The sequence below is a fragment of the Alteromonas sp. ABH4_457 genome (assembly GCF_056160625.1).
Window position 1 is genome coordinate 1 of record NZ_JBSWXN010000011.1, and the last position, 56,652, is coordinate 56,652.

Genomic DNA, 56,652 nt, shown 5'->3' on the forward strand with positions numbered 1-56,652 from the left:
ATTGCATTGAGTCTTCTCCGTTTTGGTTTGGTCGCCTTCCAGCTTAGCCAAGAAATTGGCTAAGCTGGGGAGAAGGCTCAATAAGTATCAAACCGCTGTAGTCGGTCGCAAGCTCCCTGGGACAATAACACGTGGGCTCAGTCGCTTCGCTCCAAATTTTAGCCCACGTGTTATTGCCCCTAAGCGGGGTGTTAACTACCTATTGAACATGGAAAGATATGAGCTCTGAAATTATATGGAACGATTGCAGGAAGTGTAATCAAAATACAAAGCATACAGTTCTTGGAAAGACTAGTAAGGTAACTCCTCCAGATATTTACCACGATGAAACAAAGTACTATCTATTGGAGTGCAACGGTTGTGAAACTATCGCTTTTCGAGAAGAATATCATGATTATGAACAATATTACCCTATCAGTGAAGATGAGTATGAACACCCTATATCGGTTGAGACTTATCCACATTTTATAAAAGATCATATCCCTCTTGAATTCTCATTCGATTTACCAACTATTGTCGAAAACATTTATAGAGAGTCAATTACAGCGATCCAACGAGAGGCTTATACTCTCGCAGGATTAGGCCTGCGAGCAACAATTGAAGCAATATGCAACGACAAGGAAATAACAGGTAAAAATTTACAAGTCAGAATTAATAATATGAGTAGGTCGGGCATGATTTCAAAGTCCGACACCCAACGATTACATGCGATCAGGTTTATGGGGAATGATGCGGCTCACGAAATAAAAAAAGCAAAAAAAGAATCTGTGATGATAGCTTTAAAAATAGTTGAGCATTTGCTCCTCTCTGTTTATATATTCGAGAATGAAGTTTCTAAATATTTAGAAACTCCGATCAGTACATTAGACGAACTAATACCTATTTTAGATAAGAAGCTTAAAGTAATTGATTCTGGTTCCACCTTCACTTTCGTAAAACTCCTAGGGTCTGCAAAACGCAGAATTTTAGATGGGATAGATTCATTAGAGTCAGAGTTTATCCAAAGAGTTACGGACGGGATTTATGATAAGGTCGAACTCACTTCTCAGCCGGATGGCTCTGCCGAGGCAAATCAGTGGTTTAAAAAGGCTACGGGTAGTTAACAAACACATTAAGGCGCTTCGCTGGGACAGTAACACGTGGGCTCTGTCGCTTCGCTCCTATTTTAGCCCACGTGTTACTGCCCCTTATGTGGGTGTTATATTCCAGTGATAGCGAAGTCTATTGCATCTATCAGCAGTTCTCTGGATTGCTCCAGCGAACCAATGCGGTCCTTGAGCACGTCTTCGGGTATAGAACTAAGCTGTTGTGCTAGAAATAAGTATGTTGTGCTTTCGAATTCTATTTCCGGCGTCAGCTTCTTCATGTAAAAACTGTTTTTAGAATTACTAGTTGTTAACGGTACAACCAGCCTTGTTGCCAATTGGTCAATTACAGAGTTTTGAACATCAACAAGAAAAGGGTAAACTTCGCTAGTTTTCTTGCTTGGGTTTCTGTAAACATCAAATTGCGCCATTAGAAGTTCCTGTACTCATCACCTATACAACCGTTCTCAGCAACAAACTCGTTGTATGCAGCTATGGCAGCTTTGTTTTCTTTTTTCCATTTTTCGGCTTCAATACTTTTTAGCTTGTCTCTAAGTGCTTGTTCTAAGGTCGCAGACAGGTTAACTTTTAAAATTCGAGCTTTTTGCAATAGGTCGCTATTTAAGCTTAGATTTGTCGCTTTCTTGGGGGCATGGACGTCATATAAATCTTGCATTTTATCACTCCAACTAATTTTACCACCAAGTATACGCATACAAATGCGCATTGCAAAGTATGGTTGAAATATAACAATCACATTAAGTCGGTCGCAAGCTCCCTGGGACAGTAACACGTGGGCTCTGTCGCTTCGCTCGGATTATAACCGGCATGTTTACACCCCTGAGTGAGGCGTTAGTTGCCTGCAGGAAATTTCTGCTTCTGGTGGAGAACCCTGAGAATGTGAATTATGTCATCTCTTACAAAGTACGATACAACCATTGATACTTCTGGAGTAATTAAAAGCCGTCCAGGAATTCCTTCTCTTTCACCGCCCATCAACGGTTGCTGTATCAAGTTTTCAACTTTAGTCACAATGATGGCGTCAGTTTTTTCCGCAGCCAATGGATTAAATTCGTATAGAAACTCGAAAATTACTTCTCGATCGTCCAATGAATCCTTTTCCCAAACGATCATTTTTGGGCTCTATTCCTAATTTTCATCATTCGCGCTTCCATGTCCAAGGAAGCTTCTTCATGAGTAACAAACTCACTTTTTCCACTATCTAATTTGCTAAGCGCGGCATTAACCTGTTCGGTAAGCCATTGGTCATGAGCCATAACTTTGCGTTGCTGTTCAGCTAGTTCTTCAGTAAGCTCTCTACAGGCATCACTTAAGGTACGCCCTTGGCTTTCAGCCATCAATTGAGCAAGGCGTTTCGTTTCTTCGTCGACTCTGAATTGTATGCGGGTATCCATTTTCAACTCCGTTTGGGTGTGTGTACAAACGTTAGCGCGAAAGTCGGGTTTACGACAACTAACAAGCGACACTAAGATGCTAGCAGGCTCGCTGGGACAGTAACACGTGGGCTCCCTGCGTTTCGCTTAATATTGTTGCCCAAGTGTTTTTTACCCGCATGCGGGTTTTAGCTGATTAGTCCATCCATTTATAAAGGAATATATATGCAAGATACCACTCTAAAATCGATTACAGCCACAGTTCAAAATGGTGTTGCAAAAGCTGATGGGAAATTTTGGATTACTGAAACTGATGTTCATTTTGCCCCATATAATAAAGATTTCGGGCCCGGGCCTCTCAAAATTGAAAGGAGCTTTATTTCAAAAGTGGAAAAGTGCTCTGGTAAAGGTGCGGGTATTCTTCCTATCACATCTGATGCAATCGAAGTTTCATTACATGATGGGAGTACATACCAATTCATACTGTCAAATCCTGACGAGTTAATTGTACTCCTGAGCCAATAATCAGCTAACAAGGCGCTCAAAACTATAACCGCAGGGGCGGTCGCCGCAACATAAACACGAGAGCTGAAAATGAATATGAAAACGGAATTTCAACATTGAAAGAGATAGTGATAGACGTATTGTTTGGGGGCTTAATGGTAATTCCTGTAGCGCTGTATTCCTCTGCGAACCTTGCCAACAGGGTCGTTACTTACTGTGACAAATCAATTGTCAAAAGCAAAAAACAATTACTGACTTTACCTGTATCGGTGTATCTCATTTATGAGCTTTCGTCGAAGGAGAACTGGGCTGCACAAGCGGGTTTAGTCGTTGCGTTTTTTCTGTTCTTCATGATTTACGCCGCTGCAATATCTCTGTTGATTCAGCGGGCGGGCGCAGAAACCAAACCGCTGTGACCGGCCATGTGCGCCCCCGTTTATTTAAAGAACAATCCGCTCACCAAGAATCACGGCCTCTTTGATCTCACCCGTAGCCACATGCTGAAGAACAAAGTTTGGCACTTCCCCGGGCATGATTGCGGGGGCATTTTGCCCGGTGTCTGACACCAGCACTGGCAGGGTTGTGTCGATATTGAGTAATGCCTTTTCATCGATAAAGTAACTGTAACCTTGTGACAGCAGGGCCCTGTAACTCTGATCGTTAAGCGTCAGAGGTGAGTGGACTGTGAAGGCTTTAGGCGGAAGGGCTGCCAGTCCTGTTGCGTCAATGTTTTCAAAGCCGTAAACCGTGCGCAAATCGCCGATGGCTTCTATGCGGCTTTTTCCGGATTTGCGGTCTGTCACTATGCTGATGTCAGCTACATAAGGCTTGTCATACCCCAGCGTCACGTCATGTATTTTTACGTCGCACAGGCCGTCCTCGCGGTTGTCCGGAATGCGGTAATAGGCTGCCAGCGAATATTGTGTGAACTGGTTGGTGAGCAGGCTTTCCAGCGCGGTTTGCAGTCCGATGACGTTCATCTTCCTTGCAATCTGCCGGTTGGGGTCGTTCATTGCTGCGCCGCTTTCTATCAGAATTGTGCTGGCGCCGGAAGCGGCGATATTGTCACCGAATGAGCGGAAGGAATAGGTGTCGTCATAGCGGCCTATGCACTGAGGAATAAAGTGTGAGAGTACACCGGCCATATGGGCGATAAGCTGTTTGGCACGAAGCCTCGGCCCGTCTACATGTTTATCTTCATGATATGCCGGGGCCAGAAATGCAATGGTTGCCGGGTTCGATGATACCCCGGTGGTGTAATAGGGGTTCTGATCATGCAGGTTAAAAGCAATATCCGGCGACAAGGTGGCTACCTGCTGTTGCAGGATCTGACCTTCAGGACTTTGCAGTGATCTGGCATCCCTGTTGATATCAATTCCCTGAGCATTAATCCGGGTGCGTCGCTGCGCGCCATCGGGATTAAGCATGGGAATGACGTGCAGGGTAACCTGAGATTGCCAGTTTGCCGGCAGCCCGTTTAACTGCCCGTTCAGTAAGATATGCAGCCAGTCGAGAACAGCGGCAGTGGCGGTAGCCTCATCGCCGTGCATTTGTGTCCAGGCCAGGATGACGCATTTTCCGGAGCCCAGCGTAAAGCGGGAAACCGGGCGACCCTCATAAGATTTACCTATCTGCGTCAGTGCAATACCGGATTGTTCCGCTATCTGGTTGATGACCGGCGAAATATCCTCTGCTGTCAGATGGGCTTTGTTCAGAGACGGCCAGTGCATTTCATCAAATTTTGCTGCTATGTCAGCAACTGGCAGATGAGGGTGTGCGGTCATGGTACGTCCTTATTTGTCGGTGAACTGAAGCATCTTACCCGTGGTCAGATTGATTCAGAGATAGGTATTATTTAATGGTATTTTGATATTCGCTTCAACTGGTTTATATTTGAATAATTAATTCTTTGAGACGAATGGCAACGTTCCTGATGCCCGTTTGTCGCCCTGTAATTCAAAGGTCAACAGACCCTGTTAAGAAGTGAAACTCCGGATGTCTGCATTTACTAAAATTAAGGCGATTAAACACGCGCTCTCTTCCAGTGAGTCTAAGCTGGCAACGTTTACTCTGGACTCGCCCAATGCGGTGCGGGACTTATCATCACAGGAACTGGCTAACGTCGTGGGTGTCAGTCAGTCCAGCGTGGTGAAGTTCGCTCAGAAGCTGGGTTACAAGGGGTATCCTGCGTTCAAGCTGGCGGTGATTGACTCGCTGAATAAAGAAACGCCGAATACGCAAATTCACGGCAAAATCACACTATCCGATGGCTTTGAGCAAATGGCGGATAAGCTGGTGGCGAGTAAAATCAGTGTGCTTAATGAAACCCGCAATCTGAATGAAATGCTGGCTTTTGAGCGTGCTGTCGAGCTGCTGAAGAATGCGAGAAGGGTAATGATTTGCGGGGTAGGTGGTTCGGCGCTGGTGAGCAAAGATTTTGCCTACAAACTGCAAAAGCTGGGGATCTCTGCTATTGCCGAAGCTGACGGACATGTTCAGCTTGCTCTTGCTGCCACGTTTGGTGAAAACGACGTGGTCGTGGCAATCAGTGAATCCGGCACGACCAGCGAAGTGGCCAATGTGGTTACTGAAGCAAAACGCAATCACACCCCGGTTATTTCCATCACAAAATACGGACAGAACACCATTGCCGATCAGGCAGAAGTAAAACTGTATTCGGTGGCAGAAGAAGCCTCGTTACGACTGGCGTCGATTCTTGCCCGTACTGCGCAGGAACTGATCATCGATATGTTATTTATTGCACTTACCCAGGCTTCACGTCAGGGACGAAAGCTGCTGGAGAAAACTAACGAAGCGGTGTCTGAATTTAAAAAGCAGCAGCACTGAGCGCTTTAAATTATTCTTCAGGATAGAGCAGATACGGACGTCTTTGTTGCTTAAACTCTGCTAACGCTGGTTGCCACATTGCCCTGATCTCCTGCTCAGAAAGGCCACTTTCAATGGCTTTTCTTAATGCGTCAGTACCGGCCAGTTTATCGAAGAAATCCGGCCGGTCGATAAAGGTTTCGTCCTGTTGTTCAAACTGCTTTTTCGCCTCCAGGAGCAAAGCAATATCAAACCCCTCCGTATCAGAAGAACGTAAGTCCAGCCCATTCAGTGTTTTGCCTTCCAGTTTCGGGTGAGGCGCGCTTTTGGGCAGGCTTTGCGGCGTGAAAGTAAATGTACCCAGCACCACCCGGTCATGTCCGGCAACCTGAAACGGAAAAGGTGTTCCGCGGCCGATACTGACAGTTGTAGCTTCAAATAAACACAGTGAGGGATACAACCGGATTGCCGTATCGTTTGGCAAATTCGGGCTGGGAGGTACAGCCAGGTGCCATGGCATGGACTTCCGGTAGTCTTTAACGGGTATGACGTGCAAATCAAGTGACTCAGCCTGCTCAATCCAGGCTTCCCCTTTGATCATCAGTGCCAGTTCGCCTGTGGTCATACCGTGCAAAAGCGGGATAGGATCCATACCTACAAAAGAGGTAAAGGCAGCTTCCCGCACAGGGCCATCCACAAATTTGCCGTTCGGGTTGGGCCTGTCGAGTACGATGACCGTTTTGCCTGTTTCAGCAGCGGCTTCCATGACCAGATGTAACGTACTGATATACGTATAGAAACGTGCGCCTACATCCTGAATGTCGAAAATCAGCACATCCACATTTTCGAGCATGGTGGCCGTGGGCTTTTTGGTGCTGCCGTATAAGGATAAAATGGGCAGGCCGGTTCGTGTGTCCACGCCGTCGCTGATGGTTTCGCCGGCGCCGGCATCACCACGAAATCCATGTTCCGGCGCCATAACTTTGGTGATGTTTATGCCACGGGACAGCAGGTCGTCTACCAGGTGCTGACCTTTGGAAACCGACGTCTGGTTAACGACCAGCGCAACCTGTTTGTCTTTCAGTAATCCGAGGAAAGCGTCGGGTTGCTCAGCCCCTGTAGTCACCGCCAGTGCCTTTACAGAGATGAGACACAGCAGAAAAAGAACCTTCTTCATTGTTGCTCAACAGCGCGGCGTAAAAAGCCATTATGATCTGACAACATGGACTCTGCGCTGGCGGCATCGTTACCGGTGAGGATCATCATGATCGCCACTTTGGCTTTATGGCCGGCGGCATCGAGTGCAGCTGATGCCTCTTCCCCGGAGCAGTCTGTAGCCTGCATCACTATGCGGATAGCGCGGGCTTTTAATTTTTCATTGGTGGCGTTAACGTCGACCATCAGGTTCTGATAGGTTTTACCCAGGCGAATCATGCTGGCAGTGCTCAGCATATTCAGCACCAGCTTTTGTGCAGTACCGGATTTCATCCGCGTGGAGCCGGTGAGGCATTCTGCACCAACCACCGGGCAAATCGCAATTTGTGCGGTGGTCAGCACCGGCGCGCCCGGGCTGCAGGCGATACCTGCGGTGACCGCGCCCAGTTCATTTGCATATTCCAGTGCACTGACCACATACGGAGTCCGTCCGCTGGCAGACAAACCTACCAGTACATCCTTTTCACAAAGGTTCACGGCCTGTACGTCTTTGATACCCTGAGCGCTGTTGTCTTCTGCGCCCTCTACAGCATGCTGTATAGCTGTTTCGCCACCGGCAATAATGCCCATCACCAGTGTATCGGGCACGCTGAAGGTCGGGCGACACTCTACAGCATCAAGAATACCCAGACGGCCGCTGGTACCGGCACCGATGTAAATTAACCGTCCGCCCTGTTGCAGTTTTTCCACTATGGCATCCACTGCCCGGGCAATTTGGGGTATTTCAGTTGCCACTGCTGCGGCTACTTTGGCATCTTCCTGATTGATTTTATGCAGGATGGATTCCGTCGACAGCAAATCGATATCCATCGTGGCGGGATTTCTGCCCTCTGACACAATTTTATTTAACTGTGCCAGTAAGTCTGACGTCCCGGTGATTGTTTTTGCCTGCATAATTTGCCTTAGTTCTGTTGCTCTACTTTATTGCTTTGGATTGTTTTGTTGTTATTTTTAACGGCAGCGTTCTGTTACTGAACCGGTTCCGGTTGCTGTATATCTTTATTATAGCCTGCGGGTGTATTACCCATAGCACAAATAAGCGTGGATATGAGCGTGCCGGCGACCAGTTGCCATGTGAACCCGAGTTCAAACTGCAGGCGGGCCGGCAAAATACTCTCAATAATATAGGGTTGCATGGACAAGGGTACCAGAAAACCGGTGATCAACGCTGCTATCACCGAACGACGGCTTCCACGGCGGGAAAATAGCGTGACGAAATAAACGCCAAGTAAACCACTGTACGAGAAAACCATGACGCCAAGTGCAAATTGCAGCAGCGGCATGTCGGTATGTTGTTGCCAGTAATAGCACAGACACGCCATAAATCCTAATGACAATGCCATTAATAACATGGCGAAGCGTCCTGCTTTGACAAAGTGAGCATCGTTCTTTTGTGTATTCCGGCGGGCCAGCCAGGGGCGGTACATGTCCTGGATCAGAACACTGGACATGGAGTTCAGGCCGGAATTTAATGTAGACAGTGCGGCAGCCAGAATACCCACGGTGACCAGGCCGCGAACACCATCAGGAATTTCGCTGAGCACGTAGTACATGAATATGGTGACCGGTTCACCGGCAAATACCGGAACGGGGTTTTCACCACTGCCACCGGCCATTAAATCGGGACGTTGATAGTAAACAAACAGCAATAAACCGATGATTAAAAACAGGCACATCACCGGAATCACCATCACCACCGAAAGCAGCATAGCTTTGCTGCCTTCTTTGGCACTTTTGCAGGTCAGCACCCGTTGCGTCATATCCTGGTCGAGGCCAAAAGCGGCGATGTTCAGAAGCACAAATCCGGTAAAAACAGATAACAAACTGAAAACGCCGCTGTTAGTGAAATCAAGCCGTGTATCGAACAACCTTAATTTTGAAGGCGTATCCGGCGCAGGATGCTGAAGGGCGTTAACGATATCGGCCAGAGAAGCCGGAATTGCATTTATCAGTGCGATAATCACGGCTACCGCGGCACAGATATACACCGCAGCCTGTAACACGTCAGAATAGATAACTGTGCGGATCCCGCCATAAACGGTATACACAAGCCCTGCGACTGTAATAATGACGGTGGCAAGAATGACGCTGGATGCATCAATGTTGCCGAACAGAATCATGGCGACAGCCAGTGCTGCCATATACAGCCTTGCGCCACTGGCGAACACGCGGCCGGAAAGGTACATGGCACCGGCCAGTTGTTTGGCCTGTTCACCAAAGCGCTGTTCCAGCAGTTCGTATACCGTGTAGACATTGTGTTTATAAAACCGCGGGATAAGAAAAGCGGCAACAAAGAAAGCAGCGATGAATGCGCCGATGTTGGTTGACAGGTAGGTCAGATCGCCCCGGTAACCCTGATCAGGGCCTCCCAGAAACGTGGCTGCAGACTGGGACGTTGCCAGTACAGAAATCGCCACAACCCAGACCGGCATGCTGTTTCCACCCAGGAAGTAATCTTTGGCTGAGCGGCTGGAGCGGTTAAACAGCCAGCCACTGGCGATAAGAAGCAAACCGTAAGCGGCGAAAACCATTAAGTCTGCTAACGCGTAATGCTCTAACATGCGGCCCTGTTACATTATTTTAATTCAATTGAAATCCCAGAATAGATTATTCCAATTAATTTGTATAGCTGGAATTATCCCGTCGTTGTAAGATAGCTTTCAGCGCAAATTTTAGATCAGGAGCCCCCGCCGTTGAGCAGACAAACCCAGGCTGTTATCCACGCCGACGCACTATTGCATAATTTCCGTGTACTTTCCTCTCTGGCCGGTGAAGGACAGAATATGGCGGTGGTGAAAGCTGATGCCTACGGACACGGGGCAGTCAATGTGGCGCGGATATTACGTAAAGTCTCTCCTGCGTTTGCGGTTGCTATTACAGAAGAAGCGCTGGCGTTACGGGAAGGCGGCATTCAGGCTCCTGTGGTTATCCTTGAGGGCCCTCACCAGGCGACTGAATGCACTGTGGCTGCGCGGGAAAATTGCATTGTGGTTGTTCACAGCGAAGAGCAACTTCGCTGGTTAAAAGCGTGCCCTTCTGATCGTCGTCCCGCGATATGGTTAAAAGTGGATTCGGGCATGCACCGTCTCGGGTTTGCCTGTGATGAAGTATTACCCATGGTGGCGAAATACCGGGATATGTTAACTGACGACACCGTGCTGGTTACGCATCTGGCATGCGGTGATGAAACGGGCAGTCAGTCGGTACAAAAGCAGCTGGATGCCTTTGAGCAGGTTCGGGCAGCTACCGGATTTGCAGTCAGCATTGCCAATTCTCCGGGAACTGTGGGCTGGCCGCAAGCGCGGGGAAACTGGAACCGCACCGGTATTGCCATGTACGGCGCTGAGCCTCTGGACACACCTTGCGGGCTGGATCTGCAACCGGTGATGACGCTTCAGGCAAGTATTATTGCTCTGCGTACTATAGAAGCCGGTGAAACAGTGGGGTACGGCGATACCTGGCAAGCGAAGCGCCGTTCTTTGATTGCCACTGCGGGTATCGGCTATGCCGACGGGTATCCCAGACAATGTCCCAACGGTACACCGGTGATGGTTAACGGACACCGTGCGGCACTGGCGGGCAGAGTGTCGATGGATATGATTACCATTGATGTGACTGATATTCCGGCTCCGGCGCCCGGTGACCGGGTAGAACTGTGGGGGCATCAACTGTCCGTGGATGAGGTGGCCCATCACGCCGGGACAATTTCTTACGATCTTGTCACCCGCTTATCCCAGCGGGTGCCCCGCATTGTTAAACACGTCTAGTGAATACCCGCCAGCGTCACTCAGGCGCCGGCAATCACTGACAATACCTTGCCCACGGCCAATCCTCCTGCGGTACCAACGATGTACCCCAGCATTGCCATCAACACGCCAACCGGGATGAGCGCTTTTGAGTATGAGGCCGCCAGGACAGGGGCTGAGGCAACACCACCAATATTCGCCAGTGACGCCAGGCCGCAGGTAAACAAATCCAGCCGGAAGAGTTTCGCTGCAATAACCATAATCACCCCGTGAATCAGTAAGATACAACCGCCGGCCAGTATATACACCGGCGCTTCCAGCAATTCTGAAAAACTGGCTCTGGATGCAATAAGCGCAATAATCAGGTTCAGCAGTACGGTAGCCACCACATCTGCACCGCCCACGCGGCGAAGGGGAGTGACAGCACCGGCGATCCCGGCCAGGGTGACCAGTGCAACAGTCCAGGCGGTAGTAGAAAAATAAGCAGAGGCCGGCAACATCGCCGCGAGCCACTGGGACAGTGATGAGACAACGCAGGATAAGGCCAGCAGCATCAGCACATTGCCGCCTGACACCTGAGTCTGGTTCGCCTTCGATTCTGCCAGCCTTGCACCCACATCATTCAGCGTACGGCTGTCGGCTTTTACCCAGCGGTTGAAATGAGCTGCATAGGGCACCAGTGCCAGTAATGCCATTACCCATATGGCATAATCAATGGAGTCAATCAGCAAGGTGTATCCCATAGCGGAGTCGGGCACATCCAGCGCCAGTTGTATGGCTGCGAGGTTACCTGTTCCCCCCATCCAGCTGCCGCACAACGCGGCGAAGGTTTTCCATGCGTTATCTGCCAGCCCGTGCTGAAACAGAGCAAACGTAACAATGAAGCCGGCGGCAATACTGAAACTGGCAAGCAGAAAGGCGAAAATCATCCGCCAGCCCAGCCGCTTAATCTGGCGCAGATCGGCTTCCAGCAACATCAGGAAGATCATCGCGGGCAGCAGGTTGTTCCTGAGCATTTTATAAGTATCATTGATGGCAGCGGTTTTTTCCCATAACCCGGCACTGGCACACACCATTACCACAAAGTACAGCAGCACAATGGCAGGCAGATACCGGAAAACACGCCACTTTCTGAAGGCTTCAAGATAGTAAAGCACGCCAGCAATAGCGAGCAGGGCACTGACGTATCCGAATGCGCCGGTGATCATAAAGAACCGGCTTTTGTTACCCGGCGATAATTTAAGCGGGTTGAACACATTGCGCTTGTGTTTGCTTCTGTTTGGCCGCAATATACCTCCGATATCGCAAGCAGGTAGTGATTCCACATTTTCATTTCCATCTTCCGGACTGCTTTTTTATTCTAATTATCTCCATTCTTTAGAATAAAGTATTTAAGATTCGTTGCAAGTTCTGTCTATTCTTCCTGCGGGTTGCGGTGTCAGCAAGGTTAGCCGAAAGGATTACGGCCAGGTTTGTTATCACATCCTATAGTTTATTTTCGATACATGCCGGATGCCTTGCTGGAGAAGGAGTCTGTTTCTGACCAATTAAGAGGTAAGTTATGAGAACAGGTTATAGTAGAGCGAGAGTGAACAGAGGTGCGTATTCACGTCCCGTTAATCAACAAGGATCTGCGCCAAAGGCGACGCCGCCTAAAGCGAAATGACACAAAGCCCGGCTCAGTTGCCGGGCTTTTTCGTTGTGGAGTCTCTGATTATCAATTCCGGGCAATAGGAGATATTGTCCGTTTCTTCAAATACCGGCTTAGCGTGTCGTTTGCTTTGTGAAATGGTGTCGATGAGCAAGCCGGCGGCCTTACGGGCTATGGCCACGGTATCCTGTTCTGCAGTTGTTATGGCCGGAGAAGTTTGCCGCGAAAAGGGACTGTTTTCAAAACCTGCTATCGCCATGTCCTGAGGGACCTGAATATTATTCAGTCTTGCTTCCAGTAAAGCGCCGGCGGCGAGTTCATCATTACAGGCAAACACCGCTGTCGGCGGGTTCGCCAGTGCGAGAAACTGCTTCATAGCCGATACACCACTTTCGAAATTGTACTCGCCGTCTATTCTAAGTTCTGCACTGGTATCCAGGCGATAATTTTCCAGTGCATCCAGATAACCCCGTTCCCGTTCCAGTGTGGAGCGGTGATTTCTGTTGCCTGAGATAAAGCCAATGCGTTTGTGGCCCTGGCGGATCAGGTGATTCACGATATCGCAGGCAGCCTGAAAATCATCGATACACAGCCATTTCCCCTGAATGCCGAAAGGGGCTACGCCTGAAACAATACCCACAAACGGCAATCCGGAATGAACTATCTGATTAAGTAATTCCGGCATTTCGGATAATGGCGGAGACAATATCAGGCCAGCCAGGTTTGAGCGGCTTGCCATTTGAAGAATATCGCTGACGACATCCTCATTTGAGGTTTCGCAAGGATGAATCAGCAGGTCGTAATCATTGTTTCTGCATTCTCTTAACAAGCCCTTCTGCATATCAATAACGTAATAAGCGTTCGGATTGTCATAGACGTAGGCTATAGAATAGGACTTATCACTGGCGAGGTTTCTTGCAGCCGGATTGGGGCGGTAATCCAGCTGTCTTATAGCAGCCTGCACTTTTTCAACGGTTTCTTCGCTCACGTTGGGTTCTTTGTTCACAACCCGTGAAACGGTTTTAAAGGATACGCCTGCGAGTTCTGCGACATCCTTGATCGTTGTTTTCAATCAGAAAATCCTGTCAGTCCGTTGGACATAAACCCCATCATGCCACAAAAAATACATTTATATTGTTCTGTAACGAAATTTAATTTATTCATGGGATTTGAAACAACAAGTACAAGTTAGTATTTTCTTTTAACTGAGGTGCACATTGTTATTCCGGCAGGTATGCAGTACCTTCCTGAGCATTAGCCGTGAGAATAAAAGAAAAAATGAATAACCAGCAGTATATTGCCGGAGTCGATGGCGGCGGCACTAAGTGTAAGGCCGTTGTGTTTGATGAAAACGGTGAACCGGCAGGTGAGGGAATAAGCGGTCCTGCTAATGTGGCCAGGATTGGCAAAGAAGCCCTGCCGGCCATTATCCGGTCGGTTTTACTGGCCCTGCAAAATGCAGGCGTTGCGATTAATGAGAATGACGCTGCGGTGCTCGCAAAGTGTCATGTGAGTGCGGGTCTGGCCGGTGCAACGGTGAAAGAAGCCGCAGAACTGCTCAGTCAATGGCAGCATCCTTTTGCCTCATTTCGTTTCACCAGTGATTTGCATACTGCTCTGGTGGGGGCGCACGGTGGTGAGAACGGTGCTGTTCTGGTTGCCGGTACCGGCTCCTGCGCAGCCGCACTGTGTGGCAAAGACTGTATTCAGTATGGTGGCCACGGTTTTAATATCGGTGATAAGGGCAGTGGTGCATGGTTTGGCCGTGAAGCGGTGCGGCATGCGCTGGAAGCGCTGGATGGTGTGTTGCCGGTCTCACTGCTGTCTGAAACGGTCTGTGCACATTTCAGCGCAGGCACCCCCCGGGAATTCGTGAACAAACTTAATTATGCGCAACCGGCTGAGTTTGCCGGCGCCGCCGGACTTGTGTTTGACTGTGCGGCAAAGGGCGATGTGTATGCTTCAGATATTGTTCGCTCCGGCACGGACTATTTATCATCAATAGCCCGTATTGCCATGGAAAAAAGTCAGGGAAAACTGGTACTGGCCGGCGGACTTGCCGGTACTGTAAGACCATTCCTGCCCGAAGATATCCGGACGAAGATCATTGAAGCTAAGTATGGCCCTGAGTGGGGGGCGGTGCACGTCCGCCCGGACTAACTGGCTTCGCCGGCACCCGGCAGTTTATCATCCTGTTTGGATAATGACGGCAGAGTATATCTTTCCGGCCGGTGATTTAAGGACAGCACCATGTTCAGACAGAACGCTGCCAGCACCGACATCAGTACCAGACGCCAGTCGAGTACCAGCAGTGAAGACAGCAAAATAACGGTGTCTACTGACAGCTGAAAAGTACCGGCACGGATGGAGAAACGTTGCTGAAGATAGAACGCCAGAATACCAAGACCGCCCAGACTTGAGGTATGACGGAACATGATCAGCATGCCCACGCCAATGAGGATCCCGCCGAATATTGCAGTGAAAACCGGATTAGCACTGCTGACATCCACAAAGCGGGGAATAAGATCAGTAAGTACTGAGACGGTAGACACGGAGATAAACGTGTTTATGGTGAAGCGTTTGCTGATACGGGTCCACGCAAGGGCATAAAACGGCACGTTGATCAGGAAAAACAGCACCCCGAAGTCTACAGGTAATGCATAAGTTCCCAGCAGCGCAAGCCCTGCAGCACCGCCGACCATCAGGTTCTGCGACTGAAATAAATATACACCAAAGGCAACGAACAGCCCTGCACTGACTAAAGCAAAAATGTCTTCAACCACACTGTGTTTTGGTTTTTGCATGTGAAAGCCCTCCGTTTTTGAAGAGCGCGTATTATACGGAGGGGGAAAAGGGAAGTAAGGGTTTGTTTGTTATTTGTACAGTCCGGTGGGTGCGGTGCTGGTGCGCAATCTTTACGACTTTTAGCATTTATGTGAATGCAATGTTACCAGTGCGTGTTTAGTCATACCAGCCAGTCAGGGTCAGCCCAGAAGCTGACGGAACCCTGATTTAACTTCCTCACCAAAACACACCAGATAGATGGTGTGAGGCAGTGCTGTACCGCTGGCGTGAAAGCGGATGGAGCCCAACGCAACCTCGCAGGCTGAATTCACCGGATACCCGTAAATGCCGCAACTTATCGCCGGAAAAGCAATCGTTTGAATGTTATGCTGACTCGCCAGCCGTAAGCTGTTCCGGTAGCATTTGGAAAGCAAGTCACTTTCATGATTCGCGCCCCCGCGCCATACCGGCCCCACGGTATGAATAATATACGGAGCCTTAAGATTAAAACCCGGTGTCAGCACTGCCTGACCGGTTTTGCACCCGCCAACTGCTTTGCAATACTCAAAAAGCTCCGGCCCTGCAGCATGGTGGATTGCACCATCAACGCCGCCACCGCCCAGCAGCGTCGGATTCGCTGCATTTACGACGGCATCCACTTCCAGTTGCGTAATATCGCCGTCAATAACCCTGATCCTTGCCATCGTGTCCCCAAATACCGTTCGCGGTGCTGTTTCCGTTGTGACGTTGTCGGTGTTTAGCGACACATGTCAAACAAACCGGAAAAGATCTGCGCCGGTTACTGCAAAATATAATTTGTGATGCATAAGGCTAAGCCTTTGATTGGAATAAACAGTTTTCCGGAATCCGGTGAAGACGGTATTCAGAAATACTCATATTCCGGAGTAAATAGTCCACGAACCGTGCCAGAGTTAAGCATAGACAGAGAACGTAAGCGCAGGGGATAAGGCCGGACAGTGTCAGATACCAGCCCGGCAGGATGACATCGGATTGCCGGAGACCGCTCAGCAATCCGCTGGTTAAAGGGGGTTAACGATTAATCGTCGTCGCTGAACAGACAGTGTTTGGCAAAGTCGCCGGCTTCGTTTGCCGTCCAGTCGCCTTTAGGTTTTTCTTTCATATCAGCACACCAGGCTTTTGAGCCAACTTCCGGGGCGCAACCGGCCAGGGTAAAAGTTAATGCAATCAATGCGAAAACAGCTTTTTTCATAATTAACGCTCGTAATTTGTCAGGTATTTCATAGTAAGTCAGTGGCGGTGACAAAATCAATTACCTGAGAAAAAGGTGACCATGAAATGAGGTGCCAGAGAAAGCATGCCAGATATGGGGTGTGATTATCGTAACTTAATGAAAATTAATGATTTATATTTCTAGGTGATAACTGAAATTGAGCGCATAATCAGCCCGTTTTTTAATCAGTCGGAAGCCAGTATGGATTTCTCAAATGATCGGGTTTCAGTGTATGTACTATCAGAATCTGACACCACAACAATAAGCCAGTCTCAGCACGGAACACGCTACCGGGATGCTGTGCATTTGCCGCTGCCGGGCGGAGAAGGATGGCTGTTTGACTACGGCGTGCTGGTATTTTGGGGCGTCGACGAAGATGAACGTCTGGCGTTTTTGCACCGCCTGCAAATCAGCAGTGATGCCCTTTCCTGTGAACATCAGGAGCATGTGCGTTTTAACACTGGCGCTGAGTTACTCAAATTGCAGGGCGACCTGATTTCTCTTCCGGCCGGTGAGGCTTTGATGCGACTGGCTGTCAGTCATGCGCTGGCGCAGTCGACCAAACTGAATCAGTATGAATATCAGGCGGAAAAGACTATTCAGCAATATGCATATTTGCCTAAGGCACTGGCAGAATCAGGTAAAATTAATCTGAGCAGACAGAAGCTGGCCAGCATTCGTGGTCACCTTTTCAGTACCAAAAGCGATATTTTTCTGCACTATGGTTTGCTGGATACGCCGGAGTTTTTCTGGGAATACCCTGAGTTCGAAGACGCCTACAATGCCACAATGAAGTATCTGGATATTCGTCCGAGAGTCGATTTGCTGTCGAACAAACTGAATGTGATTCATGAATTGTTTGAGATGCTGGCTGATGAGCTGAAGCACAAGCATTCTTCGTTTCTGGAATGGATCATCATCATCCTGATTGCATTTGAAATTGTAATGTTCGGTGCCCAGGAGCTGACCATATTACTGGCGGGGTAAAGTTACTGAGCAGCGGTGATGAAGGCTGAAGGCTTAATTTTCTTTACGCCGGTTGCGGATGATCGCAACCACACGGGTTTCACGTCTACATCCAGCCCTTTAATGTAGCCGCTCATCAGTCTTGCCATATTCACTTCTTTTGACGAAAAAAAGGTATTTTCCAGTTTAAGCGGCCGGAGAATTGTCAACTTGCCCTGAGATGCTGGCGGGTAACGGCGCCATTTTGGAGCCCGGGAAAGTCCAGGGGACAAACAGTACAATACTGGCCAGTGACGCTACAGCAATCAGTGCCAGCAGAAAACTCCGTGCAGAAAGCCGGTTCATTAAGTTTCTTTCTCCCCCTGAGGTATTATTTTCGACCACATAAAATTAGCAGAGAACCGGGAAACTGCCCGGGCCGGTCTTTGACGGGCTGCAATCGGCGATCAGATGATTGCCCGTTCCGGCAAGGACGGGTTCAGCTCTCTGGCAATAATCTCCAGACCTTGTTGTAAGTTCTCAGGAGTGAGATTACCCAGACAAAGACGTAAATGCGCCGAAGACGTTTCTGTCACATGGAAGAACACCGATGGCAGTGCATCTACACCCAACTGGTTCAGGCGGCTGATCACGGCGGCATTATCAAGCCGCGGAGAATGTTTCAGCCAGATGTGCAAATTCACCGGGTCGTACTGAATACGTTTTTCGCCCAGAATCCCTTTGGCCAGCGCAATACGCTCTATGCAGTCTTCCCGCCTGGCCTGCTCAATGGTAACGGCATCGCCGCTTGTATGAAGCCTGTGAGCCAGTTCGGTAGTTACCGGTGGTGTAAACCAGTTCTGTGCCTGTATCACCCGTGCCAGACTGCCGGTAAATTGTGGCGGGCAAACCAGCATGCCGGCCCTTAACGCCGGTGCGACACATTTGGAAAACCCCGATACGTGAAAAGTGCGTTCTGGCGCAAGCTGTTGCAGTGACACAACCGGTTCTGCATGCAGATAGATATCGTCTTCCACCAGATAAATGTCGTATTTGCGGGCAATTTTCACCAGCTTTTCCCGGTGACTTTGAGAGAGGGTTTTTCCGGTGGGATTGTGCGCTGTCGGCAGAATAACCAGCACCTGGCTGGTGGCCTGCTTGCACCGTGCTTTGAAGTCGTTGAGATCAAGTCCGTACTCATCCATGGCCACTGGCTGCAATTGCAATCCAAGCAGTGTTGCCACGGCCCGGATCCCGGGGAAAGTGGTTTCCTGAACCATTACCGTGTCGCCCTTATTGCATAACAACATCAGGGAAGACAACAAGCCCTGCTGGGCTCCGGAAAGGAGGAAGAGATTCTCCGGGTCTGCGTTATTTCCCCTCAGATTCAGCCAGTCCGCCATACTCTCCCGGTGTTCCGGCAGTCCGCGGGTATCGCCATACACCGACCACAGGCGGGGATCATTTTGACGGGCAAGGTTCTGAAGGTGGGTTGAAAGAATGGGTTCAATGTTCAGGCAGGCCGGCTGATTCAATGTGAAGTCGAAAACATCTTTGCGTCCGGGCAGCATCGCTGCACTGATCGTCCGTCCTTGTTTTTGCTGTTTTACAAACGTCCCTTTTCCCTGTGTTTTCTCAATGATTCCCCGCTGCACTCCTTCATCAAAGGCGCGGTTTATGGTTCCCGGTGTAACATTCAGCAGCGTTGACAGTGCCCGTACGGTGGGAAGCTGCTCGCCCCGCTTCAGCTCCCCGCTGACAATAGCCTGTGCTACACCGTCGCAAATTTGCAGGTAAAGCTTTTTGTCGCTGGTGGCATCAATTGTCGGTTTCCACATTTTCTGCTCTCACATTGATAGGGTAACAATTTATATTTTTGTGTTTATTGATTGCTCAATCAGTATATCAATCACGTTGGTAATGTTAAGTACGTTGTTTAAGAGTAAAGAAAATGGAATTGCAGAATCTGAGTTTGCTGGTGGTGTTTGCTGTCAGTATGACGTTTACCCCGGGACCGGCTAATCTGACCTTGCTGGGCACCAGTGTGCAACTGGGCATACGCAGCACGCTGCCGCTAATGGCAGGGGTGGTAACAGGGTTTGTGATTAATGCTCTGGCGATTTGCGTCGGGTTAGGCAGTGTTTTTCAGCAGTTTCCTGTGATGGTGACGTTCATTAAAGTGGCCGGTACGTTCTACATTCTCTATCTTGCTTACAGCTTGTGGCGGGTCAGACACGCCGAAGCCCGCAGGGCCAGCGCTGTTGCCCCGGGATTCTTCAAAGGCATACTGGTACACCCGCTGAACCCCAAAGCCTGGCTGATGTTGATCACCGCGTACAGCCAGTTTGTGTCACCCGACCGTGTGGTTACAGACAGTCTGGCCCTCATCATTGTGTTTTGCTTAAGCGGACTGGCAGCAAACAGCTTGTGGACGGTACTTGGCAGCGTGATCCACGAATATTTGCAAGTCCCGAAAATGCGCTACAGCTTCTTTACTTCACTGGCAGTGATGCTTTCAGGCTTGGCAATTGCGCTGTGGTTGACATAATAGGCGAAAGCAGCGCATACGGGACGCCACAGATGAAAAAAGCAGTACTGGATAAAACCGACAAGGCCATTTTAGCGGCGTTACAGAATAACAGCGAAACACCGGTAAGCGATATTGCAGAACAGGTGGGGCTGACGACGACACCGTGCTGGCGCCGCATCCAGAGACTGCAAAACGACGGGCTGATCAGCAAGCGTGTGGCACTGCTCAGTGCTATGCATCTTGGCTTAACCATGACTGTATTTGTTCAGGTAAAGGCATCCCGTCACGATGGGCAGTGGCTGGACAAGTTTGCCCGCCATGCTTCCTCTTTTGAAGAAGTGGTCGAGTTTTACCGCATGTCCGGCGAGTATGATTATCTGCTTAAAGTGCTGGTTACTGATATGCAAAGCTTTGATCACTTCTACAAGCGGCTGGTATCCGGCATCGATTTGAGCGATGTCACCAGCAGTTTTGCTATGGAACAAATCAAATATTCCACTGAAATGCCCCTGACTCATCTGTGAGCGCAGGCTGACAACGTGCAATACTTTGTGTTGTATCAGGTTGACAGCAATCAGATCCTTCTTTCATTTCACAGGTGATCCGCTGATGTCACCCGTGTGATACTGTGTGCAGGTTCAAATGCACAACAGGAATTCATCGTGACAGCCTCTGCTAATCCTCACTGGAATGATATTTTTCATCTTGAAACGCAGCTAACCGGCGAAGAGCGTATGCTCCGTGACGCGGCCAGAGACTTCTGCCAGACGGCACTGATGCCGGGCATTGAAAACGCAAACCGCACTGCTACTTTCGATACGGCCATCATGCGTCAGTTCGGTGAGATGGGCCTGTTAGGTGCAACCATAGATGGCTATGGCTGCGCCGGGGTGAATTATGTCTCCTATGGATTGATTGCCAGAGAAGTGGAGCGGGTCGACAGCGGTTATCGCAGTGCCATGAGCGTTCAGTCTTCACTGGTCATGCACCCTATTGCCAAATTCGGTACCACTGAACAGAAAGAAAAATATCTGCCCAAACTGGCTACCGGTGAATTTATCGGTTGCTTTGGTTTAACCGAACCGGATGCGGGTTCGGATCCGGCGGGAATGAAAACCCGCGCGGAAAAAGTGCCGGGTGGTTACAGACTGACAGGCAATAAAATGTGGATCACTAATTCACCGGTAGCCGATGTCTTTGTGGTATGGGCTAAAAATACCGGTGAGGACAATGAGATTTGCGGTTTTGTGCTGGAAAAAGGCATGGCCGGGTTATCGGCACCGGAAATTAAGGGCAAGTTGTCACTGAATGCCTCTGTTACCGGTGAAATTGTTATGGATAACGTATTTGTGCCGCAGGAGAACATGTTTCCGGAAGTGCGCGGTTTGAAGGGGCCTTTCAGTTGCCTGAATATGGCCAGATACGGTATTTCCTGGGGAGCCATGGGGGCGGCAGAGTTTTGCTGGCACGCTGCGCGGCAGTATGGTCTCGACAGAAAGCAGTTCGGCAGGCCACTGGCACAGACTCAGCTTTTCCAGACAAAGCTGGCGGATATGCAGACGGAAATTGCGCTGGGCTTGCAGGGGAGCTTGCGGGTGGGGCAACTGATTGACGCCGGCGCATTTGATCCCGTGATGATTTCACTGGTTAAACGGAATAACTGTTCAAAGGCACTGGATATTGCCCGTAACGCCAGAGATATGCACGGAGGCAACGGGATTGCCGGTGAGTTCCATGTTATGCGGCATATGCTGAATCTGGAAACAGTGAATACTTATGAGGGTACTTACGATATTCACGGGTTAATTCTGGGCAGGGCGCAAACCGGACTGCAGGCGTTCTTTTAATTTTTTCCGGCACAAATAAAAACAGGCCTTGTGAACAAGGCCTGTTTATCGGGTGTTGACGCTAGTGATTTGAGTCAGCGAGTAGCTTGGATTTCTTCTTGATCTTGCAATCAAAAATCTTCTCAGCATTTTTCCTTCCAATATAGTATGCAACTGTATATGGATGGCTCCGCTCAAAAAACCGCGTAAATGACTTGGTTAATGCATGCATATTCATGAGCCCTCCTGTGGTTTACCCGTCACTATCATATAATTATGACAGTAATATGTCTAACGTGTTACAGAGAAATTTAGTTCACTACGATAAAATAAATTTATCGGGTGACTCCCTTTAAATATAGGCGTTCCGTTAGAATTTGCTAGTTTAATTTTTTTATAGAATAAAATGTTTCTTACTACCACTGCCGGATAATTTTTTTGTATATATCGGCATCAAGCAGGCTGAGCTGCGTCGCCGCCGGTGTCAATGCCTGTAATACGTTTACTGCATCCTGCCAGTTATCGTAACGGTTGCCGTCAATCATATAGACACTGGCAGCGGCGGGGCGGGTTGAGTCCAGTGGATACGCCGTTGCGGCTGAGGGCGGGGTGGTATTGTGGAAAACCGATTCTGACGTAATGTAATCGGCAATGCCGTCATTGTTGATGTCTTTACTCAGCCAGCTCTTTCCTAACAGGGTGTTGTAGGTGCCGTCAGATTGCATTTGCGAAATGGTGTCGTTAAATGTTGAGATCAGGCCTCTGTTAGCGGCTGTATCCTCTGCCAGCATCAGATGGAAGCCGCTGGTAATGAGGGCGTCAGCCGAGCGGGAGACCAGTTCCTCATTATCTGCCAGCAGTAAAAGGTTAAATTCATCAATCAGTAAAGCTGAAGTCATCAGCAGGGGCGTACGATCATCAGCAAATTGTTTAAAGGCATCGAATGTAGTGGGCGTACGGGACCATTTCACCTCGCGCACAGCGCGGATCTGCGTGGTATTGGCAAAACGGTTCTCAATAGCAATGCGGCTGTCCTGTAACTGAGGCAGCAGTTTAATTTCTTTTACTGCAGGACGTTTGCTGGCTGCATACAGATATAAAGGCAGATACGGCGTTGAATAGAGGGCATTACTCTGTTTGTCATCAAGACTGATAAACGCATATTCTCCGTCAAGCTGGCCGGTAGTCAGTGCACCGCCTAAAAAGGCCCTGCGCATCACTTGCAATGTCACGTCCGTGTCCATACGCCTGAAGGCCTCAGTGACAATACTGTTCAGCCTGGCAGGCTCACCTTCGTTATCTGTGTAAGTGGCAAGAGGGGAGGCGCCCAGTTTGATTTCTGCCTGTGCCGGGGTCGTCAGACAAAACAGGCCCGTCAAAATTAAACCGCTAAATACCTTTATCATCAAATACTTCCTAAATACGTCTGCCAGTACGGAGTCATTCGGGCAGAGTCGTCTACCGTAACCGGCTTTATTGTAAAAGTGTAGCGTCCCGGGGGGATTAATACAGAAAAAGCGTGACAACCTGTCACGCTTTTAACCTGAGGATAGTGTGAGGACAGCTTGCAGAGACGGGTCGCAAGCTGTGTTTCAGGCTTATTCGCCGAAACTGCCGGCTGCGCCCGGGTAGACCACCGGACTTTCAATGCCTTCCTTGCTGACACTGGCAACACCAAAGAAGTAATTGTCGATGACAATATTTTCCAGTGTGGCTTCAGTGACATCACCAACAAATTTGCTGTATTGCCACTGCGGTGCATCGGTGTATCGCCAGTACAACTTATAACCGGCTAACTGAGGGTTTTGTTTACTTTTGGCGGCTTTCCATTTCAGCGTGGTGGAAGGCTGTACCGCCCCTTCAATGGATACCTCTGCCGGCGGAGCGGGTGCCCAGGACATAGCAGCCAGACTCACTGCATTCAGTCCGGTCAGTTTAGCTGCATAGTCGAAGTCAACGCCGTCCAGGGTGTCGCCGTATACAATGCCGTCTTCCGTGCGTAAGTCCTGATGCTGGCGGGTATAGTTCTCGTTGGTTTCCATGATGCGGATACCGGGATAGCCTAAATCATTGAATGGCCGGTGGTGTCCGCCGCGGCCGAACCGGTCGAGCCGGTAGATCACCATAGTGTCTAAATTTTCGATGTACTGATCAGCAATTTTATCAATATAACGAGCCAGATTACGGCTGGGAGAATCCACTTCTCCGCCGGTGAAGCGCCGGGTACGGGCTTCTGCCTCAGTTTCAGTGACTCTGGTTCCTTCAGCGAACAGGCGGGCGGTACTGTTATTGATCACGCCGTTCACCCCTTCGATATTGCCAATCATATCGTTGTTCAGCACCGCCTTTATGCGCCAGCCTTCTTTCTGTGCTTTTGCGGCGAGAATTTTACCGCCGAATAAACCCTGTTCCTCACCGGAAAGTGCGGCGTAAACAATGGTGCCGTTAAACTTGTACTGGCTGAGTACCCGTGCTGCTTCCAGTGTACCGGCAACACCTGAGGCGTTGTCGTTTGCGCCGGGACTGTCTGATGTGAAATCCATCACATCTGATACCCGTGAATCAATGTCACCGGACATGATCACGTAGCGGTCCGGATCGGTGGTTCCCCGTTGAATAGCAATAACATTGACCACCTCCACCGGATCGGGAATTCGCTTCTCGCCACTGATGGTGTCTCTGACCGTAATAACCTCAAGGCAGCCGCCGCATTCAGCGGAGATTTGTTCGAATTCTTTCTGGATCCAGCGACGGGCCGCACCAATGCCACGGGTGTCTGATTTGGTTTCAGACAATGTGTGACGGGTACCGAAATTCACTAGTGTAGTGATGTCTTTTTCAATGCGGTCTGCAGAAATTGCTTTAGCAATATCGTGCAGGCGCGGATCGTCGTTAGCGGTGGGGGCTGCTATCGCTGAAGTGGACAGCAGCATGATAGTAGCAACCAGTGTGCGTGGTAGCATAAACACTCCTTCAAGCCTGTTGTAAGTGCCACGCTTATGGTTGCGTGGCTGTCGGGATATCGGTTTTACATGCCCCGATACTTTTAACTCTTATTCATATTGATTCTACTATGTAACTGAAAAGGTAACACAATGCACGACCGTCTAAGCCTTTAATTCATCGAATATTTTGGTAAGGCAACTTAAGCTTATCTGGTTCAGTCGGGTAAGCCACTCTGTAATCCTGAGGAGCGGGAAACCACTTGAGTCCATCAGTCTATTTATGTAAAGAAGCGAATTTACAATTTTATTGATGAATTAAATACATCGAGAATCACGATTTCATACTTTTTGTCACTTCGATAATAGTAGTTTTGCGATTAATTTTTACGCGAAATTAACCTTTTATTAAAGAATGGTATTGCGGAGCGATAATAATGAAACACTCAATTCATCGATACACGGCAGTATATATTTCCACACTTCTGGCTCTTTCTGCATGCGGCAGTGATTCTACCGAAGATAATAATGAAAACACTGTCGAAGACGTAACTTTGACAATAGCTAGTGGGGAGTCCGTGGAGATTACCAAAAGCACTTCATACGATGTGCTGATAATAGAAGAGGACGCAAGTGTAACTGCGCCTGAAGGAAAGTCGCTCACATTAACGGTAGATTCTGTGGAGACAGCAATAGCAAGCGGTGAGTATTCCGGAGACGTTGTTTTAAGTGTTACAGACTCAATTCCGGTAGTTTACAGTGACAGCATTACCAATTATTTCAGAACAGCTGTTTATATTGAGGACGGCGCTTATGTAGCTGAGAAATCTGTATTGGCAGCTCTGGCTCAGGGGGAAGTTGATGACGCAACTGCAAGTGACTTGGTTATCTCATCTACCGGAGCAAATTTCAATGGCATTGTGGTGACGAGTAGTGCTGAAAGTACAGATTCTTATGACTATCTGATAGATAGCCCGACTATGGATTTTACCGGAAACGGTGGTAACGACTTTTCCGGATATGGCGCAGCTATTATGTCTTCAGGCTACGCCAATGTGCAGGTAAACGATGCTGTGATTACAACTAATGGTGCGATACGTACCGCAGTGTTTGTTGGCGGAAATAGTACAATGACAGTCAACAATGCGGTTATAGAAACCTATAACGGCACGCTACCCGAAGATTATACGTTCAATGTGGATTTGGGACGGATGATGGAAGCGCCGTGGATGCTTGGTATTACCGGCAATGTCAGATCAACGAACCTCGTAGGAAATGGTACTGCTTACTACATCAATTCTGTTATCACATCACAGGGATGGGGAGTGCTATCGACCGATGATACCAGTGACAGCCGGCTTTACTGCATTAATTCAGACATCAAAACTATCGAGAGCGGTTACGGCGCTTATTCTATTGGTAATAATCTGGATTATTTCAGCGGTTGTAATATGGATGTTGTGGACTATGGCGTCATTATGGCTGCTCCCGGTGACACTACATTCACAGATAGCTCCTACGTAAAGTCTGCCAGAATTGGTGTCATGTTGCATAGTGGAACTGGTGAGCTACGGATTGAGAATGGTACTGTATTTGAAACACAGGAAGCTGTCATTCAGGCAAAAAGTTCGTTTCCCACCATTGTTATTGATAACGCCACATTAGTTGCTTCAAATAATGTTCTTCTGGAAATGATTGAAAACGACGATCCCTACGGAGCCTACCTGCAAAGCCTGAATACTGGTAGCGAGAGCGGAGGTGGAAATCAACCTCCTGAGGGTGGGGATGCTTCTCAACTCAATGATGGAGGAGCATCATCTGAACTTGTTGCAACGTTATCGGACGTGACGCTAACGGGTGACATTATCAACGGTAACACTGCGAACGGCTCGCTTTCGCTGACATTAGAAGGAGCGACATTAACTGGTGCAATTACAACATCTGAAGCGACGCCGGGTTATCTGGAGTTTTACGATGATGCGGTTTCTTTCTTTACCGATGTTCTTGAATCTGACGGTTACGTCAATTACAACCTGATTGGAAAGGTTGTTCATGAATATACAGAAGTGGAAGCTGAAGATACGATCTCAGTTTTCATGGACAGCACATCCAGTTGGACAGTGACAACTACCTCTTATATTTCATCACTCAACATAGAGGACGGCGCAATACTAAGTGCACTGGATGGTATGAATTTAACTTTGCTAGTAGATGGTGTGCAAGTTGATATTGAGCCCGGTATGTATAGCGGTAAAGTAACTTTACAGGTAACCGACAGCGAATAATCTCTATGAATATGGGCGTCTTTTGTCGCCCATTTTTATGACATATGCGGAGGTTTGGAGATTTAGTGTGAATTCATTGTGTAAAATTTTAGCGTTCTTTATTTTTATACAGACCCCATGCCTGGCTGATGACCAGGAGAATAGTAAACCCGTAATAACTATGCTTGGGTTGCCGCTCTACCAACCCGAATATAGTTTCTGGCAGCGCTATGTGAGTAGAATAATGAAAAGTAACGGTCAGGAGATTAGTGAGGAGCTTGTCCGAACGGAAGCATTAGCTCTGGCTTGTTACGAAAGAAGTGTTAATGTTTATGCAGAGTCATCAGGAATATCATTGACGGACGCTGACAGAAACTACCTCTCGGAAAAAAGGGAAGCGAATATTCGAATATACGGGAATGCTACGGAATATCTTCGCATCATAGCAAGGCATTACGTGAACGAGTCGGTATATAGCTATCTACAGGAAACGGAGCTTAAAGCTGCACAATTGTTTAATTTGTGGTTCGGAGAAAAAGGTCAGAACCTGAAAAACAAAGATTTAAAAAGCTATCTTGCCGAAAACCCTCTGTACAGCGGTTTCTATTTAAAATTGCCTAAGACTGTAAACGGGCATGATCAGTACAAAAAGATTGCAGAGTTGAGAAATTCTATACTGCAATCCAAAGACAAATATCAAAAAATTCGAGAATTTATCAGAAGTGAAACACGGGACATAAAACAAGCCAACATGCGCCAAGGACGACAATTCGTTCAGGGAACTTTGCCTTCAAATGTGGAAAGTGCTTTTTCTGAAGTTGCCGTAGGAGAATTGAGCAGTGTAGTGACTACCAATGATGCTTATTTCGTCATATTACCAACTTCGCTGGGAGCAGATACACTTATAAATAATACAGGAAAAACACTTCGGTACTGGGTGGCATATGACGGGCTCTTCAAAGCTAAAATTAAAGCTCCCTGTAATGAGGAGCTTCTGAAACATACGTTGGCTTGATGAGAAGGCCCGCGTCTTTATATGAAGGCGTAGGCGTCACCGAAGAGTTTACCGGTGGACAGGCCACATGCTGCAAAGTCATCCCGTGCCACTTTGGCCATTTCGAAACGCCCTGCAATATAAACCTGCTTGTCAGATAAATCCGGATAGTCAGTCATCACAGCTTTGTGAACCCAACCGGTTTTACCCTGCCAGCCTTCTTCAGGAAATTCTACTACCGGAGCGAAGGTGAAATAGTCATGCTTAGCCGCTAATGCTGTCAGTTCATCGAATAGATAGAGATCTGACTGATTGCGTCCGCCCCAGTAAAGGGTCACTGGCGTAGTTGCATGATCTTTCAGTGCCTGCTGCAAAATAGACCAGGTATAAGAAAAACCGGTACCACCGGCGATAAGAATCATGTCTGAACCATCACTTTGTAATGATGCTTCTCCGTGACCGCCACTTAAGGTGACTTCGCCTTCATTACGCATTTTATCGAGGACTTCGGTGGCGTAAGCGTTTTTCTCATCTGCACCAATGTGCAATTCGATTCGACCATTGTCATAAGCCGGATTAGCGATGGAAAACGGGCGCTTATCTTTTCCGCCCATATGCACCATGATGTACTGACCGGCTTTAAAATCCACCGGCTGCGCAGGCGTTAACTCAACTTTATAAACGACCTCAGTTAACGGCGTGATGGCCGTAACCTTACACTGAAATTCCGACATATTTTCCTATCACTATTAATTTAAATGTGTTGTGAGTGAGCGAAGCGGCGGAGGAGTCTGTGTGAAATTAAAACTCTCCGCAGCATGGATGCTGCGGCGAAGCGCCCAGGGATGGGTTTACCGCGTGTTTGAATTTCACACAGACTTCACCTGCCAATGGTTCGCACACACACTCCCCGCTTTCACGCCTGCGTCCGGCTTTATGCAAAAAAATTGTTTGCGGAGCGTAGAAATAATGAGCGTTTTAATTTCGCACACACGCTCCGCGCTAATCAGTCCATAATACCAAGACTGTCCCAGATGTCATCCACGCGCTGTTTCACGTTTTCATCCATGACAATAGGCGTGCCCCACTCGCGGTCCGTTTCACCCGGCATTTTATTAGTGGCATCCATACCCATTTTAGACCCCAGACCGGAAACCGGAGAGGCAAAATCCAGGTAATCAATGGGAGTGTTCTCAATAAGAACAGTGTCTCTTGCAGGGTCCATTCTGGTGGTAATGGCCCATATCACGTCTTCCCAGTTACGGGCGTCCACATCGTCATCACACACAATCACAAATTTGGTATACATGAATTGACGCAGGAACGACCAGACGCCCATCATCACCCGTTTGGCGTGGCCGGGATACTGCTTCTTCATGGTGACGACCGCCATGCGGTAAGAACACCCTTCCGGCGGCAGATAAAAATCGACGATTTCAGGGAATTGCTTTTGCAAAATAGGCACGAACACTTCGTTCAGTGCTACACCCAGAATCGCAGGCTCATCCGGCGGACGGCCGGTATACGTAGAGTGATAAATGGGCTTCTGACGGTGGGTGATGTGGGTGACAGTGAACACCGGGAAAGAATCGACTTCGTTATAGTAGCCGGTGTGGTCACCGTAGGGACCTTCCGGTGCTACTTCGTCCTGAGCGATATAACCTTCCAGCACGATTTCAGCACTGGCCGGCACCTGCAAGTCATTACTGAGAGATTTTACCACTTCTGTTTTGCTGCCACGTAACAAGCCGGCAAAGGCATATTCCGACAGCGTATCCGGCACCGGGGTTACGGCACCTAAAATGGTGGCCGGATCTGCGCCAAGCGCTACAGACACCGGATAAGGTTCGCCGGGATGGGTTTGACACCATTCACGAAAATCCAGGGCACCGCCACGGTGGGATAACCAGCGCATAATGACTTTGTTTTTCCCGATGACCTGCTGACGGTAAATACCCAGGTTCTGACGTTTTTTGTGCGGACCTTTGGTAACCGTTAATCCCCAGGTGATCAGTGGCGCGGCATCGCCCGGCCAGCAGCGCTGAACCGGCAGCTTAGATAAGTCGACGTCATCACCGCTGAGCACCACTTCCTGACATGGCGCTTTCTTCACTTCTTTGGCCGGCATGTTCAGAACCTGTTTGAACACCGGTAATTTTTCCCAGAGATCCTTCAAACCCTTAGGCGGCTCGGGCTCTTTTAAGTAGGCAAGTAATTTACCTACTTCCCTGAGCGCCGATACTGATGACTGGCCCATTCCCAGTGCTACACGTTCCGGCGTACCAAACAGGTTTGCCAGTACCGGCATGTCTGACCCTTTCGGGTTCTCAAATAACAGGGCCGGACCTTTGGCCCGCAATGTACGGTCGGCGATTTCCGTCATTTCCAGGTCGGTGTCGATTTCCTGTGTAATGCGTTTCAGCTCGCCTCTGGCTTCAAGTTGCTCAATAAAATCCCGTAGATCTTTGTATTTCATCGTTTCCGTGTTTATTGCATCCTGAGAATGGTAGCCGGAGTATATCACTTAACGGCCGGATCCGTTTCAGGGGATGCCGGTTTGTGTCATAAACTTAATTGAGCAGCAGGTTGTTGATATAAATTAATCTGGACAGCGGCTGCAAATGGTAGTGTTATAGCGGATGTACCCGCAGTATTTGCCTTACAATTAACCCTGCTGTGGTGCACTCAAACAATAACAGTGTCAGGAGAGTGTAATGGTGTTAGTAGATCAGGATATGGTCGACGAGTTAAATCTTCTTCTTAAATTTCCGGCGTCCAGTCTCATGCAGGGACTGAAAATTCATCACGACGCCAGCCAGTCAGTTGTTCACGCCGCAGAACGTCTTTACTCAAAAGGGATCATTACTCAGCCTGACGGCGGCTATCTTACCGACCTGGGCGTAGACCTGGCAGAGCATGCCCGGCACATCCAGTCAGCATTATCGATGAAACTGAACTAAGCTTGCAGCTTAAGCTTTACCGTACCCCGCCGATAAATTAAACATAGCGGTGCGATGCCTGATACTGACGGCATCGTTCACCGGCACCGGGGTTAATGACAGTTCAGGTTTTCATATGAAAAATCGCGTAATTCTTTTGTTTACATCATTGCTGTGTGTCGCCGGGCTTAATGTGTCTTCTGCTCAGGAGATCAAAGCCGTGCAACTGTACACACAGGATGAGCTCATCAAAATGATCAACAAAAATGAGCACCTTACACGGGTGGTCACCGATCGTTGTCAGCTGGTACAGGATATTGAAGCCCACGCAGAAGTGCTGAAGGAGCCCGCTTATCAGTTTCTCTGGGGCGATATGCTGGCCTGGGGGGTCTGTGTGGATGCCGAACCTGAGCGCGGGATTGGATTTATCCGTGATGCATCGGAACAGGGATTGCCAGCTGCGCTTGAGCAACTGGGCCGGTACTATGCCAAAGGCACCCTGGTGCAGACAGATAAACAGCGTGCAGTCATTTATCTCCGTGAAGCCTCAGCACTGGGTAACTTAAAAGCACAAATGCAACTTGCGCAACTGTTTCTCGATGGTCACGGCAGCCCTTACGATTATGAAGATACCTATCACTGGCTGTATAACGCAGTGACAGGTGACAAAAAAACGCACAGCGACATCGCCGGATACTTGTCGGAACTGGAAAAGCTGATGCACCCGAAAGCGGTAAGAAACGCCAGACGGCCTGCTGATTCCTGACAGTATTTACTTTGGTTGCTCAGGTGCTTTCTCAATCAGGCCCTTGAGGGTTTCCAGCGTATCGGCCTCTGCGGCAGGTTTATCCCAGCGGATACGGTGAATGCGGGGGAAGCGTAAAGCTACCCCTGATTTATGCCGGCTTGAGGGATGTACAGCATCAAACGCGACTTCTACCACCAGCTCCTTTTTTACTTCCCTTACCGGACCAAAACGACCCGTTGCATTGCGGCGTACCCAGTTATCCAGCTTCTTGAGTTCTTCATCAGTGAAGCCGGAATAAGCTTTGCCCACCGGGAGCAGTGTATCGCCCTCCCGGGCACCGAAGGTGAAGTCTGAATAAAAGCTGGAACGTTTGCCGTGTCCGCGCTGGGCATACATAACGACTGCATCAATTAACAGGGGATCCCGTTTCCATTTATACCACAGCCCTTTTGGGCGGCCGGGTACATAGGTACTGTCTTTGCGTTTCAGCATCAGTCCTTCAATGGAGGTGTCTTCTGTGACATCCCTGTGCAGTGCCTCCAGTTCAGCCACATCACTCACACTGTAGGTGGGAGATAAATGCAGGCGCTCCCCCGGATATTTTTTAATGTAATCCGCCAGGCGCTGACGACGCTCAGTTAATGGCAAGGCCATCAGTGACTCGCCATTAAGTTCCAGCAGGTCATAGGCCATGATTGCTACCGGCAGTGATTGCATAAGTTTTGCGGAGGGTTTCTTCTTATTTAATCGTTGCTGTAATTGATTGAAGGTATCGACCTTATCGCCGTGCATCACCAGTAATTCACCATCGAGTACCAGGTTATGATCGATGGTGTCCAGCAGATCCGGAAACGAACCACTGATATCGTCACCGGTGCGGCTGAACAGGGCTTTGCCCGCAGGAGCCGATACAAGTTGCACACGGATGCCGTCGAACTTGGGTTCAATCTGCCATTCGCCCGCGGCAAGTTTTTCCCGTGTATCATCATCGATAGGGTGGGAAAGCATCACAGGATGAAAGGTAACCCGGTCAGAAATATCCGGCTTCGGCCCTTTATTTTCCAGCCAGTTCAACAATTCAGTGTAAGGCGGCTCGACGCCATGCCAGAGGGCTTCAATTTCTTCTACAGGCACTTCACCGTAGCTGGCAAGGATTTGCTTAATGCTGCGGGCAGAAACCCCTATGCGCAATCCCCGTGTACCCAGTTTTATCAGCGCCCAGCGCTGAGAGGCTGTCATGTTATCGAGAAGGGCAGTAAGCAACGGTTTTACTTCTGTCCGCTTCGCCTCGCGGAATGATTCGACAATCTCATTCAGACCGGGCAGCACAACATCGCCTGAGGGCTGAGTTTCAGGTTGCCACAGGTGCGCCACCGTTTCGCTCATCTCGCCTACGTAGTCGTAGCTCATGGCAAAAAGATTTTCGTCGATGCGTTCAAGCATCAAGGTTTTTATTGTATTGCGCTTAAAAAAATCGAATCTGAGTTCACCGGCGATGGCCGCGATTGCCCAGCCCCTGTCCGGATCCGGAGTGGTAGCAATGTAATGGGAAATCAGCGCGGCTTTGGCGTTGGTGCCGCTGGTAAAATAAAGCTGTTCAAGTAAATCACTGAATGCTTCCATCAGCCGGTTTCCTCATCGTCATCGTAGCCGACCATAGAAAGCGCTCTGGCTTTAAAACCCATCAGATTTGCCTGATACATCAGTGCATCTTCGCGGCCATGAGTCACCCACACTTCTTTGGGAGAGACTTCTTCGATGGTTTGCAGTAACTCCGGCCAGTCACAGTGATCGGAAATAATCAGGGGCAGTTCAACCTGGCGTTGCCGGGCGCGGGCACGAATCTGCATCCAGCCTGATGCCATCACGGTGCGTACATCTGGCAGGGAACGGGACCAGCGATCAGCCAGTGCTGAGGGCGGGGCCAAGACAATTTCGCCGGCAAGAGAGGTCTTATCCTCCACGTCACTGACCGGAATCAATTCTCCCAGTGCTATACCCTGTTGCTGATAGAGCTCGCATAATTTGAGCAGTGCGCCATGCAGATAAACAGGTTTGTGATAGCCAGCTTCCCGCAAACCAATAAGCACCCGTTGGCATTTTCCCAGCGCATAGGTGCCGACCAGATGGCATCGGTGAGGGAAAACGCTTAGTGATGTAAGTAACTTATCGATTTCATGACTGATTGGCGGGTGAGTGAATACCGGCAGACCGAAGGTGGCTTCAGTAATGAACACATCGCAGGGCACCACTTCGAAGGGCGGACAGGTAGGATCGTGACGACGCTTGTAATCACCGGATATCACCAGGCGGCTTCCGCGATACTCCAGCAGCACCTGGACAGAGCCAAGAATATGACCGGCAGGATAGAGGGTCATAGTGACAGGGTCTGCACTGTCTCCCAATGACACGGGAACGCCCGGCTTAAGCGCAGTGGTGCGTTCTGCCATCTCCTCACCGTAGCGGGTTTTCATGATCGCCAGGGTTTCAGCTGAAGCGAATACATGTTGATGACCTGCGCGGGCATGATCAGCATGACCATGGGTAACCACGGCGTTTTCCGCCGGTTGCATCGGGTCGATGTAAAGCTTCGCAGGATGACAATATAATCCTGCCTCTTCTACCGATATCCAGTCTTGTGGGTGCACCCTGTACTCCGTAAACCTGTTTGGTTTAGTTGTACGTTCCGGGCGCTTAAACAGATGTGCTGTGAGCAAACCAGAACATGACATTGATTTAATACCGGGCGACTGAAACCACCAGGGCTGTTCATGCGTAACTAACTGGTTTATGGCAAAAAGACTTCCACCTCCTTTTTATCAGTGGCTACGAAGTAAAGGCTGGCAACTGCGCGACTATCAACGTCGTATGCTGCCGGCTGTCGCGGACAATAACGCCACACTGCTGATTGCTCCTACCGGGGCAGGAAAAACCCTGTCCGGTTTTCTGCCTTCTCTGGCTGATTTATACCGCCATCCCGTAGCAGGATTGCACACCTTGTATATATCTCCTTTGAAAGCCCTGACAAACGACATTCAGCGCAACCTGATGGCACCGGTGGAGGCCATGGATCTGCCGGTAACCATTGAGACCCGTACCGGAGACACCCCATCCCATAAACGCCAGCGTCAGCGGCGCAAACCGCCGAATATTTTGCTTACCACACCGGAATCACTGATGCTTTTGCTGTCGTATGCCGATGCACCGGCCATATTCAAAAACTTGAAGACGGTGATCATTGATGAGGTTCACAGCCTGGTTGCCAATAAGCGTGGCGATTTCACTTCTCTTGCACTGGCAAGGTTACAAACCCTTGCGCCTGATATGCACCGTGTCGGATTGTCGGCAACGGTTGCACACCCTGAGGTTATTGCCGGCTGGCTTGGCCGGACGGGGGAACCGGCTGAAGTGATTCAGGTACCGCAGGCGGTGAAGCCTGAAATTACCCTTCTGGAATCAGAGCACCGCATGCCGTTCGGCGGCTTTATGGCACGCTACGCCATGGAAGAAGTTTACACCGCGATTAAACTGGCAGGCACCACACTGGTGTTTGTGAATACCCGTGCACAGGCCGAGCTTGTATTTCAGATGCTGTGGGAAGAAAACCGGGAGGGTTTACCTATTGCGTTGTACCACGGTTCTTTGTCGAAAGATCAACGCCGCAAAACTGAAAGCCTGATGGGGCAGGGGAGTTTACGGGCTATTGTCAGTACCTCTGCGCTGGAGTTGGGGATTGACTGGGGTGATATCGACCTGGTCATACAGATTGGCGCCCCCAAAGGCGTCAGCCGGTTGCTACAGCGTATTGGACGGGCAAATCACCGGCTGGATGAACCCAGTAAAGCGTTGCTGGTGCCGGCTAACCGGTTTGAAGCGGTGGAATGCAGGGCGGCGATGAATGCCATTGCTGCAGGCGAGCTGGATGGCGAGCCGCTGCTTCCCGGGGCGATGGATATCCTGCCGCAATTTATACTCAATTGCGCCTGCAGTCAGCCCGCAGACCCGGAGGATATTTACCGGCAGGTACTGGATGCCGCACCGTATCAAAGTATCGATTACGCCGATTTCATGAAGTTGTGGCAGTTTACCGTTGATGGCGGTTATGCGCTGCGGGCCTACGAGCGTTACCAGCGGATGGAAAAACGGGAGGACGGCACGTACAGCCCTGCATCCAAACGGGTTATTCAGCGTCACCGGCAAAATATCGGCACCATAGTGGAAGCCGGACGGTTGAAAGTGAAGCGCATCCGCCGGGGCAATCAGGGCAAAATTATTGGTGAAGTGGAAGAGTACTTCGCCCAGCAGCTGGTGCCCGGCGACACCTTTATGTTTGCCGGAGAAATCCTTAAATTCGAAGCTATCCGGGACATGCAGTTGCACGCAAAGCCCGCCAAAGGCGGTGAGCCGAAAATCCCTTCCTACGCCGGCGGGCAAATGCCTATGTCTACCTTTCTGGCAGAGGGCGTAAGGCAGATACTGGATACGCCGGCAGACTGGTCAACGTTGCCGGCACAGGTACGGGAGTGGCTGGAATTGCAGCAGGCATTCTCGGCCCTGCCCGACAAAACGCGGGTGCTGATTGAGCAGTTTCCTTACCGCAAAACAAACTACTTATTGTTTTATACCTTCGAGGGCCGCAAGGCGAACCAGACTCTCGGCATGCTGATGACGCGACGCATGGAAAAAATGCGTTTAAAACCGCTGAGCTTTTCTGTCACCGACTATGGTTTGTCTGTATGTTTGCTGGAGAAGGTGACAGAAGTGCAACTGGAACAATTGTTCCGGCAGGATATTTTGGGTGACGAACTGGAAGACTGGATGCTGCATGCACCGATGCTGAAACGGTCATTCAGGCAGGTTGCCGTGGTCAGCGGCCTGACAGAACAACGCTATCACAGCAGCAACAAAACCATGAAGCAGGTCACCTTTTCCACTGATCTGATTTACGATACCTTGCGGGAACATGAACCCGACCATATTTTACTGACTGTTACCCGTGCGGACGCAGAGAGGGAGCTACTGGATTTGAAACGGCTGGCTGACATGCTGATCCGGTTTTATGACAAACTGCACTTTGTGACGTTACCCAAAGTGTCTCCCATGGCCATTCCCATTGTGCTGGATGTTCGCAGTGAACAGGTGAAAGGCGCCGGTGCACATGCAGTGATAGAGCAGGCCAGTTTGTATCAGGAAGCAGAAGACATGATGGCAGACATCAGAGCCTTGTTAAGTGGTGACGCGCCGGGTGAAGCAGGGAGAAACAGATAGAAAGTGCAGGATATTGAGTGGCGATAACAGAAGAACAGCTTAACCGTCTGGTAGCGCACAACAGAGCAGTGCCGGTAAGGTTTGCGCAGCAGGTGTTTATTGCCGATGGCAGGGGCGTGCTGTATTGCCCGGCCAGGGACGCGCTGGTGGTATCCGATCTGCATTTCGAAAAGGGAAGCTATCTGAGCCGGTTTGCCAACCCGTTGCCACAACTGGACAGTCTGGCGACATTGCAGCGCCTGCAGAAAATACTGTCAGACTATGCGCCGGCACAGGTTATCTGCCTGGGGGACAGTTTCCATGATGCCGGTGGCTTTGATCGCATGGGCATTGCAGAAAGGAAGCTGCTGGCTGGTTTAACGGCACAATATAAAGACTGGGTATGGATAGCCGGCAACCATGACCCTGAGATCCCGGCCGGTGCCGGTGGCCGCACAATCGATGTTTTGCACTGGGGCAATATCAGGCTGCAGCACGAACCGGATGAATCCGCAGACACGCCTTCCGGTGCAAGAACTCCGGCCGCGCAAATCATCGGCCATTTTCACCCTAAAACCCACACTTGCGTTGGCAGAAAACGTTTCTCCGGTAAGTGTTTTGTAAGCGATGACAGCCTGTTTATCATGCCTGCCTTCGGGCAGTACACCGGTGGTCTGGATGTCAGCAGCGGGGTGCTCACTGCGTTGCTGAAGCCAGGTGAAAGGCAATGTTTTTTACTGTACGAAAATAAGATATATCGCTGTAAATCTGACTGAAAGTACAGTTATCCTGTTGTATCGGGTGTACTACACTGGCACGCAGTTATCTACCGGAATGCTGCCACTATGTACACACATCGTCGCTGCCCCTGCTGCAAAAGTCGCAGTATTTGCATGAAAGCCCTCGCTAACAGCGGTAAGTTTATGTGCCGTGAATGCTGGCAACCTGTCAGAGTCAGCCGGTTATGGCGATACGGTGCAACCTTGTTTATGCTGGTAAGCACATTCCTGCTGTTTCAGTTTACATTCCGCTTCGCCGGGGCAGTATTATTTTTCCCTTCTCTGATGCTGCTTGCAGGGAATGATATCTATGCGGTGAGGTGGTTTCCGCTGACCAGATTTAAAGACAGTGATTTTGTGGGGGATGAGCTGGATAAGCGCACAAGCCACCGTTTGCGCTGAAGGCAAGACGGCAGCCTGCGGGCTGGCGGAGGATCAGTCCCGCCAGCGTTTAGTTAAATCTTCATAGGCGTCAATGCGACGGTCACGGAAGTAAGGCCAGATGCGTTTTACCTTTTCAGTTCTTTCCATATCCAGTTCTACCGCCAGCGTTTCCTCTTTGTCGGCGGAGGCCTGTGCAAGCACTTCACCTTGGGGGCCGGAAATAAAGCTCTGTCCCCAGAACTGAATTCCCGGGTCGCCTTCTACCGGAGAGGCTTCAAAACCGGTACGGTTTGCCACAATGACAGGTAACGAGTTGGCAACAGAGTGAGCGCGCTGAATCGTATGCCAGGCACCGTGCTGGCGCTGACGCTCTTCTTCCGTATCAGTCATATCCCATCCGATAGCGGTGGGGTAGAACAATAAATCAGCACCGGCCATCGCCATCAGGCGGGCTGCTTCCGGATACCACTGATCCCAGCAAACCAGCACACCGAGTTTACCCACACTGGTTTCAATTGGCTTAAAGCCCATGTCGCCCGGCGTAAAGTAAAACTTCTCGTAAAAACCGGGATCATCAGGAATATGCATTTTGCGGTATTTACCGGCAATTTCTTTGCTGCGGTCAAACACCACGGCGGTATTGTGATACAGCCCTGAGCCCCGCTTTTCGAACAAAGAGGTTACCAGCACAATATTGTGTTTTTCTGCCAGCTCGCCAAAGAAGTCTGTAGCCGGTCCCGGAATGGGCTCTGCCAGATCAAATGCATTCGTGTCTTCTTCCTGACAGAAATACAGTGTTGAATGCAGCTCCTGTAATAAAATACATTCGCAACCTTCAGCGGCCAGCTTAGCAACCTGCTCTGCACTCTTGTTCCAGTTGGTGGCTTTATCGTTGCCGGCAACGGCCTGCTGAACCAGACCTACTTTAAGGGATTTCTTAGGCATAGAGGGTCACTCCTTTATTCAGTTGAGCCAGTACAGCAGGCTTCAATGTGTTAACCGGAACCTGCATGGAAATACAATGCAGACTGCCGTATTGTCGTACCAGGGTGTCACACTTCACCGGTACGATGGTGTGATCAGGGAAGGCGGCCTGCGTGACGGCAATGGCTTCTGCGTCCTGAGGCTGCTGATAAACAGGCAGTAAAACCGCATCATTGCAAATCAGGAAATTCGCGTAGGATGCAGGCAGGCGTTCACCGTCATCGTTATACATTTCCGGTAACGGCAATCTGAATTGCTCGTGGGCAGGGAACGCATCTGCGCACTCTTCACACAATGCAGCCAGACCGGCAAAATGACTGTCTTCGGGACAGTTATCCGCGGCCTGAATAACCAGACCTTGTGACGGTGTAAAACGCACCAGTGTATCAATGTGACCGTCGGTGTCGTCGCCTTCAAGGTGTCCCTGATGAAAAATGGTCACTGCAGAGCAATCCAGCATCTTGCGGAATTCATCATCATATTGTGCCAGGGGCATTTTGCCGTTGCGCTCAGGATTTTGCAGGCACTGTGCCGTTGACAGCAGGTGGCCGTTCTCATCAATCTCCAGAGCGCCGCCTTCCGCAACGACATCACTGGTTTTCAGTGGAAGCTGACACATACCCGCCAGATAACGCTGGTTTACCCGGTTATCCAGTGACGCATCGAATTTATTGCCCCAGCCGTTAAACTGAAACTCGACGGGTTGTCCCGGGCTGGTTGTATCGCCCGCGGCTCTGCATGTTAAAAATGCATAGTCCCGTGCCCACGTATCATTGAATTCAGCAGACACAATTAATACCCGTGCACTGGCAGGTAAGCGGCTTTGCACGCCGGCAATATCACTTTCACGGCACAGCAGAATGACACCGGCTTTGGCGGCATTCACCTGCTCAATCACCTGCAGATAAGTGGCTCTTGTTTCTTCAAGCCAGGGAGCCCAGTCAGTCTGGTCATGGGGCCAGGCGAGGATCACAGCATCGATAGCTTCCCACTCAGGAATAAGTGGTGAAGGTGTGTTCGTCATTGCGGTTCCGTTGAATCAGTTAGTAGACGGCGCAAGTATACCCCGTCCCAAAATGGCGATAAATAAAAGACGTTGAAATCAGTTGAATTTAAGATGGCGTCCGCCGTTGACCTGCAACGTCTCTCCGGTCACATACGATGCATTGAGCAGATAGTTCACTGCATCCACCGCAGCCTGAGCGCCGGGCTCACTCTGCATCAGCGACTTCGCCAGCGCTTTTTGCTTATAGGCTTCATCGTCACCTTCGTTAAACATCAGCAGTGCCGGCGCAATGGTGTTTACCTTTACATCCGGCGCGAGCATTTGTGCAAATGATAAGGTCAGGTTATGCAGTGCCGCTTTGCTGGCAGCGTAAGCCAGGTGTTTTTCACTGCCAATGTCCTGCACAAAATCGGTTATGTGGATGATATCTGTTTTTTCTTCTGTGGTTGTCAGTAACGATTTCAATCCCATATTCATCAGATAAGGCGCTTTCGCGTGGATTTGCATCATGGCATCAAACAGGGCCGCATAATCTTTGCTGTGTTTTTCTGAGTCCCATGATGATGCATTGTGAATGACCGCCCGCAGGCTGGTTGTGTGACTTTTCACCGCTTCAATACATCGCAGGATGCCGTCATCGGTGCTAAAATCTGCACAAATTGCCACCGCACCGGCTTTTTCAAGGCGCTCAATGGAAGCTTTATGAGTACGGTATGTTACAATTACGGGATAGTTGTTTGTGAGCAGGTTTTCGGCGATGGCAAGGCCAACGCGCTGCGAAGCACCGGTTATCAGCACTGGACTGGGCAAAGCAAACTCCTTGGATGATCAGGTTAACGCCCCTGGTTTCATCATTAAATTTTTATCATCTGACGAAAAAAGTGGTCTGTAAGTATAGCCTTTTTCGTTAAATGAAAATCAGGTTGTTCGGAATTTTTCTAATGTTATCAAATGAAGCAGTAGTTGTACGTGACGCAATCGAACCCGGATTGTCCCCTGCGGCAATTAAGGTAAGAAATGCACTTGAAGCGAAAGGACTGGAAACACCCATGGTGCGCAATGGTCTGTCTGATGATGAGAAGCGCGCACGCATTCAGGCGGCGATGACAGACATCATGGATACGCTCGGGTTAGATCGTACTGATGACAGTCTGGCTGAAACGCCGGCTCGCATTGCGAAAATGTACGTCAATGAAATATTTGGCGGTCTGGACTACCGGAATTTTCCTAAGATCACTGTGATTGAGAACAAGATGCAGCTCAATCAACCCGTACAGGTTACAGATATCAGCCTGACAAGTACCTGTGAACACCACTTTGTTACCATCGATGGCACGGCAAGAGTATCTTATATCCCGAAAGATACAGTGATTGGTTTGTCGAAACTGAACCGTCTGGTGAGCTTCTTTGCCCAGCGACCTCAGGTACAGGAACGGCTCACGCAGCAAGTGCTGGTGGCTATCCAGACGCTGGCGGGCACTGAGGATGTGGCGGTATCTATTAATGCGACGCATTACTGCGTAAAAGCCCGCGGGATCAGAGATACCAATTCCTACACGAAAACCTCTGCACTCGGCGGACAATTCACTACCGACCCGTTACTCCGTCAGGAATTCTTCAGAGACTAATTAAGGTTAAGAAAACTGCCTGCGCACACAGGCAGTTTGCATGTTTGAGAAGATTATCGCAGCGCGATATCAGAAGACGCTAAAGAGACAATAAGATTGATTTTCTCGCCGATACCATCGGCGGGTACCACTTCCAGATGAGAACCGCACTTGTCACAGGTGGTGTACATTTCACGGTACATTTCACGGTGCGTATCCAGTTCAATGGCATTGATATGACTACAATGCGGGCAAAGATATTCTTGCTCCAGGGTAGCATTCATAACGTTTCCTTATTTTAAAGTGAAGTCGCGATTTCTGTTCCGTAGAAATCGATACATCAGTCGCCTCTGCAACTAACAGTGTTATTAACAGCTAAATTCTCCACGTCTGTTGCCGGGACTTCTAAAACCGCAAGAGACATATAAGGAGGATCAGATGAAAGCACTAACGGGATTATAGTCCAATTACAGAATTGTAAAGAACTATTCACCACCGGTTTTCAAATAACTACGATGAATAACTTAAAAAGGTTTGAAAATGCGCCGGCATAGGGGAAGCCGGCGCATGAGGGTCAGATAAGCCACCAGCTTAACTGATAGGGACGCAGTGAAATAACCTGTTCGTGACCAGTGAGCTTGCTGTCACTTAACAAGTCACGGGCCGGTTTATGTTCGATAGTATTCAAAATATTGCCGCTTACCTGCTGTGCATGCTCGCTGAAATTGCACAGGCCCAGCATTTTCTGGCCCTGCTGGTTATAGCGGACAAAACCAAAGCAATGATGATTACCGGTATCCAGGATTTCCGTACGGGCATCACCGAAAACAGCATGCTGCCTGCGGATATCCAGCATTGTTTTCAGACCATTAAAGACTTTTCGTTGGCAGGCTTCATTAAGGCCGGCCGGCGCTTTGTCCTGGTTCATCACATTTTCAATATGCGCATCAGTAACCGCTATACGGTTTACCCAGCGGTCATCATGACGCTTCGCCGGGTTGTCGCGGTAGCTATAGTCGTTCAGTAAACCGAGTTCATCGCTGGAATAAATAAGCGGAATACCGCCGATAGAAAAGGTAATGCCGTAAAGCAACAGCATACGTTCTATGGCTGTGTCGATGGCATTCTGATCCATGCTGACCAGTGCTTTTTCCAGTCCGCAAAGTGAAGCCAGTGAACCACATACACGGCAGTCACCATTCGACGGATTTTCTGCAAAAGGAACACCTGACGAAAACGAACCGTCAAAACGACCGGTGAAATACTGGTTCAGGAAGTAACGGTGATCATAAGGGTTAACACCAATCTCATGCGCTACGCCGTCATCGAATGTCCAGCCAATATCATCGTGACAACGCACATAGTTCACCCATGTGGTGTCGTCAGGAATGACAAAGCTCTTCTTCAGAGATTGTGTCAGCAGGCGTGTTTTTCTTGTGGCGAGACTGTTCCACAATAATGCCATTAATAACGGGTTATAAGACAGTTGGCACTCTTTCTTATCGATGTACTTCACCACCTCGTCAGGATGCACAATCGCTTCTGATTTGAATACAACGGCCGGCGCTACGATTTGAAGGCAGGCGTTGAATGCCTGGATCAGGCGGTGGGCATTGGGCTGATTTTCGCAATTGGTGCCCATGTCTTTCCAGATAAAGGCGAGGGCATCCAGACGCAGTCCTGCACAACCTATGTTTGCCAGAAACAGCATTTCTGAAGTGATGGCGTTAAACACTTCCGGATTACTGTAATTTAAATCCCACTGGAAACTGTTGAACGTCGTCCACACCCATTTTTCCATGGTGTCGTTGTAGGTGAAGCTGCCCCTGCGGACCTGAGGGAAAATTTCCCGTAAATCCCGCTCATATTGATCAGGAATGGTACGGTCATCAAACAGGTAATAATAGTTCTGACAGGTTTTATCCCCCGCCAGCGCAGCCTTCGCCCATGCGTGTTCGTCTGAGGTGTGGTTAAAAACAAAATCCAGCACCAGGTCTATGCCTTCTGCCTGCAACGCATCTGACAGAGCTTCAAGATCTTTCATATTACCCAGTGACGGGTTCACTTTGCGGTAATCGGAAACTGCGTAGCCGCCATCACTGTCACCTTCGGGTGAATCGTACAGTGGCATTAAATGAATGTAGGTGATCCCCAGCGCTTTATAGTAGGGGATTTTATGGTGCAAATCTTTCAGTGTCGGACCCATGAGATCGACGTAACAGGCGAGTCCGGTTTGTTCCTGACCTTTATACCAGCGGGGATCCTTCAGCTTGGCAGCATCCTGCTGTTTTAACTTTGGCTTACGGGCTTTCAGTCCGTCTCGCAGCAGCTCTACCAGTTTTTGCAGATGGTAATAACAGTCATACTGATGACCATACACAAAGGTATAACGTTGGAATAACGTGGGGAAGTGGGCTTCCAGACGACTGACAAAGGTTGCACTGTCGCGCTTACTGAGCATGGACAGATCCACAGAAGCCAGAATACGGCTTAAACACTGTTCGCTGTCTGCGGCATAATTCATTTTATACTCCTGCCTTTCACTGTAAACACCGGAAGATGGCGGTTTGGAATTCACATTTGATTCACAATGATGTTTACAGAGTTTGTACGTTCTGTTACTTTATCTTAAACGATTAAGTGATTTTTGCAAAACATTCTGAATGACTTATTTCTAGTGTCTCAGGAGAAATTGTCTACACTTAATCGAAAAAGTCTCACACGTTTAAATGGTTAAGTTTAGACGAGGTGATGATAAAGAAATGTTAATAGTTGAAATTTAATCCTCAGGTGAGGGGCCACAGGTTGCCTTATCTGCAGTTTATGAGGCAGCCGTATGCAACAGTCGAACAGCCAGTTCATTCGATGGCTTACGTACTTAATGTTTATGATGTTCGCAATGACATCAGATTCTGTGGGCGAAATAATTAAAGAAGTGAAAGTGGCCTTTGATGTCACTAATGCTCAGGCAAGTCTGATGCATTCTCTGCCCATGCTGGGTATTGCAATGTCTGGTTTGTTACTGGGGTTTCTTGCTGACCGCCTTGGTCGTAAAACCACCATCATAATCGGATTAAGTGTATTCGGTCTGGCGTGCTACAGCTTCTTTATCGCCAACAACTTTGTTTTTATTGTCAGCCTGATGACCTTATCCGGCATTGCGGTAGGTATTTTTAAAACAGGTGCGCTGGCGCTTATCGGTGATATTTCCTCATCAACGAAACAGCATACCGCTACCATGAACGGTGCTGAGGCCTTCTTTGGAGTGGGTGCGATAATCGGCCCGCTGATCGTTGCCTGGCTTATTCATAAGGGTGTGCCCTGGCAGTACCTGTACATTATCGCCGGCGGGATCTGCACATTTCTGATAGTGGTTGCGGTGTGGGTGAAGTATCCGGTTTATACCCGCAATCAGGACGACAGCGTTGAAAAAGTCTCAGTCCGTCAAAGTTTGTCTCTGGTTAAAAATCCTTATGCGCTGGGTTTTTCCACCGGTGCCTTTTTATATGTTGCTGCGGAAAGTGCGATTTATGTGTGGATGCCAAGCTATCTGGTGTGCGACGCAGCCTCGTTAAGAGCGACTTATGATTGTTATACCGGCGGCGCGGCCCAAACTCTGGCCATTTATTCTGTTACCGCTTTTTTCATACTTCGTGCTGCCGGACGTTTTGTCGGGATCTGGATGATGAGTCATTTTAACTGGGCACTGGTTCTGATGTTATTCAGCGGTGCCATTGTTGTGTGCTTTGCCGGCGGTCTGATGGGGGGCAAACAGGTGGCACTTTATCTGTTTCCGCTTACCGGTATCTTTATGTCGGTGATTTATCCTACGTTTAATTCCAAAGGCATCAGTTGCTTTCCTAAACATCAGCACGGATCGGTGGCGGGTGTGATACTCTTTTTCACTGCAGCCGGAGCAGCGGCCGGTCCGTTCATTATGGGACTGGTCAGTGACGCAAATGGTGGTGATGCTAAATATGGCTTTATGGTTGCCACCGTGTTTGCCAGTTTGCTGTTTGCCGGTCTGTTATTTAATTATCTGAAGAACCCGACTCAACGTCAGTTAGAAAAAATTGAGGCTAGTGAATATGGCGCTGCTTGATCAGTATTATGCGGTTATTGAAGCCGGCGGAACAAAGTTTAATTGCGCTATTGTGGATGCTGCCAGGCATATCGTTGAAGAAATCCGCATACCCACTACGACGCCGGAAGAAACCCTGGCTGCCTGTGTCAGTTTCTTTGAAGCACAGCGGGCCAGAGGCTACCACTTTTCGAAGATGGGAATTGCCAGTTTTGGTCCGTTGGATTTGGATAAAAGCTCCGATACCTGGGGCTTCATTACCAAAACGCCGAAACCTCACTGGAGCTTCGCGTCTGTTGCGCCTTACTTTGCCAGCGCACTGGATTGTGAGGTTGAAATTGATACCGACGTGAATGCTGCAGCGCTGGCGGAATATCGCTGGGGTGCCGCGCAGGAAGCCAGCGTGGCTGTGTATGTAACGGTTGGTACCGGTGTCGGCGGCGGAGTGGTGATTAACGGAAAGCCCCTGCATGGTCTGGTGCATCCTGAAATGGGCCATTTTAAAGTCATCCCGCCAAAGGGCATAGAAGGTGTGTGCCCTTTCCACGGTAATTGCGTGGAAGGTCTGGCATCAGGTACGGCACTGGGTAAAATCTGGGGACAGCCGTCTGATACGCTGCCGGATGATCACGAAGCCTGGGATAAACTTGCCGACGTGCTGGCGCAATTGTGCCATAACCTGATGGTAGGTTTAAGCGCCCAAAAAATCGTGTTCGGTGGCGGTGTAATGCAGAAAACGGGCATGATGGAGCGTATTGTTTATAAAACGTCAGCCAGCCTGAAGGACTACATTGTCTTCCCTCAGGGCAAGAGTCTGGACGACATTATTTGTCTGCCGGGGCTGGGTACCCGCTCGGGCATTTATGGCGCGCTGGCGCTGCTGGACCATGACGCATAACGTGTCAGTTAATTTCGTACAGTTCCAGTGGTAAACCATCGGGATCCTGAAAGAACGTAAAGCGTTTTTGTGTGTAGGGATCGGTACGGATATCTTCGCAGCTGACATCATGTGCTGTCAGCTGCGCCACAGCCTTATCAATATCACTGACTTTAAAAGCCAGATGCCTTAATCCCTGCGCCTCGGGGCGTGAAGGTCTTGCCGGTGCGCCGGGAAAGGAAAATAACTCTATCTGAGAGCCATCTGGCAGGGCGAGGTCGCACTTCCATGAATCCCGTGCTTCACGGTAATTTTCGTCAATAACACTGAAACCCAGTATGTCTGTGTAAAAGGCTTTTGAAGCCTGGTAGTCGTTGCAGATTATCGCAACATGATGAAAGCCGTTTAGCATGGTGTTCCTTAGCGGGATAAAATCCTTAAAAAAGGAGAAACCGGCGGGCTTCTCCTTGCATAGATGGTGTCAGCTGCTCAGGGCACATCACTGCCGCGGGCTGACTCAAGCAGAGCGTACCAGTGTTCACGGCTTAAGGTGACGTTGGTTGCCTCTGTGCACTGCCTGATACGTTGCAGGTTTGTGGTACCGATCACAGGTTGAATGCCGGCAGGATGGCGCATCAGCCAGCCCAGTACAATGGCTTCCGGTGACACACCATACTCTGCTGCGAGTTTGGTAACCAGCGCCGCCGTGGCAACATCTTCTTCAAATTCAGCATTGCCGCCAGTATACCGGCCCTGTGCCAGGCTTCCCCATGCCTGCAACTGCACCTTATTCAGCATACAATGTTCAATGGTTCCGGGCGCATAGCCCATGTTGCGGTTGTGGACACTGTTAGTGGTAATGCCATCTTCTACCCAGTCGCGGAATGCCAGGCTCATTTCAAGCTGATTGGCGACAATGGGGGTATCCAGTGCGCTTTGCAAAAATGCAATTTGATGACCGTGCATGTTAGACACACCGAGGTGTTTAATTTTGCCTGAAGTCTGCAAATCATGGATGGTTTGTGCAACTTCGCTGAGTTCAATCAGCGGGTCAGGTCTGTGCAGCAGTAAAATATCCAGTTGCTCAATGCCTAAACGGGACAAAATACCGTCTACAGATTCCGTTATCCATTTGGCAGAAAAGTCATAGCGCTTGGGACCTGCTTCATCTTCAAAGCGGATGGCGCATTTTGATTGCAGAATCATCTTCTCTTTCAGCGATGGTGCATCTTTTAGTACTTGCCCGAATACCTGTTCCGCTTTGGTCAGTGTATAAATATCGGCATGATCGAAAACGGTGATGTTATTTTCAAGCGCTGTTTCGATGACGTCTCTGGCCTGCGTGTAATGTCCACGGGTGACCGGGGAGCTGTCCCAGTCACCGCCGAGGCCCATACAGCCGTAGACCAGTTTACTCGCGTTGGGAAAATAGTGAGATAACATGCAAAGTCCTGAATTGGTTTTGTTTATTTTTGCCAGATTAACATGTTTTCAGGTATCCGGATCGGGTTTGCAATCGTATGTAAGCCAAACATGTTTAATTTGATTGTAAGAGTGCCAGCTATGCGTTTATTCACTTTTTTCATTTTCTCTTTGTTTGCGATTTCCGGTTGTACATCGAAACCGGAGGGCATACAGCCGGTAAAAGATTTCCGGCTCGACAGGTATCTTGGTACCTGGTACGAAATTGCAAGATTACCCCATTCCTTTGAAGAGGGTCTTACGCAGGTAACGGCGACTTATTCTCTGGCTGAAGACGGCAGTGTGAAAGTTATCAACCGGGGATATGACGGCGAAGATAACAAATGGGACGAGGCTGAAGGTAAAGCCCTGTTCGTAGAAGATGAGCAAACCGCGCACCTTAAAGTGTCTTTCTTCGGGCCTTTCTATGCCAGCTATGTGGTGATAGCGCTGGATGAAAACTACCAGTATGCCATGGTGACCGGTCCCGACCGCGATTATTTGTGGATCTTGTCCCGTAATCCGTCGATGCAGGAGGATTTGCTGCGATCTCTGGTAAGTAAAGCAGAGGGAATGGGTTACGACACCGGTAAGTTGATCTACGTTAAACAGGATATGCACCGTGCTGAATGAGCGGCACGGAAAATAAAACCCTGCTACAATTGCGGTTTTTCCTCACCGGAGTAAATTGTGGAAAATCGTGTAATGAGCCGTGCGGGCAGCGCATGTGAGTTGTGTGGCAGTCAGGACCTGGTTGCACTGTACGAAGTGCCTTTTTCACCCGACAGTGAAGCGGATACGCATATCGCTGCGTGTCAGGTTTGCCGTGACCAGTTAAATGGCGAAAGTGAATTAAATGCAGACCACTGGCGCTGCCTGAACGAAGCCGTGTGGTCGCCTGTTGCACCGGTACAGGTGACGGCGTGGCGCATGCTGAATAAGCTGAAATCAGAGACCTGGGCTCAGGATTTGCTGGACATTGCGTATCTTGAAGACAATGTGCGTGCCTGGGGCGAGGCCGGTCTGGTGGATCTGAACCGTGAGCCGACACTGGATTGCAACGGAACCGCGCTGGCTGCCGGTGACACCGTTCATCTGGTCAAAGATCTGAACGTGAAAGGCGCCACATTCACTGCAAAGCGGGGAACGGCTGTACGTAATATTGGCTTAAGTGATAACCCGCTTCACATTGAAGGCCGTGTAAACGGTACCCGCATCGTCATTATTGCCGCCTATACAAAGAAAGCCTGAAACCCGGGTCAGACTGTCGCGCATTTTACCTGAGCAAGGTGCGCGACATTCGTGCACAGTGACGTCTTATCAGGCATAATTAGCCAGAGAAACAGACAACACAGGCAAAATACACCCGATGCAGACGTTAACTATCCGCACCCCCGATGACTGGCACTTACATTTCCGCGACGGCGATATGCTGGGCGAGACCGTACCGGCAACAGCCCGTTGCTTCGCCAGAGCGATTGTCATGCCGAATCTGGTTCCGCCGGTCACCAATGCTGAAATGGCAACTGCGTATAAGCAGCGTATTGAAGCAGCGCGACCTGCGGGTAGTCAGTTTGAGCCGTTAATGACGCTCTATCTGACCAATCAGACGACTGCTGAAGATATTGCAGCGGCAAAAGCAGCCGGGGTTGTTGCCTGCAAATTATATCCGGCGGGTGCAACGACTAACTCTGATGCAGCCGTTTCTGCCATTGAAGCACTTTATCCAGTGTTCGAAGCCATGCAGGCACACGGTCTTTTACTGTTGATCCACGGCGAAGTCACGGAAAATCACATCGATATTTTCGACCGTGAAAAAGTGTTTATCGATACCCACCTGCGTCCTATTGTTGCAGCTTTTCCTGAACTGAAGATTGTATTTGAGCACATCACCACGGCCGATGCCGCTGAGTTCGTGATGCAGGCCAGTGATAATGTGGCTGCGACCATTACGCCCCAACACCTTCTGCTGAACCGTAATGATTTACTGGTTGGCGGTGTACGTCCCCATAACTATTGTTTACCGGTACTGAAACGCAATACTCACCAGAAGGCGTTACAGGAAGCGGTAGCCACCGGCTCGCCTAAATTTTTTCTGGGCACAGATTCTGCGCCTCATGCCCGACATCGTAAAGAAAATGCCTGCGGTTGTGCCGGTTGTTACAGCGCCTGGAGTGCTATTGAGCTTTATGCAGAAATATTTGATGAGCTGAATATTCTGGATAAATTTGAAGGCTTTGCCAGTCTTCACGGTGCAAACTTCTATGGTTTGCCGTTAAATGAAGGCACCATCACGCTGGTTAATTCTCCGTGGCAGGTGCCTGAAGTGGTTACATTACCGGACGGCACTGAAATGGTACCGTTTCATGCAGGGAAGACACTTAAATGGAAGCTGGAGCAGTCTCTTTCTTAAGATGGCTCACCGGCGGTCTGAGTCTTCTGGCCAGCGTTCTCTTTTCTGTTAACGCTGAGCCCTTGTCGGTTATTGTCAGTCCTGTGCCTGTGTTTTCTGAGGAAACGCAGGATGGCGAATTACGCGGGTATACGGTCAATCTTATCCGCGGAGTGTTGTCAGAAGCCGGGCTGGAAGACAGTATCAGACCGGAACCTTTTGCCCGCATGCTGGCGGATTTGAAAAAGAATCCGCATCAGTTGGGGGCCTCGGTAGTACGCACTCCGCAAAGAGAATCCCAATATCACTGGATCATGCCGGTAACGGCAACGCCCAATCAACTGTACATTAAAAAAGAAAGTGTTTTTGCCCGGTCAGGGGTATCGTCGCTGAACCAGCTTTCTTCCATTGCAGTTATGCGCGATGACTACCGTCATAAGTTGCTCAGACAAGCCAATGTGTCCGGCGTACTGGCGGTGAATTCCTGGGAACAGGCTATCGGCACATTGCTAAGAGACCGGGTTGAAGGTGTGCTTTTTTCTTCAGCCGGCGTCCGTCTGGTGTGCGCGCAAGCCCTGATGGATTGCGATGAACTTATCCCGGCTTACACCACCGGCACCCCTGTCAGTTACCTGGTTCTGCCGAAGACAGAGGGCAGTGATGCGCTGGCTTTGACCCTCACGCAGGCGGCAGAACGGTTCAGGCAAACCCCGGCATTTCGCCAGCTCGTCGATGAGGTGCAGGATGAATTCACGGCTTTCGGTCTCATCGCCCGTACCGATGATGGTGTGTTGTATTTGTCAGACTCCCGGAGTATCGACAAAGCAGAGCATATCTGGGTGTTAGGGGAGCTCTCCGGTGATTTCGCGAAACTAAATTCGCGGCAGGAACTAGTGGGATATAGTGCTGATTTAGTGCGCGCTTTGTTACTTGAAGCCCATGTCGATGCCCCCTTGCTGGCAGTGCCCTGGCAGCGGTTAATGCGGGAATCACTGCAAAAGCCCAATGTGCTGGCATTTACCGTGGCCAGAACCCCGGAGCGTGAAGAGCTCTTCCACTGGATAACGCCGGTAACCCGCAATAGTTACGGACTATTCGGGCTGGACGACGAAACCTGGGAGAATATAGACGATATTCCGGAAGGTAAGGTCACAGGAACAATCAAACGTGACTTTCGCAGCGATATAGCCCGTAAAGCGGGACTGCCTGTGGTGGAGTTCGATTCATGGGGAGAAGTGGTTGAAGCTCTGCATCAGGGAGATATTGACCTGGCATTTGCATCGCCCGGCGCCATGGACCACGGATGCAGGCAAAGTGCAGCCGGTTGTAAGAACATACAATTAGCTACCCGTCACAGTGAAGTGACTACCTGGGTGGTATTGTCGAAATCCGGAACAGATCCGATGCTGGTAGAAAAATTCACAGAAGCTGCCAGCCGGTTAAAACAATCAGAGAAATATTTGCAGTGGGCTGAGCGCTGGGCGAGAGACATTAACCAGCGCAGTAATACCCGCTATTCGGTCAGGGATGGCATCATATATTTATATAGTATCGATAAGACACAATGACACAATTTTCAGAATTACACGCAATTTCCACCCCGCTTCAGGACGCTCTGGGCCGGCTTGGATTCCCGTCAATGACACCGGTTCAGGCCGGTACGCTGCCGCAGGCGCTGGAAGGCCGCGATATCATGGCTCAGGGGCAAACCGGCAGTGGCAAAACTGTTGCTTTTGCGGTGGCAACACTTAACCGGGTTGAAGTCACGGAATTTACTACTCAGGTTGTGGTGCTGTGTCCCACACGGGAACTGGCTGCACAGGTGGCTGAGCAATACCGTGCAGTGGGGCAGTGTATGTCGAATCTGAAGGTGCTTACATTGTGCGGCGGTGAGCCCATGGGTCCGCAAATTCAGTCTCTGAAACATGGCGCTCATGTGATAGTGGGTACGCCGGGCCGTATCCTTGATCACTTACAGAAAAACCGGATTGATTTGAGCGGCGTGACATCGCGGGTGCTGGATGAAGCTGACCGCATGCTCGACATGGGCTTTGCAGACGATGTAGATCAAATTTTTTCCTACACCGCTGAGCAGGTGCAGACATTACTCTTTTCTGCTACCTGGACCGACGGTATCAAACGGATGGCGAATAAATATCTCGCTGATCCGCTCACCTTCACTGCTAAGGCTGATGTGGTAGCGAATCCGGATATTGAGCAACAGGCGTATTCGGTAGAAGAGCATACCCGTCTCAATGCCTTAAAAGCCGTGCTGACCACCATTCAGCCAACCAAAGCGATTTTGTTCTGTAATACCCGTAAACGGGTGACCGAAGTGGTGGATGAGCTGACTGCTGCCGGATTTTCCGTAGCCGGTTTGCAGGGGGAAATGGAACAACGTGAGCGTACCGACGTACTGGCCCGTTTCGCTGCTGAAGCGTTGTCAGTGCTGGTGGGAACGGACGTTGCTGCCCGTGGTCTGGATATCAAGGAAGTCGACTGTGTGATTAACGTGGATGTCAGCGAAGATGCAGATACCCATACACACCGTGTAGGGCGAACCGGCCGGGCCGGAGCGAAAGGTCTGGCGGTCACACTGGTCAGTGAGCGCGAGAAGGATCACTTCGAAAAGATTGAAGCATTCGCGGAAATGAAAATTCCTCTGAAAGGCTCACAGAGCCTCCGTTTTCATGCAAACCGTATCACCAGCCCTGTATATGTTTGTCTGCATGTGAATGCAGGTAAAAAAGAAAAATTACGTCCCGGTGACTTCCTTGGCTCGCTGGTGAAAGACGCAGATATTGCTGCTGATGATATTGGTAAGATTCAGGTGCAGAACTCTCAGAGCTTCGTCTCGGTGAAAGAGCGCAGTGCGAAGCGTGCATTAAAACTGTTCCGGGAAGGGAAGATTAAAGGCAAGCGTGTGCGTGCCCGCAAACTGGGTTAAGAAGACGGTAAACTACACAATGATTCGCTTATGGCGGACATTCACCGCTTTTGGCAGCGGTTATTTTTCAGCCTGATATAGTGGGGAGCGCAACTCACCACTCAGGCTGAAAAGGAGGCTCCATGTACGATGAGTTTTTATCCGTTTCTGTGTGCGATTATGCAGATGCATTGCCGCGTAGTCAGTTCATACATTACGACATCCATTCACTGTGGCAACCCGTACCACGTATTGCCGGGCCGGCCTTTACGGTTAAGTGTGAACCCGGCGACCATCTTATGCTTCATGCCGCAATATACCGTGCAAACCCGGGCGATATCATCGTTGCACAGGCCGATGATATGTACGCGCTGGCTGGCGGGAACGTGTGTGCTATAGCGCAGCAGCGGGGTGTTGCCGGATTTATTATCGACGGTGTAATCCGTGATGTGCAGGAAGTGCGGGAGATGGAATTTCCTGTTTTTGCCAGAGGCGTATGTCCGAAACCCGGCGCGAAGAAGGTATTATCTCCCCTTAATCAGCCGGTTGAATGCGGTGGGGTTACTGTGAACCCGGGCGACATCATTGTTGCAGACGAAGAGGGGATCGCGGTTATTCCTCTGGCTGATGCAGCAAGTGTTCTGGATATCGCTAAAAAGAGAAATGAAAAGGATTCATCAGTGTCATTAGCACAATGGCAGGATGATCATCTTGAAAAAGTGGAATCCATCCTCACTAAGCTAGGGTTTAAAGAATAAGCCGGACCCTCACATGTTTTCATTTTTTGAACGGCTGACCAGGCCGTTCCCTGACGAAGCCCCGACCCAACCACCAGAGGGGCTCGTTGCTTTTTGTCGTCATTATTCACGGGGAATGTGGCGCATTATTGCTGTTGTATCCTTATTGAGTGCAATTATTGCTGCGCTGGAAGTAGCATTGTTCGGCTTTCTGGGTCAACTGGTAGACTGGTTTTCAGCCCATGACCGTGACACATTCCTGCAGGACGAAATGTGGACCCTGGCGGGAATGGGGTTTGTGGTTCTGGTATTAATCCCGGGCTGTATTTTGTTGCGTTCTCTGTTCAACAGGCAATCGCTGATGGGAAACTATCCCATGCGGATCCGCTGGCAGGCCCACCGTTATCTGCTGGGACAGAGTTTAAGTTTCTTTCATAATGAATTTGCCGGCCGTGTCGCCACAAAGGTGATGCAAACGTCACTGGCTGTCCGTGAAACCGTAATGAAACTGCTGGATCTGATGGTGTACATCTGTGTGTACTTCATATCAATGGTGGTACTGGTTTTCTCAACGGACTGGCGTCTGGCTATGCCACTCATCATCTGGTTCTTCGTTTACATTGGTATTTTGCGCATTCTGGTACCGAAGCTGAAAGCGGTATCGCAAGCTCAGGCAGATGCAAGAGCCGTAATGACCGGGCGTATCGTCGATAGTTATACCAACATCACTACCGTAAAACTGTTCTCTCACAGCCGCAGAGAAGCGGATTACGCGAAAGAAAGTATGGATGGTTTCCTGCAAACGGTTTATCCGCAAATGCGACTGGTCACCATTCTGGAAAACTGTGTGGAACTGGCTAATGCCATACTCATCTTTGCTATCGGCGCACTGTCTGTGTACCTGTGGATGCACGAAATTGTGTCACCGGGAGATATCGCTGTGGCCATCAGTCTGGTACTGCGCTTAAACGGCATGTCTCACTGGGTTATGTGGGAAGTGTCATCGCTGTTTGAGAATCTCGGTACGGTACAGGACGGAATGAATACGCTGGCGAAGCCCGTTGAGGTGAAAGATTCCGGGGATGCAGACGCACTTGCCGTGAAAGGAGGCGCTATCCGTTTTGATAACGTGAACTTCTCCTATACCGGTAGTGATAACCGTAACATTAACGTGTTTAATCAACTGGATATTGCCATCAAGCCGGGTGAAAAGGTTGGTCTGGTAGGGCGTTCAGGGGCCGGAAAATCAACCCTTGTTAATCTGCTTATGCGTTTTTACGATACCAATAGTGGTGAAATTCGCATTGACGGACAACCGGTAAAGTCTGTTTCCCAGGAGACGTTAAGAGAAAAAATCAGCATGGTGACCCAGGATACATCTCTGATGCACCGTTCTGTACGGGATAACATCATCTACGGGCGTACTGACGCCACAGAAGAAGAAATGATAGAAGCGGCGAAGCAAGCTGAAGCCCATGACTTCATTCTTTCCTTATCCGACAGTGAAGGGCGAACCGGTTATGACGCCCACGTGGGTGAACGGGGCGTGAAACTTTCCGGCGGTCAAAGACAGCGTATCGCCATTGCCCGTGTACTACTAAAAGATGCGCCCATTCTGATCCTTGATGAAGCGACCTCGGCGCTGGATTCTGAAGTTGAAGCAGCGATTCAGGATTGCCTTAATTCAGTGATGGACAATAAAACCGTACTGGCAATTGCCCACCGGCTGTCTACCATTGCACAAATGGACCGGCTGCTGGTGCTGGACAGGGGAGAAATTGTGGAGTCGGGTACACACAGTGAGCTTGTTGCCCGTAACGGCATTTATGCGAAACTCTGGGCACACCAAACCGGCGGCTTTATCGGTGTGGAATAGGATAAAGAGACGGATTGAAACCATACCGGAGAGGCCGAATAAGGCGCCCCGGTGAAAGAAGATAAGTGGCCTTGTGATTCAAAACTGGCTGCACCAGAGGGATTTTGATGACAGCCAGTGTTGTATCTGTAGCGAGGATGGGTATAATACGCGTCCCTCCCTTGCGAATCCGCGATTTTCCTTAAAGAAACGCCTCAGAATTCACAAGGGTAGTGCAACTGAAATTTGTCCGTACAGACAACAGGGGTGTAGTTCGAATTGGTAGAACAGCGGTCTCCAAAACCGATGGTTGGGGGTTCGAGTCCCTCCACCCCTGCCAGAATTAAAATGCTATAGCGAACGTTGTAGCGACTGACGACGCAGTATTGCTAGGATCGTGAAATGAGCGAAAAAACGGAAAGTACGTCCAATCCGTTGGACATGATGAAATGGTTAGTGATCTTTGCATTACTGGCCGGTTTGATTGCTGCAAACCACATGTTCGGTGAGGTTTCAGTGTTGGTACGTGCGCTTGTCGCCGTTGCAGTCGTTGCTGTAGCCGGCTTTATTGCGGCCACGACTGAAAAGGGCAGTGCGTTTCTGACATTTGCCAAAGAATCCCGCATGGAAGTGCGTAAAGTTATCTGGCCAACCCGTCAGGAAACTAACCA

At 49.6% G+C, this 56,652-nt stretch carries 57 protein-coding genes and 1 tRNA gene (1 of these 58 only partly in view); 29 read left to right on the forward strand and 29 right to left on the reverse strand.

Annotation, left to right across the window (positions count from 1 at the left end):
- Positions 1-218: 218 nt before the first annotated feature.
- A complete protein-coding gene (locus ACXAGR_RS23325) occupies positions 219-1,103 on the forward strand; it encodes a DUF4145 domain-containing protein (RefSeq protein ID WP_474852834.1) in 885 nt (294 codons plus the stop codon).
- A 95-nt stretch (positions 1,104-1,198) separates the two neighbouring features.
- On the opposite strand, the gene ACXAGR_RS23330 is transcribed toward ACXAGR_RS23325, so the two are convergent.
- The 4 genes from ACXAGR_RS23330 to ACXAGR_RS23345 all read right to left on the reverse strand — a co-directional run bounded on the left by ACXAGR_RS23330 (position 1,199) and on the right by ACXAGR_RS23345 (position 2,500).
- Positions 1,199-1,516: a CcdB family protein gene (locus ACXAGR_RS23330; RefSeq protein WP_474852836.1), complete on the reverse strand. Its 318-nt coding sequence runs from the start codon at positions 1,514-1,516 to the stop codon at positions 1,199-1,201.
- On the reverse strand, positions 1,516-1,800 hold the full coding sequence (locus ACXAGR_RS23335) for a type II toxin-antitoxin system CcdA family antitoxin (RefSeq protein WP_474820669.1): 285 nt from the start codon (positions 1,798-1,800) through the stop codon (positions 1,516-1,518). Before ACXAGR_RS23335 ends, ACXAGR_RS23330 begins: the two co-directional genes overlap by 1 nt.
- A 137-nt stretch (positions 1,801-1,937) precedes the next feature.
- Positions 1,938-2,219, reverse strand: a complete 282-nt coding sequence (locus tag ACXAGR_RS23340; protein ID WP_474846297.1) for a type II toxin-antitoxin system RelE/ParE family toxin — start codon at positions 2,217-2,219, stop codon at positions 1,938-1,940.
- On the reverse strand, positions 2,216-2,500 hold the full coding sequence (locus ACXAGR_RS23345) for a type II toxin-antitoxin system TacA family antitoxin (RefSeq protein ID WP_474846295.1): 285 nt from the start codon (positions 2,498-2,500) through the stop codon (positions 2,216-2,218). The genes ACXAGR_RS23340 and ACXAGR_RS23345 overlap by 4 nt, the downstream gene beginning before the upstream one ends.
- A 204-nt stretch (positions 2,501-2,704) precedes the next feature.
- On the opposite strand from ACXAGR_RS23345, the gene ACXAGR_RS23350 reads away from it, so the two are divergent.
- Positions 2,705-3,004 (forward strand): hypothetical protein, encoded by a 300-nt coding sequence (locus ACXAGR_RS23350; protein ID WP_119502662.1) that lies wholly within the window; start codon positions 2,705-2,707, stop codon positions 3,002-3,004.
- Positions 3,005-3,099: 95 nt separating this feature from the next.
- Positions 3,100-3,399 carry a hypothetical protein gene (locus ACXAGR_RS23355; RefSeq protein ID WP_474852838.1) on the forward strand — a complete coding sequence of 100 codons (300 nt, stop codon included), beginning with the start codon at positions 3,100-3,102 and terminating at the stop codon, positions 3,397-3,399.
- Between the two features lie 24 nt (positions 3,400-3,423).
- Here the strand turns inward: ACXAGR_RS23355 and ACXAGR_RS23360 are convergent, their stop codons facing one another.
- Positions 3,424-4,767: a M14 family zinc carboxypeptidase gene (locus tag ACXAGR_RS23360; RefSeq protein WP_474852839.1), complete on the reverse strand. Its 1,344-nt coding sequence runs from the start codon at positions 4,765-4,767 to the stop codon at positions 3,424-3,426.
- Positions 4,768-4,978: 211 nt separating this feature from the next.
- Between ACXAGR_RS23360 and ACXAGR_RS23365 the strand changes: the two genes are divergently transcribed.
- Entirely contained in the window at positions 4,979-5,830 is an 852-nt protein-coding gene (locus tag ACXAGR_RS23365) for a MurR/RpiR family transcriptional regulator (protein ID WP_119502659.1), read from the forward strand.
- Between the two features lie 10 nt (positions 5,831-5,840).
- Here the strand turns inward: ACXAGR_RS23365 and ACXAGR_RS23370 are convergent, their stop codons facing one another.
- From ACXAGR_RS23370 to ACXAGR_RS23380, 3 genes are all read right to left on the reverse strand, one after another.
- Positions 5,841-6,986: an exo-beta-N-acetylmuramidase NamZ family protein gene (locus tag ACXAGR_RS23370; RefSeq protein WP_474852841.1), complete on the reverse strand. Its 1,146-nt coding sequence runs from the start codon at positions 6,984-6,986 to the stop codon at positions 5,841-5,843.
- Positions 6,983-7,918 (reverse strand): N-acetylmuramic acid 6-phosphate etherase, encoded by a 936-nt coding sequence (gene murQ / locus ACXAGR_RS23375; RefSeq protein ID WP_474846283.1) that lies wholly within the window; start codon positions 7,916-7,918, stop codon positions 6,983-6,985. The genes ACXAGR_RS23370 and murQ overlap by 4 nt, the downstream gene beginning before the upstream one ends.
- 74 nt (positions 7,919-7,992) lie before the next feature.
- Positions 7,993-9,585 (reverse strand): sodium:solute symporter, encoded by a 1,593-nt coding sequence (locus ACXAGR_RS23380; RefSeq protein WP_474852843.1) that lies wholly within the window; start codon positions 9,583-9,585, stop codon positions 7,993-7,995.
- A 132-nt stretch (positions 9,586-9,717) separates the two neighbouring features.
- Between ACXAGR_RS23380 and alr the strand changes: the two genes are divergently transcribed.
- Positions 9,718-10,791, forward strand: coding sequence for an alanine racemase (gene alr, locus ACXAGR_RS23385; RefSeq protein WP_474846279.1), 1,074 nt, complete (start codon positions 9,718-9,720; stop codon positions 10,789-10,791).
- Positions 10,792-10,811: 20 nt separating this feature from the next.
- Here the strand turns inward: alr and ACXAGR_RS23390 are convergent, their stop codons facing one another.
- Positions 10,812-12,095, reverse strand: coding sequence for a DUF819 family protein (locus ACXAGR_RS23390; protein WP_474852845.1), 1,284 nt, complete (start codon positions 12,093-12,095; stop codon positions 10,812-10,814).
- A gap of 354 nt (positions 12,096-12,449) precedes the next feature.
- On the reverse strand, positions 12,450-13,493 hold the full coding sequence (locus ACXAGR_RS23395; RefSeq protein WP_474852847.1) for a LacI family DNA-binding transcriptional regulator: 1,044 nt from the start codon (positions 13,491-13,493) through the stop codon (positions 12,450-12,452).
- Positions 13,494-13,681: 188 nt separating this feature from the next.
- Here ACXAGR_RS23395 and ACXAGR_RS23400 point away from each other — a divergent pair, with 188 nt between their 5' ends.
- Positions 13,682-14,581, forward strand: a complete 900-nt coding sequence (locus ACXAGR_RS23400; RefSeq protein WP_474852849.1) for a glucosamine kinase nucleotide-binding domain-containing protein — start codon at positions 13,682-13,684, stop codon at positions 14,579-14,581.
- Here the strand turns inward: ACXAGR_RS23400 and ACXAGR_RS23405 are convergent.
- The 3 genes from ACXAGR_RS23405 to ACXAGR_RS23415 form a co-directional block, all read right to left on the reverse strand.
- Positions 14,578-15,225, reverse strand: a complete 648-nt coding sequence (locus tag ACXAGR_RS23405; RefSeq protein ID WP_474852851.1) for a YitT family protein — start codon at positions 15,223-15,225, stop codon at positions 14,578-14,580. The genes ACXAGR_RS23400 and ACXAGR_RS23405 overlap by 4 nt on opposite strands.
- A gap of 180 nt (positions 15,226-15,405) precedes the next feature.
- Positions 15,406-15,909: an O-acetyl-ADP-ribose deacetylase gene (locus ACXAGR_RS23410; RefSeq protein ID WP_474852853.1), complete on the reverse strand. Its 504-nt coding sequence runs from the start codon at positions 15,907-15,909 to the stop codon at positions 15,406-15,408.
- A gap of 353 nt (positions 15,910-16,262) precedes the next feature.
- The gene (locus ACXAGR_RS23415; protein WP_119503495.1) at positions 16,263-16,436 is read right to left on the reverse strand and encodes a DUF3012 domain-containing protein; all 174 of its coding nucleotides are present in this window, start codon (positions 16,434-16,436) and stop codon (positions 16,263-16,265) included.
- A 222-nt stretch (positions 16,437-16,658) separates the two neighbouring features.
- On the opposite strand from ACXAGR_RS23415, the gene ACXAGR_RS23420 reads away from it, so the two are divergent.
- On the forward strand, positions 16,659-17,444 hold the full coding sequence (locus tag ACXAGR_RS23420) for an RMD1 family protein (RefSeq protein WP_474846267.1): 786 nt from the start codon (positions 16,659-16,661) through the stop codon (positions 17,442-17,444).
- A gap of 2 nt (positions 17,445-17,446) precedes the next feature.
- Here the strand turns inward: ACXAGR_RS23420 and ACXAGR_RS23425 are convergent, their stop codons facing one another.
- The 3 genes from ACXAGR_RS23425 to ACXAGR_RS23435 form a co-directional block, all read right to left on the reverse strand.
- A complete protein-coding gene (locus tag ACXAGR_RS23425) occupies positions 17,447-17,572 on the reverse strand; it encodes a hypothetical protein (protein WP_474852855.1) in 126 nt (41 codons plus the stop codon).
- Between the two features lie 37 nt (positions 17,573-17,609).
- Positions 17,610-17,768 (reverse strand): hypothetical protein, encoded by a 159-nt coding sequence (locus tag ACXAGR_RS23430; protein ID WP_474852857.1) that lies wholly within the window; start codon positions 17,766-17,768, stop codon positions 17,610-17,612.
- Between the two features lie 101 nt (positions 17,769-17,869).
- On the reverse strand, positions 17,870-19,240 hold the full coding sequence (locus ACXAGR_RS23435; RefSeq protein WP_474852859.1) for an aminotransferase-like domain-containing protein: 1,371 nt from the start codon (positions 19,238-19,240) through the stop codon (positions 17,870-17,872).
- Positions 19,241-19,353: 113 nt separating this feature from the next.
- On the opposite strand from ACXAGR_RS23435, the gene ACXAGR_RS23440 reads away from it, so the two are divergent.
- The 3 genes from ACXAGR_RS23440 to ACXAGR_RS23450 all read left to right on the forward strand — a co-directional run bounded on the left by ACXAGR_RS23440 (position 19,354) and on the right by ACXAGR_RS23450 (position 21,779).
- Positions 19,354-19,950, forward strand: coding sequence for a LysE family translocator (locus ACXAGR_RS23440; protein ID WP_119502647.1), 597 nt, complete (start codon positions 19,354-19,356; stop codon positions 19,948-19,950).
- A 32-nt stretch (positions 19,951-19,982) separates the two neighbouring features.
- Positions 19,983-20,456, forward strand: a complete 474-nt coding sequence (locus ACXAGR_RS23445) for an Lrp/AsnC family transcriptional regulator (RefSeq protein WP_474852861.1) — start codon at positions 19,983-19,985, stop codon at positions 20,454-20,456.
- A gap of 210 nt (positions 20,457-20,666) precedes the next feature.
- Positions 20,667-21,779 (forward strand): acyl-CoA dehydrogenase, encoded by a 1,113-nt coding sequence (locus tag ACXAGR_RS23450; RefSeq protein ID WP_474852897.1) that lies wholly within the window; start codon positions 20,667-20,669, stop codon positions 21,777-21,779.
- A 395-nt stretch (positions 21,780-22,174) separates the two neighbouring features.
- Here ACXAGR_RS23450 and ACXAGR_RS23455 read toward each other — a convergent pair whose 3' ends face one another.
- Positions 22,175-23,164 (reverse strand): substrate-binding periplasmic protein, encoded by a 990-nt coding sequence (locus tag ACXAGR_RS23455; RefSeq protein WP_474852863.1) that lies wholly within the window; start codon positions 23,162-23,164, stop codon positions 22,175-22,177.
- A 192-nt stretch (positions 23,165-23,356) separates the two neighbouring features.
- Entirely contained in the window at positions 23,357-24,691 is a 1,335-nt protein-coding gene (locus ACXAGR_RS23460; protein ID WP_474852899.1) for a M28 family metallopeptidase, read from the reverse strand.
- A 446-nt stretch (positions 24,692-25,137) separates the two neighbouring features.
- Between ACXAGR_RS23460 and ACXAGR_RS23465 the strand changes: the two genes are divergently transcribed.
- Entirely contained in the window at positions 25,138-26,985 is a 1,848-nt protein-coding gene (locus ACXAGR_RS23465) for a hypothetical protein (protein WP_474852865.1), read from the forward strand.
- A 223-nt stretch (positions 26,986-27,208) separates the two neighbouring features.
- Positions 27,209-27,979 carry a hypothetical protein gene (locus ACXAGR_RS23470; protein ID WP_474852867.1) on the forward strand — a complete coding sequence of 257 codons (771 nt, stop codon included), beginning with the start codon at positions 27,209-27,211 and terminating at the stop codon, positions 27,977-27,979.
- Between the two features lie 17 nt (positions 27,980-27,996).
- On the opposite strand, the gene fre is transcribed toward ACXAGR_RS23470, so the two are convergent.
- Complete coding sequence (gene fre, locus ACXAGR_RS23475) at positions 27,997-28,692, reverse strand: NAD(P)H-flavin reductase (protein ID WP_474852869.1); 696 nt, start codon at positions 28,690-28,692, stop codon at positions 27,997-27,999.
- Positions 28,693-28,964: 272 nt separating this feature from the next.
- Positions 28,965-30,434: a 4-hydroxy-3-polyprenylbenzoate decarboxylase gene (gene ubiD / locus ACXAGR_RS23480; protein WP_474846251.1), complete on the reverse strand. Its 1,470-nt coding sequence runs from the start codon at positions 30,432-30,434 to the stop codon at positions 28,965-28,967.
- Positions 30,435-30,672: 238 nt separating this feature from the next.
- Between ubiD and ACXAGR_RS23485 the strand changes: the two genes are divergently transcribed.
- Together ACXAGR_RS23485 and ACXAGR_RS23490 are read left to right on the forward strand one after the other, a co-directional pair.
- Positions 30,673-30,918, forward strand: a complete 246-nt coding sequence (locus ACXAGR_RS23485) for a TIGR02647 family protein (RefSeq protein ID WP_119502642.1) — start codon at positions 30,673-30,675, stop codon at positions 30,916-30,918.
- A gap of 115 nt (positions 30,919-31,033) precedes the next feature.
- Positions 31,034-31,663, forward strand: a complete 630-nt coding sequence (locus tag ACXAGR_RS23490; protein WP_474852871.1) for a tetratricopeptide repeat protein — start codon at positions 31,034-31,036, stop codon at positions 31,661-31,663.
- 6 nt (positions 31,664-31,669) lie between these two features.
- Here the strand turns inward: ACXAGR_RS23490 and ACXAGR_RS23495 are convergent, their stop codons facing one another.
- Together ACXAGR_RS23495 and ACXAGR_RS23500 are read right to left on the reverse strand one after the other, a co-directional pair.
- Entirely contained in the window at positions 31,670-33,268 is a 1,599-nt protein-coding gene (locus ACXAGR_RS23495) for a cisplatin damage response ATP-dependent DNA ligase (protein WP_474852873.1), read from the reverse strand.
- Complete coding sequence (locus tag ACXAGR_RS23500; RefSeq protein ID WP_474846245.1) at positions 33,268-34,293, reverse strand: ligase-associated DNA damage response exonuclease; 1,026 nt, start codon at positions 34,291-34,293, stop codon at positions 33,268-33,270. The genes ACXAGR_RS23495 and ACXAGR_RS23500 overlap by 1 nt, the downstream gene beginning before the upstream one ends.
- 142 nt (positions 34,294-34,435) lie before the next feature.
- Between ACXAGR_RS23500 and ACXAGR_RS23505 the strand changes: the two genes are divergently transcribed.
- From ACXAGR_RS23505 to ACXAGR_RS23515, 3 genes are all read left to right on the forward strand, one after another.
- Positions 34,436-36,913, forward strand: coding sequence for a ligase-associated DNA damage response DEXH box helicase (locus ACXAGR_RS23505; protein WP_474852875.1), 2,478 nt, complete (start codon positions 34,436-34,438; stop codon positions 36,911-36,913).
- Between the two features lie 17 nt (positions 36,914-36,930).
- Positions 36,931-37,668 (forward strand): ligase-associated DNA damage response endonuclease PdeM, encoded by a 738-nt coding sequence (gene pdeM, locus ACXAGR_RS23510; protein ID WP_474852877.1) that lies wholly within the window; start codon positions 36,931-36,933, stop codon positions 37,666-37,668.
- Between the two features lie 117 nt (positions 37,669-37,785).
- Positions 37,786-38,073 carry a hypothetical protein gene (locus ACXAGR_RS23515; RefSeq protein WP_474852879.1) on the forward strand — a complete coding sequence of 96 codons (288 nt, stop codon included), beginning with the start codon at positions 37,786-37,788 and terminating at the stop codon, positions 38,071-38,073.
- Positions 38,074-38,106: 33 nt separating this feature from the next.
- Here ACXAGR_RS23515 and ACXAGR_RS23520 read toward each other — a convergent pair whose 3' ends face one another.
- The 3 genes from ACXAGR_RS23520 to folM all read right to left on the reverse strand — a co-directional run bounded on the left by ACXAGR_RS23520 (position 38,107) and on the right by folM (position 40,855).
- Positions 38,107-39,000, reverse strand: coding sequence for a carbon-nitrogen hydrolase (locus ACXAGR_RS23520; RefSeq protein WP_119502635.1), 894 nt, complete (start codon positions 38,998-39,000; stop codon positions 38,107-38,109).
- Positions 38,993-40,063 (reverse strand): agmatine deiminase family protein, encoded by a 1,071-nt coding sequence (locus ACXAGR_RS23525; RefSeq protein WP_474852882.1) that lies wholly within the window; start codon positions 40,061-40,063, stop codon positions 38,993-38,995. Before ACXAGR_RS23525 ends, ACXAGR_RS23520 begins: the two co-directional genes overlap by 8 nt.
- 78 nt (positions 40,064-40,141) lie before the next feature.
- On the reverse strand, positions 40,142-40,855 hold the full coding sequence (gene folM / locus ACXAGR_RS23530) for a dihydromonapterin reductase (protein WP_303575522.1): 714 nt from the start codon (positions 40,853-40,855) through the stop codon (positions 40,142-40,144).
- 131 nt (positions 40,856-40,986) lie between these two features.
- Between folM and folE the strand changes: the two genes are divergently transcribed.
- Positions 40,987-41,673, forward strand: coding sequence for a GTP cyclohydrolase I FolE (gene folE / locus ACXAGR_RS23535; RefSeq protein WP_474852884.1), 687 nt, complete (start codon positions 40,987-40,989; stop codon positions 41,671-41,673).
- 53 nt (positions 41,674-41,726) lie between these two features.
- On the opposite strand, the gene ACXAGR_RS23540 is transcribed toward folE, so the two are convergent.
- Positions 41,727-41,936: a hypothetical protein gene (locus tag ACXAGR_RS23540; protein WP_303575518.1), complete on the reverse strand. Its 210-nt coding sequence runs from the start codon at positions 41,934-41,936 to the stop codon at positions 41,727-41,729.
- Between the two features lie 290 nt (positions 41,937-42,226).
- Positions 42,227-44,176, reverse strand: a complete 1,950-nt coding sequence (locus ACXAGR_RS23545) for an alpha-amylase family protein (protein WP_119502630.1) — start codon at positions 44,174-44,176, stop codon at positions 42,227-42,229.
- 357 nt (positions 44,177-44,533) lie between these two features.
- On the opposite strand from ACXAGR_RS23545, the gene ACXAGR_RS23550 reads away from it, so the two are divergent.
- Both ACXAGR_RS23550 and ACXAGR_RS23555 read left to right on the forward strand, forming a co-directional pair.
- On the forward strand, positions 44,534-45,754 hold the full coding sequence (locus ACXAGR_RS23550) for an MFS transporter (RefSeq protein ID WP_474846309.1): 1,221 nt from the start codon (positions 44,534-44,536) through the stop codon (positions 45,752-45,754).
- On the forward strand, positions 45,741-46,631 hold the full coding sequence (locus ACXAGR_RS23555; protein WP_474846229.1) for an ROK family protein: 891 nt from the start codon (positions 45,741-45,743) through the stop codon (positions 46,629-46,631). The genes ACXAGR_RS23550 and ACXAGR_RS23555 overlap by 14 nt, the downstream gene beginning before the upstream one ends.
- A 4-nt stretch (positions 46,632-46,635) precedes the next feature.
- Here ACXAGR_RS23555 and gloA2 read toward each other — a convergent pair whose 3' ends face one another.
- Entirely contained in the window at positions 46,636-47,022 is a 387-nt protein-coding gene (gloA2, locus tag ACXAGR_RS23560) for an SMU1112c/YaeR family gloxylase I-like metalloprotein (protein WP_303575512.1), read from the reverse strand.
- Between the two features lie 77 nt (positions 47,023-47,099).
- Positions 47,100-48,053, reverse strand: coding sequence for an aldo/keto reductase (locus ACXAGR_RS23565; RefSeq protein ID WP_474846227.1), 954 nt, complete (start codon positions 48,051-48,053; stop codon positions 47,100-47,102).
- Between the two features lie 120 nt (positions 48,054-48,173).
- Between ACXAGR_RS23565 and ACXAGR_RS23570 the strand changes: the two genes are divergently transcribed.
- From ACXAGR_RS23570 to secE, 9 genes are all read left to right on the forward strand, one after another.
- The gene (locus ACXAGR_RS23570) at positions 48,174-48,704 is read left to right on the forward strand and encodes a lipocalin family protein (RefSeq protein WP_474852901.1); all 531 of its coding nucleotides are present in this window, start codon (positions 48,174-48,176) and stop codon (positions 48,702-48,704) included.
- 54 nt (positions 48,705-48,758) lie between these two features.
- On the forward strand, positions 48,759-49,322 hold the full coding sequence (locus ACXAGR_RS23575) for a PhnA domain-containing protein (protein WP_349591049.1): 564 nt from the start codon (positions 48,759-48,761) through the stop codon (positions 49,320-49,322).
- A gap of 118 nt (positions 49,323-49,440) precedes the next feature.
- Entirely contained in the window at positions 49,441-50,484 is a 1,044-nt protein-coding gene (pyrC, locus tag ACXAGR_RS23580; RefSeq protein WP_119502625.1) for a dihydroorotase, read from the forward strand.
- Positions 50,457-52,031 (forward strand): substrate-binding periplasmic protein, encoded by a 1,575-nt coding sequence (locus tag ACXAGR_RS23585; RefSeq protein ID WP_474852886.1) that lies wholly within the window; start codon positions 50,457-50,459, stop codon positions 52,029-52,031. The genes pyrC and ACXAGR_RS23585 overlap by 28 nt, the downstream gene beginning before the upstream one ends.
- Complete coding sequence (dbpA, locus tag ACXAGR_RS23590) at positions 52,028-53,410, forward strand: ATP-dependent RNA helicase DbpA (protein WP_474852888.1); 1,383 nt, start codon at positions 52,028-52,030, stop codon at positions 53,408-53,410. Before ACXAGR_RS23585 ends, dbpA begins: the two co-directional genes overlap by 4 nt.
- A 122-nt stretch (positions 53,411-53,532) precedes the next feature.
- The gene (locus ACXAGR_RS23595) at positions 53,533-54,147 is read left to right on the forward strand and encodes an RraA family protein (protein ID WP_119502622.1); all 615 of its coding nucleotides are present in this window, start codon (positions 53,533-53,535) and stop codon (positions 54,145-54,147) included.
- Between the two features lie 13 nt (positions 54,148-54,160).
- Positions 54,161-56,002, forward strand: coding sequence for an ABC transporter ATP-binding protein (locus ACXAGR_RS23600; protein WP_474852891.1), 1,842 nt, complete (start codon positions 54,161-54,163; stop codon positions 56,000-56,002).
- Positions 56,003-56,244: 242 nt separating this feature from the next.
- A tRNA-Trp gene (locus tag ACXAGR_RS23605) sits at positions 56,245-56,321 on the forward strand.
- A gap of 62 nt (positions 56,322-56,383) precedes the next feature.
- A protein-coding gene (gene secE / locus ACXAGR_RS23610; RefSeq protein WP_119502620.1) for a preprotein translocase subunit SecE crosses the window boundary here: on the forward strand, positions 56,384-56,652 show its 5' portion. 109 nt of this gene lie beyond the right edge of the window; only the first 269 of its 378 coding nucleotides appear in the window; it begins with the start codon at positions 56,384-56,386; its stop codon lies off the right edge, out of view.

Excerpts from the sequence above, each read along its gene's own strand:
- ACXAGR_RS23550 (WP_474846309.1), top strand. The coding sequence starts at position 44,534 with ATGTTTATGATGTTCGCAATGACATCAGATTCTGTGGGCGAAATAATT.
- ACXAGR_RS23370 (WP_474852841.1), bottom strand. The coding sequence starts at position 6,986 with ATGAAGAAGGTTCTTTTTCTGCTGTGTCTCATCTCTGTAAAGGCACTG.
- ACXAGR_RS23365 (WP_119502659.1), top strand. The coding sequence starts at position 4,979 with ATGTCTGCATTTACTAAAATTAAGGCGATTAAACACGCGCTCTCTTCC.
- ACXAGR_RS23520 (WP_119502635.1), bottom strand. The coding sequence starts at position 39,000 with ATGCCTAAGAAATCCCTTAAAGTAGGTCTGGTTCAGCAGGCCGTTGCC.
- ACXAGR_RS23545 (WP_119502630.1), bottom strand. The coding sequence starts at position 44,176 with ATGAATTATGCCGCAGACAGCGAACAGTGTTTAAGCCGTATTCTGGCT.
- ACXAGR_RS23435 (WP_474852859.1), bottom strand. The coding sequence starts at position 19,240 with ATGTGGAAACCGACAATTGATGCCACCAGCGACAAAAAGCTTTACCTG.
- ACXAGR_RS23565 (WP_474846227.1), bottom strand. The coding sequence starts at position 48,053 with ATGTTATCTCACTATTTTCCCAACGCGAGTAAACTGGTCTACGGCTGT.
- ACXAGR_RS23470 (WP_474852867.1), top strand. The coding sequence starts at position 27,209 with ATGAAAAGTAACGGTCAGGAGATTAGTGAGGAGCTTGTCCGAACGGAA.
- ACXAGR_RS23360 (WP_474852839.1), bottom strand. The coding sequence starts at position 4,767 with ATGACCGCACACCCTCATCTGCCAGTTGCTGACATAGCAGCAAAATTT.
- ACXAGR_RS23515 (WP_474852879.1), top strand. The coding sequence starts at position 37,786 with ATGAAAGCCCTCGCTAACAGCGGTAAGTTTATGTGCCGTGAATGCTGG.
- ACXAGR_RS23585 (WP_474852886.1), top strand. The coding sequence starts at position 50,457 with ATGGAAGCTGGAGCAGTCTCTTTCTTAAGATGGCTCACCGGCGGTCTG.
- murQ (WP_474846283.1), bottom strand. The coding sequence starts at position 7,918 with ATGCAGGCAAAAACAATCACCGGGACGTCAGACTTACTGGCACAGTTA.
- ACXAGR_RS23445 (WP_474852861.1), top strand. The coding sequence starts at position 19,983 with ATGAAAAAAGCAGTACTGGATAAAACCGACAAGGCCATTTTAGCGGCG.
- ACXAGR_RS23450 (WP_474852897.1), top strand. The coding sequence starts at position 20,667 with ATGCTCCGTGACGCGGCCAGAGACTTCTGCCAGACGGCACTGATGCCG.
- ACXAGR_RS23555 (WP_474846229.1), top strand. The coding sequence starts at position 45,741 with ATGGCGCTGCTTGATCAGTATTATGCGGTTATTGAAGCCGGCGGAACA.
- ACXAGR_RS23345 (WP_474846295.1), bottom strand. The coding sequence starts at position 2,500 with ATGGATACCCGCATACAATTCAGAGTCGACGAAGAAACGAAACGCCTT.
- ACXAGR_RS23505 (WP_474852875.1), top strand. The coding sequence starts at position 34,436 with ATGGCAAAAAGACTTCCACCTCCTTTTTATCAGTGGCTACGAAGTAAA.
- ACXAGR_RS23465 (WP_474852865.1), top strand. The coding sequence starts at position 25,138 with ATGAAACACTCAATTCATCGATACACGGCAGTATATATTTCCACACTT.
- ACXAGR_RS23440 (WP_119502647.1), top strand. The coding sequence starts at position 19,354 with ATGGAATTGCAGAATCTGAGTTTGCTGGTGGTGTTTGCTGTCAGTATG.
- ACXAGR_RS23495 (WP_474852873.1), bottom strand. The coding sequence starts at position 33,268 with ATGGAAGCATTCAGTGATTTACTTGAACAGCTTTATTTTACCAGCGGC.
- ACXAGR_RS23455 (WP_474852863.1), bottom strand. The coding sequence starts at position 23,164 with ATGATAAAGGTATTTAGCGGTTTAATTTTGACGGGCCTGTTTTGTCTG.
- pyrC (WP_119502625.1), top strand. The coding sequence starts at position 49,441 with ATGCAGACGTTAACTATCCGCACCCCCGATGACTGGCACTTACATTTC.
- ACXAGR_RS23380 (WP_474852843.1), bottom strand. The coding sequence starts at position 9,585 with ATGTTAGAGCATTACGCGTTAGCAGACTTAATGGTTTTCGCCGCTTAC.
- ACXAGR_RS23335 (WP_474820669.1), bottom strand. The coding sequence starts at position 1,800 with ATGCGTATACTTGGTGGTAAAATTAGTTGGAGTGATAAAATGCAAGAT.
- ACXAGR_RS23430 (WP_474852857.1), bottom strand. The coding sequence starts at position 17,768 with ATGAACCGGCTTTCTGCACGGAGTTTTCTGCTGGCACTGATTGCTGTA.
- ACXAGR_RS23540 (WP_303575518.1), bottom strand. The coding sequence starts at position 41,936 with ATGAATGCTACCCTGGAGCAAGAATATCTTTGCCCGCATTGTAGTCAT.
- ACXAGR_RS23330 (WP_474852836.1), bottom strand. The coding sequence starts at position 1,516 with ATGGCGCAATTTGATGTTTACAGAAACCCAAGCAAGAAAACTAGCGAA.
- ACXAGR_RS23460 (WP_474852899.1), bottom strand. The coding sequence starts at position 24,691 with ATGCTGCTGTCCACTTCAGCGATAGCAGCCCCCACCGCTAACGACGAT.
- ACXAGR_RS23490 (WP_474852871.1), top strand. The coding sequence starts at position 31,034 with ATGAAAAATCGCGTAATTCTTTTGTTTACATCATTGCTGTGTGTCGCC.
- ACXAGR_RS23420 (WP_474846267.1), top strand. The coding sequence starts at position 16,659 with ATGGATTTCTCAAATGATCGGGTTTCAGTGTATGTACTATCAGAATCT.
- ACXAGR_RS23410 (WP_474852853.1), bottom strand. The coding sequence starts at position 15,909 with ATGGCAAGGATCAGGGTTATTGACGGCGATATTACGCAACTGGAAGTG.
- dbpA (WP_474852888.1), top strand. The coding sequence starts at position 52,028 with ATGACACAATTTTCAGAATTACACGCAATTTCCACCCCGCTTCAGGAC.
- ACXAGR_RS23570 (WP_474852901.1), top strand. The coding sequence starts at position 48,174 with ATGCGTTTATTCACTTTTTTCATTTTCTCTTTGTTTGCGATTTCCGGT.
- ACXAGR_RS23525 (WP_474852882.1), bottom strand. The coding sequence starts at position 40,063 with ATGACGAACACACCTTCACCACTTATTCCTGAGTGGGAAGCTATCGAT.
- ACXAGR_RS23415 (WP_119503495.1), bottom strand. The coding sequence starts at position 16,436 with ATGAAAAAAGCTGTTTTCGCATTGATTGCATTAACTTTTACCCTGGCC.
- ACXAGR_RS23595 (WP_119502622.1), top strand. The coding sequence starts at position 53,533 with ATGTACGATGAGTTTTTATCCGTTTCTGTGTGCGATTATGCAGATGCA.
- gloA2 (WP_303575512.1), bottom strand. The coding sequence starts at position 47,022 with ATGCTAAACGGCTTTCATCATGTTGCGATAATCTGCAACGACTACCAG.
- ACXAGR_RS23350 (WP_119502662.1), top strand. The coding sequence starts at position 2,705 with ATGCAAGATACCACTCTAAAATCGATTACAGCCACAGTTCAAAATGGT.
- ACXAGR_RS23340 (WP_474846297.1), bottom strand. The coding sequence starts at position 2,219 with ATGATCGTTTGGGAAAAGGATTCATTGGACGATCGAGAAGTAATTTTC.
- ACXAGR_RS23325 (WP_474852834.1), top strand. The coding sequence starts at position 219 with ATGAGCTCTGAAATTATATGGAACGATTGCAGGAAGTGTAATCAAAAT.
- ACXAGR_RS23425 (WP_474852855.1), bottom strand. The coding sequence starts at position 17,572 with ATGGCAAGACTGATGAGCGGCTACATTAAAGGGCTGGATGTAGACGTG.
- ubiD (WP_474846251.1), bottom strand. The coding sequence starts at position 30,434 with ATGAAATACAAAGATCTACGGGATTTTATTGAGCAACTTGAAGCCAGA.
- ACXAGR_RS23485 (WP_119502642.1), top strand. The coding sequence starts at position 30,673 with ATGGTGTTAGTAGATCAGGATATGGTCGACGAGTTAAATCTTCTTCTT.
- folE (WP_474852884.1), top strand. The coding sequence starts at position 40,987 with ATGTTATCAAATGAAGCAGTAGTTGTACGTGACGCAATCGAACCCGGA.
- ACXAGR_RS23600 (WP_474852891.1), top strand. The coding sequence starts at position 54,161 with ATGTTTTCATTTTTTGAACGGCTGACCAGGCCGTTCCCTGACGAAGCC.
- fre (WP_474852869.1), bottom strand. The coding sequence starts at position 28,692 with ATGTCGGAATTTCAGTGTAAGGTTACGGCCATCACGCCGTTAACTGAG.
- ACXAGR_RS23405 (WP_474852851.1), bottom strand. The coding sequence starts at position 15,225 with ATGCAAAAACCAAAACACAGTGTGGTTGAAGACATTTTTGCTTTAGTC.